Annotated in this window: 38 protein-coding genes and 8 pseudogenes; 36 read left to right on the plus strand and 10 right to left on the minus strand. The window is 49.2% G+C overall.

From position 1 onward, the window contains the following. Positions 1–366: pseudogene (locus ACLJRS_RS22040) on the plus strand (conjugal transfer protein TraD); the annotation flags it as partial. An 8-nt stretch (positions 367–374) separates the two neighbouring features. Here the strand turns inward: ACLJRS_RS22040 and vapC are convergent. After that, on the minus strand, positions 375–773 hold the full coding sequence (gene vapC, locus ACLJRS_RS22045; RefSeq protein ID WP_031608649.1) for a type II toxin-antitoxin system tRNA(fMet)-specific endonuclease VapC: 399 nt from the start codon (positions 771–773) through the stop codon (positions 375–377). Beyond that, positions 773–1,000: a toxin-antitoxin system antitoxin VapB gene (vapB, locus tag ACLJRS_RS22050; protein ID WP_031608650.1), complete on the minus strand. Its 228-nt coding sequence runs from the start codon at positions 998–1,000 to the stop codon at positions 773–775. The genes vapC and vapB overlap by 1 nt, the downstream gene beginning before the upstream one ends. An 81-nt stretch (positions 1,001–1,081) precedes the next feature. On the opposite strand from vapB, the gene traI reads away from it, so the two are divergent. The 6 genes and pseudogenes from traI to ACLJRS_RS22080 all read left to right on the plus strand — a co-directional run bounded on the left by traI (position 1,082) and on the right by ACLJRS_RS22080 (position 9,338). Further along, a complete protein-coding gene (gene traI, locus ACLJRS_RS22055; protein ID WP_047593617.1) occupies positions 1,082–6,340 on the plus strand; it encodes a conjugative transfer relaxase/helicase TraI in 5,259 nt (1,752 codons plus the stop codon). A gap of 19 nt (positions 6,341–6,359) precedes the next feature. Then, complete coding sequence (gene traX, locus ACLJRS_RS22060; protein WP_031608652.1) at positions 6,360–7,100, plus strand: conjugal transfer pilus acetylase TraX; 741 nt, start codon at positions 6,360–6,362, stop codon at positions 7,098–7,100. 54 nt (positions 7,101–7,154) lie between these two features. Continuing rightward, positions 7,155–7,718 carry a fertility inhibition protein FinO gene (locus ACLJRS_RS22065; protein ID WP_031608653.1) on the plus strand — a complete coding sequence of 188 codons (564 nt, stop codon included), beginning with the start codon at positions 7,155–7,157 and terminating at the stop codon, positions 7,716–7,718. 120 nt (positions 7,719–7,838) lie between these two features. After that, positions 7,839–8,128 (plus strand): annotated as a pseudogene (locus tag ACLJRS_RS22070) (disulfide bond formation protein DsbA); the annotation flags it as partial. A 279-nt stretch (positions 8,129–8,407) separates the two neighbouring features. Beyond that, positions 8,408–8,961, plus strand: a pseudogene (locus tag ACLJRS_RS22075) (phospholipase D family protein). 131 nt (positions 8,962–9,092) lie between these two features. After that, positions 9,093–9,338, plus strand: coding sequence for a replication regulatory protein RepA (locus ACLJRS_RS22080; protein WP_031608654.1), 246 nt, complete (start codon positions 9,093–9,095; stop codon positions 9,336–9,338). Between the two features lie 38 nt (positions 9,339–9,376). Here ACLJRS_RS22080 and ACLJRS_RS22085 read toward each other — a convergent pair. Then, positions 9,377–9,526: pseudogene (locus ACLJRS_RS22085) on the minus strand (replication protein RepA). Between the two features lie 59 nt (positions 9,527–9,585). Between ACLJRS_RS22085 and tap the strand changes: the two are divergent. From tap to ACLJRS_RS22155, 14 genes and pseudogenes are all read left to right on the plus strand, one after another. Beyond that, positions 9,586–9,663 carry a RepA leader peptide Tap gene (tap, locus tag ACLJRS_RS22090; protein WP_001541552.1) on the plus strand — a complete coding sequence of 26 codons (78 nt, stop codon included), beginning with the start codon at positions 9,586–9,588 and terminating at the stop codon, positions 9,661–9,663. Continuing rightward, entirely contained in the window at positions 9,644–10,525 is an 882-nt protein-coding gene (repA, locus tag ACLJRS_RS22095; RefSeq protein WP_077915586.1) for an incFII family plasmid replication initiator RepA, read from the plus strand. Before tap ends, repA begins: the two co-directional genes overlap by 20 nt. Positions 10,526–11,377: 852 nt before the next feature. Next, the gene (locus ACLJRS_RS22100) at positions 11,378–11,917 is read left to right on the plus strand and encodes a ProQ/FINO family protein (RefSeq protein ID WP_047593619.1); all 540 of its coding nucleotides are present in this window, start codon (positions 11,378–11,380) and stop codon (positions 11,915–11,917) included. Positions 11,918–12,054: 137 nt separating this feature from the next. After that, positions 12,055–12,249 (plus strand): hypothetical protein, encoded by a 195-nt coding sequence (locus tag ACLJRS_RS22105; protein ID WP_047593621.1) that lies wholly within the window; start codon positions 12,055–12,057, stop codon positions 12,247–12,249. 423 nt (positions 12,250–12,672) lie between these two features. Beyond that, positions 12,673–13,026, plus strand: a pseudogene (locus ACLJRS_RS22110) (transposase); the annotation flags it as partial. Positions 13,027–13,345: 319 nt separating this feature from the next. After that, positions 13,346–14,380 (plus strand): NAD(P)-dependent alcohol dehydrogenase, encoded by a 1,035-nt coding sequence (locus tag ACLJRS_RS22115; protein WP_047593628.1) that lies wholly within the window; start codon positions 13,346–13,348, stop codon positions 14,378–14,380. A gap of 3 nt (positions 14,381–14,383) precedes the next feature. Next, positions 14,384–15,877 (plus strand): xylulokinase, encoded by a 1,494-nt coding sequence (xylB, locus tag ACLJRS_RS22120; protein WP_047593631.1) that lies wholly within the window; start codon positions 14,384–14,386, stop codon positions 15,875–15,877. A 3-nt stretch (positions 15,878–15,880) separates the two neighbouring features. Further along, on the plus strand, positions 15,881–17,176 hold the full coding sequence (locus ACLJRS_RS22125; protein ID WP_052025453.1) for an MFS transporter: 1,296 nt from the start codon (positions 15,881–15,883) through the stop codon (positions 17,174–17,176). Between the two features lie 781 nt (positions 17,177–17,957). Then, the gene (locus ACLJRS_RS22130; protein WP_172657526.1) at positions 17,958–18,665 is read left to right on the plus strand and encodes a fimbria/pilus periplasmic chaperone; all 708 of its coding nucleotides are present in this window, start codon (positions 17,958–17,960) and stop codon (positions 18,663–18,665) included. 42 nt (positions 18,666–18,707) lie between these two features. After that, positions 18,708–19,187 (plus strand): CS1 type fimbrial major subunit, encoded by a 480-nt coding sequence (locus tag ACLJRS_RS22135; RefSeq protein ID WP_052025449.1) that lies wholly within the window; start codon positions 18,708–18,710, stop codon positions 19,185–19,187. Between the two features lie 22 nt (positions 19,188–19,209). Continuing rightward, positions 19,210–21,858 (plus strand): TcfC E-set like domain-containing protein, encoded by a 2,649-nt coding sequence (locus ACLJRS_RS22140; protein WP_080068382.1) that lies wholly within the window; start codon positions 19,210–19,212, stop codon positions 21,856–21,858. Positions 21,859–21,937: 79 nt separating this feature from the next. Further along, the gene (locus ACLJRS_RS22145; RefSeq protein WP_047593635.1) at positions 21,938–23,083 is read left to right on the plus strand and encodes a CfaE/CblD family pilus tip adhesin; all 1,146 of its coding nucleotides are present in this window, start codon (positions 21,938–21,940) and stop codon (positions 23,081–23,083) included. 3,320 nt (positions 23,084–26,403) lie between these two features. Further along, the gene (locus ACLJRS_RS22150) at positions 26,404–27,129 is read left to right on the plus strand and encodes a helix-turn-helix domain-containing protein (protein WP_052025447.1); all 726 of its coding nucleotides are present in this window, start codon (positions 26,404–26,406) and stop codon (positions 27,127–27,129) included. A gap of 158 nt (positions 27,130–27,287) precedes the next feature. Next, entirely contained in the window at positions 27,288–27,914 is a 627-nt protein-coding gene (locus ACLJRS_RS22155; protein WP_047593640.1) for a YfdX family protein, read from the plus strand. Between the two features lie 645 nt (positions 27,915–28,559). Here ACLJRS_RS22155 and ACLJRS_RS22160 read toward each other — a convergent pair. Then, positions 28,560–28,754, minus strand: a complete 195-nt coding sequence (locus ACLJRS_RS22160) for a hypothetical protein (protein ID WP_031608680.1) — start codon at positions 28,752–28,754, stop codon at positions 28,560–28,562. Positions 28,755–29,025: 271 nt separating this feature from the next. Between ACLJRS_RS22160 and ACLJRS_RS22165 the strand changes: the two genes are divergently transcribed. Both ACLJRS_RS22165 and ACLJRS_RS22170 read left to right on the plus strand, forming a co-directional pair. Then, entirely contained in the window at positions 29,026–29,274 is a 249-nt protein-coding gene (locus tag ACLJRS_RS22165) for a KUP/HAK/KT family potassium transporter (RefSeq protein WP_261765806.1), read from the plus strand. A gap of 100 nt (positions 29,275–29,374) precedes the next feature. Continuing rightward, a complete protein-coding gene (locus tag ACLJRS_RS22170) occupies positions 29,375–30,424 on the plus strand; it encodes a helix-turn-helix domain-containing protein (RefSeq protein WP_239643704.1) in 1,050 nt (349 codons plus the stop codon). Between the two features lie 656 nt (positions 30,425–31,080). Here the strand turns inward: ACLJRS_RS22170 and ACLJRS_RS22175 are convergent. Then, entirely contained in the window at positions 31,081–31,704 is a 624-nt protein-coding gene (locus ACLJRS_RS22175; protein WP_047593644.1) for a DNA-binding protein, read from the minus strand. 575 nt (positions 31,705–32,279) lie between these two features. Between ACLJRS_RS22175 and ACLJRS_RS22180 the strand changes: the two genes are divergently transcribed. Together ACLJRS_RS22180 and ACLJRS_RS22185 are read left to right on the plus strand one after the other, a co-directional pair. Next, on the plus strand, positions 32,280–33,197 hold the full coding sequence (locus ACLJRS_RS22180; RefSeq protein ID WP_146642198.1) for a hypothetical protein: 918 nt from the start codon (positions 32,280–32,282) through the stop codon (positions 33,195–33,197). A gap of 131 nt (positions 33,198–33,328) precedes the next feature. Next, positions 33,329–34,108, plus strand: a complete 780-nt coding sequence (locus ACLJRS_RS22185; RefSeq protein WP_000982366.1) for a site-specific integrase — start codon at positions 33,329–33,331, stop codon at positions 34,106–34,108. Positions 34,109–34,737: 629 nt separating this feature from the next. On the opposite strand, the gene ACLJRS_RS22190 is transcribed toward ACLJRS_RS22185, so the two are convergent. Then, positions 34,738–35,226: a hypothetical protein gene (locus tag ACLJRS_RS22190; protein WP_001135408.1), complete on the minus strand. Its 489-nt coding sequence runs from the start codon at positions 35,224–35,226 to the stop codon at positions 34,738–34,740. A gap of 138 nt (positions 35,227–35,364) precedes the next feature. Between ACLJRS_RS22190 and ACLJRS_RS22195 the strand changes: the two are divergent. The 3 genes and pseudogenes from ACLJRS_RS22195 to ACLJRS_RS22205 form a co-directional block, all read left to right on the plus strand. Next, positions 35,365–35,702, plus strand: a pseudogene (locus ACLJRS_RS22195) (3'-5' exonuclease); the annotation flags it as partial. Next, positions 35,674–36,064, plus strand: a pseudogene (locus ACLJRS_RS22200) (hypothetical protein). The pseudogenes ACLJRS_RS22195 and ACLJRS_RS22200, both read left to right, overlap by 29 nt. A 56-nt stretch (positions 36,065–36,120) precedes the next feature. Next, on the plus strand, positions 36,121–36,732 hold the full coding sequence (locus ACLJRS_RS22205) for a DUF2913 family protein (RefSeq protein ID WP_047593675.1): 612 nt from the start codon (positions 36,121–36,123) through the stop codon (positions 36,730–36,732). Here the strand turns inward: ACLJRS_RS22205 and ACLJRS_RS22210 are convergent. Beyond that, on the minus strand, positions 36,729–37,658 hold the full coding sequence (locus ACLJRS_RS22210; RefSeq protein ID WP_047593671.1) for an Rpn family recombination-promoting nuclease/putative transposase: 930 nt from the start codon (positions 37,656–37,658) through the stop codon (positions 36,729–36,731). The two genes, ACLJRS_RS22205 and ACLJRS_RS22210, sit on opposite strands and share 4 nt — an antisense overlap. Before the next feature lie 412 nt (positions 37,659–38,070). Here ACLJRS_RS22210 and ACLJRS_RS22215 point away from each other — a divergent pair, with 412 nt between their 5' ends. Together ACLJRS_RS22215 and ACLJRS_RS22220 are read left to right on the plus strand one after the other, a co-directional pair. Further along, positions 38,071–39,276: an AAA family ATPase gene (locus ACLJRS_RS22215; RefSeq protein WP_000427674.1), complete on the plus strand. Its 1,206-nt coding sequence runs from the start codon at positions 38,071–38,073 to the stop codon at positions 39,274–39,276. Next, positions 39,276–40,250, plus strand: coding sequence for a ParB family protein (locus ACLJRS_RS22220; RefSeq protein ID WP_031608613.1), 975 nt, complete (start codon positions 39,276–39,278; stop codon positions 40,248–40,250). Before ACLJRS_RS22215 ends, ACLJRS_RS22220 begins: the two co-directional genes overlap by 1 nt. 81 nt (positions 40,251–40,331) lie before the next feature. Here ACLJRS_RS22220 and ACLJRS_RS22225 read toward each other — a convergent pair. Together ACLJRS_RS22225 and umuD are read right to left on the minus strand one after the other, a co-directional pair. Then, positions 40,332–41,606: pseudogene (locus ACLJRS_RS22225) on the minus strand (Y-family DNA polymerase). Further along, entirely contained in the window at positions 41,606–42,028 is a 423-nt protein-coding gene (gene umuD / locus ACLJRS_RS22230; protein WP_080068381.1) for a translesion error-prone DNA polymerase V autoproteolytic subunit, read from the minus strand. The pseudogene ACLJRS_RS22225 and the gene umuD overlap by 1 nt, the downstream one beginning before the upstream one ends. 530 nt (positions 42,029–42,558) lie before the next feature. Here umuD and ACLJRS_RS22235 point away from each other — a divergent pair. Further along, positions 42,559–43,026: a hypothetical protein gene (locus ACLJRS_RS22235; protein WP_077915577.1), complete on the plus strand. Its 468-nt coding sequence runs from the start codon at positions 42,559–42,561 to the stop codon at positions 43,024–43,026. After that, positions 43,023–43,358 (plus strand): hypothetical protein, encoded by a 336-nt coding sequence (locus ACLJRS_RS22240; RefSeq protein WP_031608610.1) that lies wholly within the window; start codon positions 43,023–43,025, stop codon positions 43,356–43,358. The genes ACLJRS_RS22235 and ACLJRS_RS22240 overlap by 4 nt, the downstream gene beginning before the upstream one ends. On the opposite strand, the gene ACLJRS_RS22245 is transcribed toward ACLJRS_RS22240, so the two are convergent. Then, complete coding sequence (locus ACLJRS_RS22245; protein ID WP_239643706.1) at positions 43,296–43,577, minus strand: hypothetical protein; 282 nt, start codon at positions 43,575–43,577, stop codon at positions 43,296–43,298. The genes ACLJRS_RS22240 and ACLJRS_RS22245 overlap by 63 nt on opposite strands. 162 nt (positions 43,578–43,739) lie before the next feature. Here ACLJRS_RS22245 and ACLJRS_RS22250 point away from each other — a divergent pair, with 162 nt between their 5' ends. From ACLJRS_RS22250 to ACLJRS_RS22265, 4 genes are read left to right on the plus strand one after another with little or no spacing between them, the layout of a single operon-like run. Further along, entirely contained in the window at positions 43,740–44,420 is a 681-nt protein-coding gene (locus ACLJRS_RS22250; RefSeq protein ID WP_031608608.1) for a DNA methylase, read from the plus strand. Then, complete coding sequence (locus tag ACLJRS_RS22255) at positions 44,420–44,641, plus strand: hypothetical protein (RefSeq protein WP_001109588.1); 222 nt, start codon at positions 44,420–44,422, stop codon at positions 44,639–44,641. The genes ACLJRS_RS22250 and ACLJRS_RS22255 overlap by 1 nt, the downstream gene beginning before the upstream one ends. A gap of 55 nt (positions 44,642–44,696) precedes the next feature. Next, positions 44,697–45,047: a DUF1380 family protein gene (locus ACLJRS_RS22260; protein ID WP_239643705.1), complete on the plus strand. Its 351-nt coding sequence runs from the start codon at positions 44,697–44,699 to the stop codon at positions 45,045–45,047. 44 nt (positions 45,048–45,091) lie between these two features. Continuing rightward, positions 45,092–45,415 (plus strand): DNA polymerase III subunit theta, encoded by a 324-nt coding sequence (locus ACLJRS_RS22265; RefSeq protein WP_000015983.1) that lies wholly within the window; start codon positions 45,092–45,094, stop codon positions 45,413–45,415. The last annotated feature ends 112 nt before the right edge of the window (positions 45,416–45,527 follow it).

Below are 45,527 nucleotides of genomic sequence, written 5' to 3' on the forward strand. Positions count from 1 at the left end.
CAGCCGCAACAGCCGCAACAGCCGCAACAGCCGCAACAGCCGCAACAGCCGCAACAGCCGCAACAGCCGCAACAGCCACAGCCCACGGTTGTCAGCGATAAAAAATCAGCAGCGGCGGGTACCGCCGTGAATACGCCTGCAGGCGGTGTCGGACAGGAACTGAAAATGAAGCCGGAAGACGAAGAGCAGCCACTGCCCCCCGGGATTAATGCGTCCGGTGAGGTGGTGGACATGGAGGCGTATGAGCGCTGGCGGCAGGAGCAGGAGGTGAATACTCAGCAGCAGATGCAACGGCGGGAGGAGGTGAATATCAACGTTCACCGTGGGCACGGAAAGGATGAACCGGAGCCGGGAGATGATTTCTGATGGCGGTATCAGCTCCAGTCCTCAGTTCTCAGTCCACCCACACGTTCAAACTCCCGGGTGTTGTTCGTGACAACAATCAGTCCCCGGCTGCGTGCGTGACCGGCAATCATCTGATCGAATGGCCCGACAGGGCGTCCCTGACGGGCAAGCTCTGCCCTGATCTGCCCCGTATGGGTGGCGGCCGGCGTGTCATAATCCAGAACATCAAGTCGGGAAACAAACCCCTCTATCACAGCGAGATTTCTTTCGGGCATCTGGCTTTTTTCGGCACCGTAAATCAGCTCTATCAGGGTGACCGAGCTGATACACATTCTCCCCTGGTTCAGGTTAAAACGCTCCCTGACGCTGGCAGGTTTGTTTTTTATCGTGAAAATGCAGATGTTAGTATCCAGCATAAACTTCAGCATCAGAATGATTCCCGTTCCTGCACAGAGGGTTGTTCCCGGTTATCCATAAAATCGGCGCTGACGTTGTTCCCGTCGAACCATTCATCCCACGATTCTCCGGCCGGCGTGATGATCCGGGTTTGCCCGACAGCGATAACTTCCACACGTTTTACATGTTCCGGCAATGCCACTGCTTTTGGCAGTCTGACCGCCTGGCTTCGGTTACTGAGAAATACGCTGGTTTCCATCATGTGCCTCCTTACAGGGATATGTCTTACGTATATCCATTATGGTTTTTGTGATGGGATATGTCAAAGGGATATACATTTATGATGAGCATTGCACAGGTCCGGTCAGCGGGGAGTGCCGCCGGTTATTACAGCGACAGGGATAACTACTACGTGCTGGGCAGTCTGGAGGAACGCTGGGCCGGAAAAGGCGCGGAGCAGCTGGGGCTGCAGGGCGCCGTCGATAAGGAGGTGTTCACCCGGGTACTGGAAGGCAGACTGCCCGACGGGGCTGATCTGAGCCGGCAGCAGGACGGCGGCAACAAACACCGCCCCGGCTATGATCTGACCTTCTCTGCCCCCAAAAGTGTTTCCCTGATGGCCATGCTGGCAGGCGATAAACGCCTGACTGAGGCACACAACCAGGCGGTGGATATCGCTGTCCGTCAGGTGGAAGCGCTGGCCTCCACCAGGGTGATGACGGACGGGCAGTCAGAAACGGTGCTCACCGGTAATCTGGTGATGGCGCTGTTCAACCATGACACCAGTCGTGACCAGGAGCCGCAGCTGCATACCCATGCCGTGGTGGCCAACGTCACGCAGCATTACGGGGAATGGAAGACCCTGAGCAGCGATAAGGTGGGAAAAACGGGATTTATCGAGAATGTCTATGCTAACCAGATAGCCTTCGGGAAGATTTACCGCGCGGTGCTGAAAGAGAAGGTTGAAGCGCTGGGCTATGAAACGGAAGTGGTCGGTAAGCACGGTATGTGGGAGATGCCCGGTGTCCCGGTGGAGGCCTTTTCCAGTCGTTCGCAGACTATACGGGAAGCAGTAGGTGATGACGCGTCGCTGAAATCCCGGGATGTGGCGGCGCTGGATACGCGTAAATCCAAACAGCATGTCGATCCGGAAGTGAAAATGGCTGAGTGGATGCAGACCCTGAAAGATACCGGGTTTGATATCAGCGCATACCGTGAGGCTGCGGACAGGAGGGCGGAAATACAAGCAGCGCAGCCTGTTCCGTCACAGGAGCAGCCGGATATTCAGCAGGCGGTGACGCAGGCCATTGCCGGGTTAAGCGACCGGAAGGTTCAGTTTACGTATACCGACGTGCTGGCCAGAACGGTCGGGATGCTGCCGCCGGAAGCCGGCGTGATTGAGAAGGCCCGGGCCGGGATTGATGAGGCCATCAGCCGCGAGCAGCTTATCCCCCTCGACCGGGAGAAAGGACTGTTCACCTCCGGTATTCATGTGCTCGATGAGCTGTCTGTCCGGGCACTCAGCAGCGATATCATGAAGCAGAACCGGGTGACCGTCCATCCGGAGAAGAGCGTGCCCCGCACGGGAAGTTACAGCGACGCGGTGAGTGTCCTGGCTCAGGATCGCCCGTCACTGGCCATTATCAGTGGTCAGGGCGGGGCTGCCGGTCAGCGGGAGCGGGTGGCGGAGCTGACGATGATGGCCCGGGAGCAGGGGCGTGAGGTGCAGATTATTGCCGCCGATCGCCGTTCGCAGACGAACCTGAAGCAGGATGAACGTCTGTCCGGTGAGCTGATAACCGGGCGTCGTCAGTTGCAGGAGGGCATGTCATTTTCCCCGGGCAGTACCGTTATTGTCGACCAGGGCGAAAAGCTGTCCCTGAAGGAGACTCTGACCCTGCTGGATGGCGCGGCGCGTCATAACATCCAGGTGCTCATTACCGACAGCGGTCAGCGCACCGGTACCGGCAGCGCGCTGATGGCCATGAAGGAGGCCGGCGTGAACAGTTACCGCTGGCAGGGCGGGCAGCAGACCCCGGCGACCGTTATCAGCGAGCCGGACCGGAATGTCCGCTATGCCCGGCTGGCCGGGGATTTTGTGGCCGCGGTGAAAGCCGGGGAAGAGAGCGTGGCGCAGGTCAGCGGCGTTCGTGAACAGGCCATACTGGCGGGGATGATACGCAGTGAGCTGAAGACGCAGGGGATACTCGGGCAGCAGGACACCATGATGACCGCGCTGTCACCGGTCTGGCTGGACAGCCGGAACCGTTACCTGCGCGATATGTACCGTGAAGGGATGGTGATGGAGCAGTGGAACCCGGAGAAACGGTCCTATGACCGGTATGTGATTGACCGGGTGACCGCACAAAGTCACAGTCTGACCCTGCGGGATGCGCAGGGAAAGACGCAGATGGTGCGGATTTCAGCCCTGGACAGCAGCTGGTCACTCTTCCGGCCGGAGAAGATGCCGGTGGCAGACGGCGAGCGTCTTATGGTGACGGGAAAAATTCTCGGGCTTCGCGTCTCCGGCGGCGACCGGCTGCAGGTATCAGCGGTGAACGATGGCATGATGACGGTCATCGTTCCGGGACGGGCTGAGCCGGCTTCCCTGCCGGTGGGGGATTCCCCGTTCACGGCGCTGAAGCTGGAAAACGGCTGGGTGGAAACACCCGGACATTCCGTCAGTGACAGTGCGAAAGTTTTTGCCTCCGTCACACAGATGGCGATGGACAATGCCACCCTGAACGGTCTGGCCCGCAGCGGCCAGGATGTCCGGCTGTATTCCTCACTGGATGAGATCCGCACCGCTGAAAAACTCTCCCGTCACCCGTCTTTTACGGTCGTTTCTGAGCAGATAAAGGCGCGTGCCGGTGAGTTATCGCTGGAAACCGCCATCAGCCGCCAGAAAACCGGGCTTCACACGTCGGCACAGCAGGCCATTCATCTGGCCATTCCTGTGGTGGAAAGTAAAAACCTGGCATTCAGCCAGGTGGACCTGCTGACGGAGGCGAAATCATTTGCTGCAGAGGGAACCGGTTTTGCTGACCTGGGACGGGAAATTGATGCTCAGATAAAACGGGGCGATTTACTGCATGTGGATGTGGCAAAAGGTTATGGCACAGACCTGCTGGTTTCCCGTGCGTCGTATGAGGCTGAAAAGAGCATTCTGCGCCATATTCTCGAAGGCAAGGAAGCGGTCACGCCGCTGATGACGAAGGTGCCGGGCGAACTCATGGAGACGCTGACATCGGGGCAGCGTGCCGCCACCCGTATGATACTGGAAACGAAAGACCTTTTCACCGTGGTACAGGGCTACGCCGGGGTGGGCAAGACCACCCAGTTCCGGGCGGTGATGTCTGCCGTGAACCTGCTGCCGGAAGATGAACGTCCCCGCGTTGTGGGGCTGGGGCCGACCCACAGGGCGGTCGGGGAGATGCGCAGTGCCGGCGTGGAAGCACAGACGCTGGCGTCCTTTCTGCATGACACGCAGTTGCAGCAGCGCAGCGGTGAAACACCGGATTTCAGCAACACGCTGTTCCTCCTTGATGAGAGTTCGATGGTGGGCAACACCGATATGGCGCGGGCATACGCCCTGATTGCGGCCGGTGGTGGTCGTGCCGTAGCGAGCGGTGACACGGACCAGCTGCAGGCCATCGCACCCGGCCAGCCTTTCCGCCTGCAGCAGGCACGCAGTGCCGCCGATGTGGCCATCATGAAGGAGATTGTGCGCCAGACGCCGGAACTGCGGAACGCCGTGTACAGCCTGATTAACCGGGATGTGAATAAGGCACTGTCCGGGCTTGAAAACGTGAAGCCGGTTCAGGTTCCCCGCCTGAAGGGGGTATGGGCGCCGGAAAACTCGGTGACGGAGTTCAGCCGTCTGCAGGAGCGGGAACTGGCGAAAGCCGCACAGGAGGCGGAGAGAAAGGGCGAAGCCTTTCCGGATGTGCCCGTGACGCTGTATGAGGCCATTGTCCGCGACTATACCGGCAGAACGCCGGAAGCCCGGGAGCAGACGCTGATTGTCACGCATCTGAATGAGGACCGTCGGGTGCTGAACAGCATGATTCAGGATGCGCTGGCGAAACCGGGTGAGCAGCAGGTCACTGTCCCTGTACTGACCACCGCGAATATCCGTGACGGGGAACTGCGCCGTCTGTCCACCTGGGAGGCGCATCCGGGGGCGCTGGCCCTGGTGGATAATGTGTATCACCGGATTGCCGGTATCAGTAAGGAGGACGGGCTGATTACCCTGGAAGATAAGGCGGGTAACACCCGCCTTATTTCCCCCCGGGAAGCAGCGGCAGAGGGCGTCACACTGTACAATCCGGAAACTATCCGGGTGGGGGCCGGTGACCGGATGCGTTTCACGAAGAGTGACAGGGAACGCGGGTATGTGGCCAACAGCGTCTGGACGGTGACGGCGGTTTCCGGTGACAGCGTCACGCTGTCAGACGGGAAACAGACCCGCGTGGTGCGTCCCGGGCAGGACAGGGCAGAGCAACATATTGACCTGGCGTATGCCATCACCGCCCACGGTGCGCAGGGGGCCAGTGAGACGTTTGCCATTGCGCTGGAGGGAACCGAAGGGGGCCGGAAACAGATGGCCGGTTTTGAGTCGGCGTATGTGGCGCTGTCGCGTATGAAGCAGCATGTGCAGGTGTACACCGACGACCGTCAGGGCTGGGTTAAGGCCATCAACAGTGCGGAGCAAAAGGGCACGGCCCACGACGTGCTGGAGCCGAAATCAGAGCGTGAGATGATGAACGCAGAGCGCCTGTTCAGAACCACCCGGGAACTACGGGACGTGGCCGCTGGTCGTGCCGTGCTGCGCAACGCCGGACTGGCGCAGGGAGACAGCCGGGCGCGGTTTATTGCACCGGGGCGCAAATATCCGCAACCGTATGTGGCGTTGCCGGCGTTTGACCGTAACGGTAAATCCACCGGTATCTGGCTGAACCCACTGACAACGGATGACGGTGCCGGGCTGCGGGGCTTCAGCGGTGAAGGACGGGTGAAAGGCAGCGAAGAGGCACAGTTTGTGGCCCTGCAGGGCAGTCGTAACGGCGAAAGCCTGCTGGCTGATAACATGCAGGAGGGCGTCCGGATTGCCCGCGATAACCCTGACAGCGGCGTGGTGGTGAGAATTGCCGGTGACGGGCGTCCGTGGAATCCCGGCGCCATTACCGGCGGCCGGGTGTGGGGCGATATTCCTGACAGCAGTGTGCAACCCGGCGCGGGCAACGGGGAGCCGGTCACGGCAGAGATTCTGGCACAGCGGCAGGCAGAAGAGGCAGTCCGCCGTGAAACAGAACGCCGTGCGGATGAGATTGTCCGTAAAATAGCGGAGGACAAATCTGACCTGCCGGAGGAGAAAACCGCGCAGGCGGTCAGGGAGATTGCCGACCAGGAGCAGGACAGAACGCTCCTGCCTGAACGGAAACCCCCGCTGCCGGAGAGTGTGCTGCGCGAACCGGTACGGGAGCGGGAGACCATCCGGGAAGTGGCGCGGGAAAACCGGGTCCGGGAGCGCCTGCAGCAGATGGAGCAGGAGATGGTGCGCGACCTGCAGAAAGAGAAAACCCCGGGCGGGGACTGATACGGAAAGATAGACCACGATGACGATGGATAACGCCACACGTAACGATTCGCGGGCAGTCCGGGTGGAGACCTGGTTGCTGCAGCGGCTGGTCTGGTCACCAGGGCAGCGGGATGTCATTAAAACCGTGGCGCTGCTGCTGATGGTGGCTGACCATGTTAACCGTATCCTGCACCTGGACCAGACGTGGCTGTTTCTGGCCGGGCGCGGGGCGTTTCCGCTGTTTGCCCTGGTGTGGGGGCTGAACCTGTCCCGGCATACGTATATCCGCCAGTCTGCGATTAACCGGCTGTGGGGATGGGCGGTTATCGCGCAGTCCGGATATTTTCTGGCGGGATTTCCGTGGTATGAAGGGAATATTCTGTTTGCCTTTGCGGTGGCCGCGCAGGCGCTGAAGTGGTGTGAGCAGCGCTGCCTGTTTCACTCTGTGACCGTGCTGTTACTGCTGACGGCGTGGATACCCCTGTCCGGAACCAGCTACGGCGTTGCCGGCGTGCTGGTGCTGGTCATCTGTTACCGGCTGTACCGGGCCGCAGATACTGAAGAGCATCTGGCGCTTGCGGCCTGCCTGGTGGTGGCCGTCTCCGCGCTGAATCTGCTCACCAGCGATGTTGCGGCCGCAGCAGGGCTTCTGGTAACCGGCCTGGCGGTATGGCTGGTGTCGCTGACAGGCAAATCACAGCCCCGGTTCTGGCCGGCTGATTTTTTCCCGATCTTCTACACCTGTCATCTGGCTGTGCTGGGCGTTCTGGTGATGTAACGGGTGTGGTATCTTTGGCGGTATGAGCAGGATTTGGCAGGGGCAGCATACAGCATGACTGAGCAGAAACGACCGGTACTGACACTGAAACGGAAAACGGATGGGGAAGCGCCGGCCCGCAGCCGCAAAACCATTATTAACGTCACCACGCCCCCGAAGTGGAAGGTGAAGAAACAGCAGCTGGCTGACAGGGCTGTCCGGGAAGCGTCACTGGCAGAAAAAAAAGCCCGGGCAAGAAAAGATCTATCCATCTACTTGCGACTTCAGTCAGTGGAGGAAGCGGTCAGCACGCTGAAACCCTGGTGGCCGGGGCTGTTTGACGGCGACACGTCCCGTCTTTTCGCCTGTGGCGTGCGTGAGGCGCTGTTTGAGGACGCCTCCAGGCGTGGTATCCCGCTGTCACACAAAAAGATAATCCGTGCGCTGAAAGCGATTGCCCATTCTGAAGCATATCTCAGCATGATGAAAGCCGGGGCCTGCCGGTATGACCCGGAAGGGTATGTGACGGAGCATATTACCGTGGAGGAAGAACAGTACGCACTGGCGCGACTGGCAAAGGTTCGGGCGCAGAACGCCAGAAAAGCGGAACTCCGCGCGGTGCTGGCGCAGACGGTCTGAACCGGAGAAGCCCGGTATAATGAGTGAACGGATGAAACAGAAAGACCGTCTGTACGGCGTGGCACCGGCCTTACCCCGATGCTGCAGGCTGTGATGTAAGCCAGGCCGCAGGTCCGCTATGTGTTTAAGTACTGGCCCACATTTGTACAGCAGTGGGAAAACTCGCTGAAAGCCGCACAGAAGGGGCTGCAAATCTGGAAATCTGGAAATCAGCGAGGGCGGATGCCTGGCTTGCGTATCACAACGGTATTTTTGCCACCAGTCATTATGAAGGCGCGCTCACCAGTGAAGATATCAGTAGTGTGGCTACCGCCGCCCTGAAAGGGCATAAAATCAGGGGTGGAAACGTGAACACGAAAAGCATACTGGATGCCAGTAGCAGACTGGCACATACGCTTGCGCTGCAGGGCTCGCCGGCGATGATAATGATGCAGGTTAAGGAGGCCACGGAGAAGAACGTGACAGTAATACCGGGCGGCGCGGGACAGGAAACCCTGGAAAACGCGGCCGTGCTGGAGCGTAATGTGATTGTGCCACCACCAGGGAAGGCAATAACAATTTATCCTGACGCCTCCGCCGCTGGTGTTGTTGTCCAGCCCCGGCAATCCGGGAAAAACGAGTTTCCCCTGATTCCGGCGTTTCTGAAGTAATAAAATCACTACTCTAATCAAGTTCATATGAGGTACATAATGAGACTCAGGAAAGGTCATGGATTGACGTTGGTCACACTTGCGTGTTTATCCCTGCTGGGCTCCCTGCCAGCTATTGCGGCACCGTCCGTTCAGGCCGGTTTTTCACCGGAGGGCAGCGCAGAGCAGCTGGTTTTTAAGACTATTGAGGCTGCGCAACATAATATCCGGCTGATGGGGTATTCCTTCACCTCTCCGGAGGTGGCTGGCGCTCTTATTAGTGCAAAACGTCGGGGAGTGGATGTCAGGGGGGTACTGGACTGGAAAGCCAATACAGGGAAAAACAATAACGCCAGCTGGGTGACAATGAACCTGCTGACCAGTGCCGGCATTCCGGTTCGTACCGTCAGTGTGTACAAAATTCTTCATGACAAAGTGATCGTCAGCGACGGTCGCCACACCGAAGTGGGATCGTTTAACTATTCCCGTGCAGCAGACCGTTCGAATTCGGAGAACGTGCTGTCGTCTGGGATGACCCAGTCCTGGCCCGCAGCTACCTGAACCACTGGACATCCCGCTGGGCGCAGGGAACGGACTGGAAACAGACGTACTGACATCCCAGGAAACGATCCTGAAACATAAACCGTGCGCCAACACAGGTTACGTTCATAAAGTAAGTCGCTGATTTTAGAAATCTGTAGTATTCTCTGCAAACGATCTAGGTTTGATCCTTGAGGAGGCAGAGATGTCGCAGATTGAAAATGCAGTAACTTCCTCATCGAAACGCATTTACAGAAAGGGTAATCCCTTATCTTCCGCTGAGAAGAAGAGATTATCTATTTCACGAAAAAAAACGACGCATAAAGAGCTCAATGTTTTCATACAAAACATGCATAAAGAAAGCTTGCAGAAGCTTTGTGAAGAGACTGGAACTACTCAGGCTCAAATGATTGAGTTACTAATTGAACGGGAAATGGCCAAAAGAGCCTGAGATAAGAAGGTGAATGAGTAACTTTCTTGATCGTCTCGTCAGTGAGTGTTAGATTGCTGATCGTCTAAAGAATTTTGATGGCTGGCCACGCCGTAAGGTGGCAGGGAACTGGTTCTGATGAGGTGTCTACCCGGGACCAGAAAAGCAAAAACCCCGATAATCTTTCTATTCTTGGCGGGACAGAAGATTAACGGGGCCTACTTAAACTGTATAGCCACCAATCAGGCTATGCAGGGAGTATAGTTTTATGCTCAGAAAATTTCAATACTTGTTTCTGTGGCATTTACTCCTTCCGTGCATTGTAAGTGCAGGCAGAAGTGACTGACACCCGAACACTGTTCACTCATTACCGACAGGTCAAAAATCCGAATCCGGAGTTCACGCCGCGAGAAGGGAAAAAGACCCTGCCGTTCTGTCGTAAGCTGATGGCGAAAGCCGAAGGGTTCACGTCCCGTTTTGATTTTTCCGTCCATGTGGCGTTCGTTCGTTCGCTGGGAAAGCGTCACCGGATGCCGCCTTTGCTGCGCCGTCGTGCCATCGATGCGCTGCTTCAGGGGTTGTGCTTCCATTATGATCCACTGGCCAACCGTGTACAGAGATCCATCACCAATCTGGCTATAGAGTGCGGTCTGGCCACCGAGTCAAAAAGTGGCAATCTGTCCATCACCCGAGCCACACGGGCGCTGAAGTTTATGGCAGAGCTGGGGCTGATTACCTACCAGACCGAGTATGATCCGCAGATTGGCTGCAACATCCCGACCGATATCACCTTCACGCCGGCACTGTTCTCCGCGCTCGACGTCTCTGACGTGGCTGTTGTGGCCGCCCGCCGCAGTCGTGTCGAATGGGAAAATCAGCAGCGCAAAAAGCAGAATCTGGAGCCGCTGGAGATGGACGAACTGATAGCGAAAGCCTGGCGATTTGTGCGCGAACGGTTCCGCAGCTACCAGTCTGAACGTAAACTGCACGGACTGAAACGCGCCCGGGCGCGGCGTGACGCGGACAGAACCCGTAAGGACATCGAAACACTGGTGAAACAGCAGCTGACGCGGGAATACGCCAGCGGACGCTTTACCGGCGGGCTTGATGCCATGAAGCGGGAGCTGCAGCGGCGCGTGAAAGAGCGCATGATGATGTCGCGGGGCAAAAACTACACGCGACTGGCCATGGCCACCGTCCCCATATAACCCACCAGATTATGAAAATCCGGCTGACGCCGGAGGATTTTGTACGTCTGTCGCCGGGCGCCGCCTGTTTTCTGCGCGGAACGCTCGTTCTTCCTGCCAAAATATCTCTCATTCTGCTGCCAGAATGGCCAGAAATGTTCCCGCCTGAGCCATTTCCGGTCGCAATATTCAGTTACCCACAAATAACTGCAAGGGACCTTTCCATTAAGTTACAACCGATATACTGACAAAGCGCCAGGCGACCTGATTTCAAAGTGCGTGGTTTCCTTTAAACCCCAGATCTATACTTCTTTTAAATACATAATCTTTCTCTCTTATAAATAAATAACCTGTTCATCACCTGCCCTGTGGACAGGTTCCAGAGAATGCCCGCCCTTGCAGCGGACTCACGTCCGCGCCGGTTCGGAAACACCATTAGTACCTCCCGTCGCTATGCGCCGGGCCCCGGTCGTGCAAATAGTTACAACATCCAAAATTCTGACCAACGAAACCGGAGCAAAAACCTGATATCCAGCCCATTCCCACCACTGAAAAGCGCCGCCGCCCCGGCCCAAAGGGCCGGAATGGAGTCGCTTTTAATGATGAATGATGTAACTAAACTACCGAGTGGCGTTATGCCCCGTCTGGCTTTGCAGGGCGATGGCCCACTGCGTGAACCATCACCCCGCCAGCAGGGTATTTTCTGTGCAGTTGTCAACCACTGAATCGGAACCCCAAAGGGGCCCCCACGATTCAGCAGTTGACAATTCCACCCTCCGTGCCAATACAACAGTTAAATTTTTCTTTTTTATGTCTGTTGTAATGAAATTATGCTAATATTTCATAGCGTTATGCTTATTTTTCCGGGGGGTTATGACGGCAGGTAAACAAAAAAATACACCGGTCATTGTGATGAAGAAAAAACGCCACATTATTTCTCCTCCACCAACGGAGGAACATGTAATCACTCCTCCGCCTCCGGAGCTTCCTTCCGGGACTGTGGAAAACGAAATGCCGGCACATCAGGCGAAAAAAAACAAAAAATGGACGCCGGAATTCATCAACGCCAGTCTCGAAAAGGTTAAAGCACTCTTTCCCCTGTTGCGGGCTGAAGAAGGCGGTTTCCGTCCGCTGAAAATTGGCATCACCAGGGATGTTACCGACTTTATTGCACAGAACCCCGACGCCGGTTTAACCCTCCCGGAATGGCAATGTGCTGCCCGGATTATCACCCGCAGGTGGAAATACCTTGAGCGAATTTCTGTTCCCGGTGCTTTACGGTATGGCATCGATGGATTGCCTACCGGTGTCGTTTCTGAGCATGAAGCTCAGCATGCCCGCGCTTTTCTGGCATCAAAGCTGGCCAGCAAAAATAAAAATAATGGGGCGAACGACGACAAATCAGCAATATAAAAAAGGCTCTGCATTCTGTCCGGCAGTGCGCCAGGCGTAATGCCGCCGCTGATTGCGTTTTAACGCCTCCCGTTTAATTCCGGCCCGGTCGTACGTCATGTTCTTTTCATTTACCCACAGGATTGTGCACCGGTTCTGTGGATAAACCTCTGCGCGGGGAGATTTGCACGATCGGCGTCGACACTGAATTCTGTTTTACGATGATGCGGAAAACGTTGAAACTGATCCTGAAAATAGCGGACACGGGGGATAAACGGAGAAACCAGTCAGGGCTGAACCTGCCAGCCGCCTGTATGAAGGCGATGTATCGCCAGGGCTCGCAGATTTGGTAATTCCGCTTGTTCTGTGGAAGGCGTTGTCCGGATAACCGACGGGGCCTCCCGACATTGTCTCTCCTTTTGATTAATTACTGACTGGTTTCGCTTTTTTTTATGTATTTTCGTTTTATTGAAAAATGAATATGTCGCTGTTTGTTATTCTTCATCTGAAAACCGTATTTATTGCCGGGATGCAATGGAGTACCGCCAGCTCCGGTCGGATCGTGCAAATTACGGTAGATAAATTATCTGTTTATTCTGCATGAATAAATACAACCATCCGGAAGCGAGTCCTGCCAGGGGCGTTGGGGCCCGATGTCGCTCTCTTCCACTTTTAGTTACGTTCATCTTTATGTGGTTATTCACAGGGGACTGTTGAATCCGATCGCGACAGGTTACAGTGCTTTCCTGGTTTGTCGTATCCAGGCTCTTTATAACAACGGTTATTCCACAAAGACCGTTATCACAGGCGACGGTCCACTGGAACTGCATATTTCGCACGATCATAACGGTTCCTTCGAACTACAACTGGTGAAGAAAGCCAGCTCCGTATTACTGAAATGACTAACCAGCTCTTCTCGTTGTACGTCAAATAGAAGCCCCCGGAAGATTGCCGCCGCATCCAGGGAGTTGTACGACGCAGCTGTCTCGTCAGCGTTGATCTCAAAGGGCACCGACGCCATCATGAAACAAGTTACCACATGACAAAACCCTCCACTGGATACGGTCTATCCCGTTATTTATCTTGGCTGTATTGTTCTGAAAGGACGGCAGAACAGTTCTGTTATTAATTAACAGGTATTTCTGGCACTAGGCATCAATATCGAAGGTCAGAAAGAACGGAGGCAATAGTATAGATAATAGCCTTCCTACTGTGTTTTGTTCAAATTGCGGTTAATTTTCGCAATATGTTGTTTTTTATTCATAAAAAGATAATTAGTGAGGGTATTGTTAGTTATATTATAAAATATTTTAATTAATGAGGGGTATTCTGTTTCTTTTGAAACAGTGATTATTATCACTGTTTTCATTGCAATACTTTCTTTTTTATTTCAACTAATGCTGATAGGATTAAAACTTGTTTTGGAATATTCAATTATGAGGTGTTTTCATGAAGGCTTTAATTTTATCTGAACCCTATAATATATCCATTGAGGATAAAGTTTTTGATGAAAGTCTTGGGGACAATGATGTAAAAATAAAAATTCATTCTGTCGGGATTTGTGGCAGCGATGTTCATTATTATCAGCATGGTCGTATTGGCCCATTTATCGTTAATTCACCCATGGTACTTGGGCATGAAGCATCAGGTATTGTGATAGAGACAGGTAAAAATATAACGCATTTAAAGCCCGGAGATCGTGTATGCATGGAACCAGGGATACCCGATTTCCACTCTATACAAACTCTATCAGGATATTATAATCTGGACCCTGATATCCGGTTCTGGGCTACTCCTCCTGTTCATGGATGTTTGCGCGAAACTGTTATTCATCCCGGAGCATTTACTTTTAAGTTGCCGGATAATGTCAGCTTTGCAGAAGGTGCAATGATAGAACCTTTAGCTATCGGTATGTATGCTGCAACCAAAGCAGAAATAAAACCCGGTGATATCGCACTGGTTACAGGAGCCGGAACTATTGGTATGGTAACGGCCTTGTCTGCACTGGCTGGCGGATGCTCTGATGTTATTATTTGCGATCAGTTTGATGAAAAGCTATCTGTTATCAGGGACTATGACAGTATTCATACTGTAAACGTAAAAAATGAGTCATTAGAGGATACTATAAATAAACTTACTGGCGGGCATGGTGTTGATATTGTTTTTGAATGCTGCGGAGCCCAGTCAGTTATTGAAAAAATAACTGATTATGTAGTCCCTTGTGGGAAAGTTGTATTAATAGGTATGCCAGTAACACCAGTTTCACTGGATATTATTTCTGCACAGGCTAAAGAAATAACGATAAAAACCATTTTCCGTTACGCCAATATGTATCCAAGAACACTACAGTTACTTAGGTCAGGAAAGCTGAAAGTATCTCCGCTGATTTCTGCTAAATATAAATTTTCGGAAAGCGTACAGGCTTTTGAGCGGGCAGCTCTGGGACGTCCTGGTGACGTAAAAATCCTCATTGAAATGGAGTAAGAAATGGGAGTTTATGCCGGAATAGACTGCGGAACACAGGGAACGAAAGTCAGCATTATTAATGCGGTATCGGGTGAGGTCCTGGGAACAGGAAATGCCTCACATCAGTTAATAGCAGATGCAAATGGACGCCGTGAACAGCATGTTAGTTGGTGGATAGATGCGCTCTGTATTGCATTCAGAAAAGCCATCTCTAATGCAGAAATTTCACCCAGAGTCATTAAGGCAATATCTGTCTCAGGACAGCAGCACGGATTCATCCCTGTTGATAAAAATGGCAGGGCACTGTATCCAGCGAAATTGTGGTGCGATACTGAAACAAATGCTGAAAATATTTACTTTACAAAACAGGCTGGCGGCGAAACTGAACTGCTGAAGCAACTGGGGCTTGTCGTTGCAACAGGATACACCGCCTCAAAAATTCTCTGGTTTAAGAAATACCATCCTGATTTATGGAAATCAGTATACCGGGTTTTTCTTCCCCATGAGTATATAAATTTCTGGTTAACGGGAGAGGCGGCGTCTGAATATGGTGACTCCTCCGGGACAGGTTTTTTTGATGTACGTAAACGAACATGGTGTGAGACTGTCATCAACCTGATTGATGACAGTGGGAAGTTGTTAAAGGCTCTCCCTCCCCTGGTTCCGCCGGGGAGCATTATAGGCAAAGTTAATAAACAGGCGGTTGAAATACTGGGCTTGCATTCACAGACTCTCGTAGCGTGTGGTAGTGGCGACAACATGATGGGGGCTATTGGTACAGGAAACATTGAATCAGGCATAATGACCATAGGGCTTGGTACATCGGGAACTTTATATTCCAGTACGCCCACTGTGCCGACGACTGCGTCAGGGCTTGTTGCAAATTTCTGTTCTGCTACTGGTACCTGGCTTCCACTGGTTTGCACAATGAATGTCACGTCCGCAACCACTATGATTCAGAAGATGCTGAACTTAACATTGCCTGAGTTTAATAAACTGTTGTCAACAACAGTCCCCGGAGCAGATGGTATAATGGCTCTGCCTTTCTTTAATGGTGAGCGAGTACCTGCTTTACCAGAGGCTCATGGGGGATTTTATAATTTAAACAGCAGCAACTGTGAACCAGGCAATATTTGTCGGGCTGTTGTTGAAAGCGCCACTTTTGGCTTAAAGTATGGATTCGATTTATTCAAAAGAATGGGAATCATCACTAATGAAATTAGACTGACTGGTGGTGGTTCGAAAAATGCCGAATGGCGTCAGATAGTTGCTGATATCATGGGATGTTCTGTTATCGGACTTTCCGGTAAAGAAAATACTGCTCTTGGTGCGGCTATTCATGCAGCCTGGAGTGTCGGTGAAGATGAATTAACAAGTTTATGCTCACGCTTTGTTAAACCGGATAACTCAACTTATTGTGAGCCTGACAAAAACAGGATTTCACAATATGAAATGATATACTTTGAATATTTAAAGTTACTGGAAAAAGAATATCCTGGTTTTAATAAGGAGTGAAATATGCAGTCCCGACAATTAATTACTTCAGACAACAGCGTTAACTCCACAAAAATATTTTTCGGAATGCCGGTTAATTTATTATGGGGGTATATAGCCATCGCTATTTTTATGACTGGCGATGGCATTGAGCTGGCTTTTTTATCGAAATACATGGTGGAGACAGGATTTAAACCAGATCAGGCTGCTATAGTTTTTTCGGTTTATGGTTTTACAGCCGCCGTTTCAAGTTGGTTTTCTGGGGTTCTTGCTGAGCTTTATGGTGCAAAAAAACTGATGATAACAGGAGCGGTATGGTGGCTGCTTTTTCAGACTCTATTCCTGTGTTTCGGTCTCGGACGACATAATTATACATTAATGTTGTTATTTTATTCATTGCGGGGTTTTGCTTATCCTCTTTTTTTCTATGGCTTTTTCTTTTTAGTCATTCAGGCTGCTCCAGCCAACCGCCTGGCTTCTGCTGTTGGGTGGATATGGTCAATGTTTACCATAGGTTATGGTATAATTGCGTCGTTTCTTCCATCCTGGACTATACCACGCATTGGTTTCATGCCAACCTTGTGGCTTTCCATGTTATTTGTGGCAGTCGGTGGAGGTATAGCCACTTTTTTGTTAAAAGTGCAACACCACTCTGTGCCTGCATCCAGCCCGGCACAGGATAAACTCAGAGAAATAAGTAAAGGATTGACCCTTGTTTTTACAAACAGAGATATATTTCTGGCATTAATAACAAGAATAATATGTAATCTGTCTTTTTTTGGACTGCCTGTTGTATTGCCCTTATTCTTCACATCAGAAAGAATAGGTTTTTCTACCAGTGAGTGGTTATCCATATGGGGGATCTGCTTTCTGGTTCAACCTGTTACTAATGTTGCCTGGGGCATTATTGGTGACAGAATAGGTTGGATGAAACAAATGAGGTGGTTTGGTTTTGTTGGCTGTGGGTTTGCAACTCTCACGTTTTACTACGCACCTTATATATATCCTTACAGCTTTATGGTTGGTGCCCTTGCTGCTGTATTTTTTGCTTTAACCGTTACCGCATTTGTTCCTATGGGGGCAATCTTTCCGGTAATCGCCCCGGAACACAAAGGGGCTGCCATATCAGTTCAAAACTTAGGCGGGGGATTATCAAACTTTATGGGGCCGGCATTAGCTGCCGTGTTACTAAGTCATTTTGGCATCAGGGGAGTAGTTCTTACCTATGCTGGTTTATATTTTCTCGCAGCCGTTGTGACTTGCTTTATCCGGGTTAATCAACCCGAAGGAATATCAGCCATGTCTATCAAAATCCATTAGTGGGGTTGAGATGAACAGGTCCGTCGGTTACCTGGACGGGCCTTTACTCAGAACCGGAGGGCATGAAAAAGTGTGGGGCAGTTACCGAATTTTTTTTTGCAGAAGTTAAAATCACTACCAGGACCAGCTGACGCATTTGAACAATCTGTGGCTTCTCGAATGCCGACTTTTTTGCATGTCTCTAATTCATCACATTTCTAATTTCGCTTCAGATCTGCCTGTTTTTCTATGTATTTCCCCAGCATATAAGCCTGTTCTGTTCCCTGTTTGTCGCTGAGGACACTCAGTCAATCCTGGTGCGACATTGTGGCCATCAGGTTTATAAGTATGTTATTTTCTCGTTACCATTCAGCATGCTCCTCAAATAATATTTTTTTTATAAAACCGAAAGTGGTTAATCATATTTATAACAAACGAGTTTCCAGAGTCTTATATCATCTGCTTTTGTGAATGACTCGCAAACCAGAGCATGCCATGTCAAATAAGCCCCGTAAGCGTAATCATGTCGTTGTTTTTCAGTGTAAACTGAATCAGAAAGAAGTTGGTTTATATGGTTTTCAATTGAAATTGTTATTTCACTATAATTCATACCTTTTGCGTCCTTAAAGGATAAATCTTCGTCGATGAATATACTTCCATGCTGACAAGCTTGCAATCGCAATGTTTATTTCGTTTTTTGGTTTGTAGTGTTTCGCATTGTATTGTATCTCGCGACTGTATTTAACTTAAAATACGGCAATTATTACTGCTTTCTTATGAGAATTTCATGGTAGGGGCTGCTATGGGTATCAACTTTCCTAATTTCAGGATATTAACAGGGGCCTTGTTTTTAGTACTGACCGGTTATACTTATGCCGGAATACAGGTTTCACCGATGACTATTAACCTTGATAGTCAGGATGATTACAGTGGGTCTGTCAGTGTATATTCAACTTCAACTGAGACGCAGTATATAAAAGTCACAGTAAAGAAAATAATTTTTCCGGGAACATCACAACAAAAAGAAATACCTGTGCTTCCCGGGGATGGCGAAGGTCTGGTGGTATCACCTCAGCGTTTTGTCCTTTCTCCACAGGGAAAACATATTATCCGACTGCTTCCTCTGAATGTCCCTCAGAACGAAAGCATCTATCGTGTATATGTGTCTTCTGTTCCAAATGAAAATGAAGTGGATAAGGCGGATAATAATGCCAATATAACGATAAACGTAATCTGGGGTGCACTGGTTTATGTGGAGCCCAAGAATAGCATTATATCACTGTCATATGACAATAAAACCGGAGAATTGGTCAATCATGGAAACAGGCATATCCGTGTATCCGATTATGGATTCTGTTTATCAAAAGAAAAATGTCAGTGGAAAAAATATGCTCGAACTATATACCCTGGAATGAGTTTGAAAATTTCAAACTGGCAGGATAATGAAGGAGGTTCTTTATTTATAAAATATCAGGAAGGGACGGCTGATCTTGTACAAAAAGTTGAATGAGCGTTGTTTATTATTTTAGCAAACCAATAATGAGGTCGTATTGTGAAAATTAAATATACTTTTTTAAGTGCTCTAGCCGCTTTTCCGTTTTTGGCAAGCGCTGCAACGGGGACCGCAACAATCAACATTTCCGCAGATGTTAATCCTGCAGTGGCAATCCTGTCTGCCAATAATACTGCGCTTACTGACCTGCAACTGTCATTCATTCCTGGAGTTGGCCTTAATACGGCCTCAGAAATGGTTCGGCTTGCAAGCAATGATACCCAGCATGGGGTGGATGTCAGTCTGGCCAATGATGTGCAGTTAACAAACTCAGCTGATGCCAGCACTGTTCCAATGTCTGTAATCCTGGCAGGTAAAACTTTGTCTACTAAAGTCACTCCTTACGATAAGACTCTTTTTGCTGACGGCGAAACCAGCCCGATGCAACTTTCTGTTAAAGCAACCGGTGATACCAAAGCGCTGACTGCGGGGCATTATACCGGCGTAATTAACTTAGTGCTGGCGCAGTCCACCAACTAATTTATATAAAAGAAAATCAATTATGTGGGAACCCGGTATTTATCTAAAAAAATTATATCCCTTTATGTTCGGAGTAATTGCTGGAATTACCGGTTCCCCTGCGTATGCCAGAAATGTCCCACCGGGTTTTGAGGCGCTCAGTCTTGGTCAGAACGAATTTCTAAATGTTTCTTTTCAGGGAGACAATGAAGGTGTGTTTTCGGTTTTTGTCACTCCCGAAATGCTGACATTTAGGGAACCTAAGGTTCTCTTTGACAAACTACCACTTGATGAAATTCCGGAAGAGATAAGAAAGAAAATTCTGACTGAACTGTCAGGACCTCTTCCCCGCCATGATGGGGCATTTCATTTAACTCCGGGTGAAAATATCGGAGTGATTTACAATGAGCAGGAACAGTCCGTCATGTTGCTGATAAACCCAGCATGGTTCAACACTAATGATCGGCAGTTCTGGCATCCATCACAGAATTCACGTATTGCGATGGTCAGCCATCAGTCACTGGTTTTCAGTCATGATAACCAAATGGAAAGTCTGGGCGGGACAGGCTCCCTGGCGCAGGGGCTCGGTGACAGAAGTTATATGCAGGGGGACTGGACTCTCTTTCAGAATGCCAGCAAAAACACTCAGTCAAAATCACATTTTCAATTCAGCAATCTTTTTCTGAGATCCGATGTGACTCAGGGAACTTATGTCCAGGGGGGACGCATGGACATCACTAATCTTAACTCCCGCCTTGGAGGAAATTTTTCTCTGTCCCTGCTGCCCCTTGCTCAGACAGACGGTATTCGACTGGGGTCAACCAGTGCCTATGTCAATACAAGTCTTGACAACAATACCGATTCCTCACCGTTAACCGTAATGCTGGCACAGGCGGCGAGGGTTGATGTGTATCGCGGAGAACGCTTGCTGGGTACCAGCTATATGGACGCCGGTATTCATGATATTGATACCCACACTTTTCCGGCCGGAGCCTATCCGGTAACATTAAAGGTGTATGATAATGGGCGTCTGCTTCGTCAGGAAACACAGTTTTTTGAAAACAGCGGCCAGATTCGGTCTGCTTCCGGCCTGCCACAATGGTTTCTGCAGGTCGGAAAGAGAACCGCAAGTGATATAATTAATAACCAGGCAAAAAGAAAAAACAGAGTGGGGATCGCTGGCGGCCTTAATCTGGCTTTATCTCGCAATTTAAGCTGGACTGGTGCGGTTCTGACCGGTACCGAAGATAATAAAATTCTCAGTGAAAATGATCTGAGCTGGACTATTCCTTCGCGTACCGGGCTCTGGACTTTGAAAACCGGCTATCTTATGCAAGGAGGCCAGGGTACTGCTGATAATGAGCAGATAAGCTGGAATTATAAAGCAAATGCATTTTATTTATCCCGTTATCATACTTTCTGTCGAGGTCAGATACCTACCGGGTGTTACAACAATTACAGTGCTACTGCCAGTACAGAATTGTATGGCTGGACGGCTTCACTGGGATATAACTACTCACGTTCTGTACAACATTTCTGGCTGTTCCCGGGAATGGCAGATACAGCTTTCGTAACTGAAAGTCAGCGGGTAAGAGCGCCAGGGGCAGTATCTGACAATCGGTATTCCACATCAGGAATATTACTGACGCTGGGGACATCTGTTAATTACCGGAACTGGAATATATGGCCAAGAATGGGGGTATTCAGTAACAGGAGCAGCAACGGATACCAGCAGGATACGGGAGTCTTTCTGACGCTGTCACTCTCCAGAAATACCCAACTGGATTCAGGTGTCAGCAGTAATACGACAGCCACGCTGAATTACCGTCAGCACAATCAGGACAATAACCTGTCACTGCGGCAGCAGTGGGTTTCAAACCGCCATGATTATCGCTCTCTGGATGTCATGTTGTCTGGCGGTAATAATTATCAGAACGCACTTGTCAGCGGGGAATGGGATGGAGCTCTGGGAAACAGCGGAATGGCAGCCGGTTACAGCCACTCGAGGAAGTACAGCAACAGTACCCTGAACGGTCATTATGATTCAACATTTGCCATATCCTCCACCGGACTGGTATGGGGCAATCGTGGCGGTAATGAATCCAGTCTGTCCGGTGTGGTGGTTGATGCCCGTAATAACAGGAGTGAAAACATTTCCGGACCGGTGGCTAAAATTAGTTCGATACAGGGAGGCGAGGTCTATCTTCAGGATGGACAGCAGACCTTCATGCCTCTTATGGATTATATGCCGGATGAAGTAACGGTCGAGAACTCCGATACACATGGGGCCAACGGAAATCTTGTCCGTGGCGCAGGTAAACATAATGTATTTCTTTTACCGGGGCATGTCACCATCAGTCGGTTACGTGCTGATGCAACTTATATTTATGTCGGGCGATTACTGGTGAACGGGAATAACCTGCTGGCCGGTGGACATATACTTAATGCTGAGGTTCCGGATATTAATCCGGATGGCAGTTTTGTTGCTGAATTTAATTTCGCACCAGATTCATTATACGTGCTTAAAAACAGACAGTTTTATATTTGTCCGGTTAAATATACAAAGGGGTTTAATGGTGTTCGCAGGATGAAGAACGCGAATTGTCAACTGGTAAGTAATGCCGATTTACCAGAAAGCATGCGTAAATCGGAAAGGGTGGCCAGACTTGTTTCTATGGCTATCGGTCACTGATTTTTTAGCTTTGTAAGCTGATTTATTGAAGTTGCTTTTAATAAAATTCGCGGAGCAATAATATCAACGAAAAATGTCAATGCATGGTATTGATATTGTAAAAATAATTGGTGCCAAAATGCGATATTTACACTACAAAATATTCATTACGTTTTTTATATGCTCTTGGCTGGGGATACCTATGCGCTCAATCGCATCTGTTCCAGAGTATTTTAATTATTCTAACATTGTAAATACGACTCTGGATTTAAGTTCACTACCAGAAAAAACCGCAATATGGGATGGCGCTAAGGTATTTTCCGAAGATGTACCTAGTGGTGACATAATAGGACATATGTATCTTACTTGTCTTTCTGATACAGATGCAACTAATGGTGCATGCCCGGTAAATAAAGGGCATTGGGTCACGGGGGGGGATAGTGTAAAATTGAAATTTGTCGAGGAGCGCACGCATATTTCAAAAATATTAATCCTTCATGGATGGATAAATACGCCATGTGGCCCTACGCGTGACATAGCGAACGTGTCATCAGGATGCGGGTATTGGGGGCAACCCAAACTATATATTTACTCAGACCAACTAAAAAGATTATTTGGTGGAATATGGAAGGCTCATTTAAAACTCCAGGTCGGTGAGCTTGGTGGAGGAGCAGGCTCATATGATAATGGGCTCATGAATGCTTATATGAGTTCAGATATAACACTGCATGTAACGGATAACAATAATATTCGTATCTGGCTTCCTCAGTTTCATGGAAGCACTGCTAATGTAGTGATGCCAGTTATGCCTGCATACTGGACCCTTAACAAACCCGGACAGGTTTCTGCTGAAAAAGTTATTGAAACTTGTCTGTATGACGGGTACAGCAGTAATAGTAAGAGTTTTGAAGTAACGCTCAACAGTAATTATACCGAGCCGGCCACGCAGGACTTTCTTTTGCAGAATTCGTCTGCGCCTACGAGCAAACCACTTCATTATCAGGTTATTGCATCACCTCCAGGCCAGGCAGGGACAATGCAGCGCCTTAAACCAGGGGTAACACAAACATATGTCGGTATTAATACGGCAGGTATACGCCAGGTAATGATGCCGGGGCTCCAGACTCCGGTAGCCTGTGTGCCCTGGCCCATCAGGATAAAGCTGCTACCATTTGATTTATCCCGTCAGGCGGCGGGACATTATAGTGGGACACTTTCAATTATATTTACACCGTCACTTGATTGACGTAAATAAGTGTTTACACAACATTGAAAATTGCTTATTAACAATTGAAAAATTACACATAAATAGTTATACAGACTCACTTCAGATGAAAATGAATTTTCTACGCGGCACATGATAAGTCCAGCGGTTATCCGGTTGCTGGCTGAACTGCCCCGGCATATAGACAGTATAAGCACAACACAGGATCTGACATGGAGTGTGCGAACCTGGAGTCGAAGGTATATAAGGTAATGCATTTATACGAAAACGAGAGGAAAAGCGAAGCACAGCCCCGAGCGGGCTCAGTGGTAGGATGCGTGGCTTAACGCCGTTCCAAAAAGAAAAATTCTGTACATGGTGAGATAAAATGTTTGATAATCCTGAAATAATTATATAATCATACACTCCATAATAGTGAGTCAACATTAAGCGGTTTCGATATAAATATAATTCCCGGGAGGAAGTGTTTTGTACAAAAAAATACAGACCTATCTGCTACCGTTACTGTTTGTTATGATTGTGGGGAGCATAATTCATACCGCAAACGGTAACGCAGTGTTACCTGATAATTTGTATGCCACACAACATTATGAAGAGCTGGTTAATAGACTTCATGATATTCGTGACGCCGTTCATAATCGTATTGATGAAATCTGGTGTTATGAGCAAAAGCAAAGAAAGTCCTTGCAAGGGGGGGGGTATTAAATATCCTCGTAGTAAATATAAGCTATCCATTGACATCTTCGTTTCGTTTTTTATTGTTTGGTTTTCGCTTATTGACTGTATTAAATATGGTTTTGATGTAAAGGATATCAGATATATCGCTTGCTGTATATAAATGCCACCTTTGGTGTACGAAGGTGTAGAGGCTTTTTTATTGTGGTCTCTTTCACAAAAGAGACCACCTTTTTTATCCTGAATTCGTTTATTTGAAAAAAACGGATTATTTGTTATGTTCAGTATTTTCAAAAATTACTAGCAATGATAGAATATTCGTGTCTCTTAATCAGAGGCCGGATTTTCTGACGACTTATACATCTGCGAAGATGTTTACTTAGTTGCACTAAAAAGATTCAACTGGGGCGATATTTACCTGTCTTTTTCGGGAGAAAAAGGCTCCACTGTTCTTTCCCATCTCATTGGGAATGATAAGTCGTGAACAACGGTATACGCCATGTGGACGTATTGTGCTGGCTATCCAATTTATGCCTGGAAAGCTAAGGAACTACGGGGGTTACAACTGCAATACTAATACTCTATATAAACCGTTGTATGACTTAATATATTGTGCAGGTGCGACAATGAAAGCTATGTACCGCTTTACAACTCAACAGCTTGTTACTTGTAATGTACAATTTTTTTGTCTTTCCAGTCACACTCGATAATATTTCCCTTTTCACGGCATGGCCCTTGAGGCGAATCCATATGATATAGCGGATCGTAAAATAATATTAAAGTATTTTTTATCTGTGACAAAGACGATCCGCATCCCTGTAGCATGGGAGCCATCAATAAGACTATAAGGAATTTTTTCCTCAAATTTATTTCAGATCCTTCATATATGATATTTCTTAATGCGTATTATAGCGTGTTAGCTCAAATAGTTAAGTTCCAGATGAACTATCTGCTGCTGTGATGTACTTAAATCGTACAGATGCAACCACAATCTGTCGCGATTTTTACCGGTGCCGGGCACAGTACTACGGTCTGCGCCCTGTTAAGTTACCAGGCTGGATGTTTTAAAAAGGGAAATAACGATTGATAATGTGCTGATGGGGGCGGACAGGTTACACAACCAGCATTGCTCACTCAGTGTTTCAGCTATTTCTTCTTAAGGCGTACCTCCTGTAATACCGTGACGTTATGGCTGCTGTAGACCGGTTTGTGTACCTGCAGGAAGGAAAGTCAGTAAAGAAGACAGTCTCGAAAGCTACCCGAACAACGGATAGGATATGCTTAGCGGGAAAATCTGGTGTATGTGCTGTCAGTGTAAGCACGATGCGGAAAATATGACCGGGGTTGATTACCGCACCCACAAAGTGTTGTTCCGGGTGCAATGTCCAAAATATTTTGTCTGACACAAAAAAAATCTTATTTTTCGCTTTCTGCTTAATGCAGATTTAAATAAGTCAGTACAATATCTAACGCCCCCCCTTACAAGGGGACGCACTATATTAATTTTTTGTAACCACATAAGACATGTCTGTGAGACAGACATGTTCAATCTGATGTTTTACAGAAAAAAGGCAGGTATGTGGTGATATCCGAGTTCATCTCCGTATATTAGTAATGACCAAACTTCAGGCTAAAGTGATTTTTTATTTTTTGGGGATCTTTCTTATTAAAGAAAGATCCCTCTTTTAACACGCTGTTTCCAGTCCAAAGTGAATTCCATTACTCCACCATGTCTTTTGCAGCAGGTATCCGTTGACATTATGAGTCATGTTTTGTTCAGGGTAACTGTTTATGGTTACAGGCAGGATAATTAACCGGGGACAGGATTTACACAGCGCGAAGCGAAGGTCCCGTTCAGCCAACGGAGTCCTGAACGTTATTACGTTCGGATGGGGTAAAAAAAGCGGTAATTTCACAGGGAGGGGGGGGCTGGGATGACCCAGCTGTATGATGCGATGCCAAACTGAGCCGAAAGTATCAGGAATATCAGAGAATTGTTGACAGTGGGCTCCAATTTATTTCCCAACAGAGACTTTCTATAACGCACAGATATAAGCATATCACCCATTATAAAATCCATCTGGAACAAAACAGGAAGATAACGCCGCCCACCCCAGAGTCTTGAACCACGCTTTGAACAAAGAAAATCTGTTGTAATTTCTTTTTCTGTTAGTCTTTTTTCGTTTAATTAACTCTGAAGTGGGGGGGATCGGTTAAGCTAGTTAACGATCCAATGATTTTGGAGCATGCAGTAGTCTGAATTCAAGCATGCAACACTAGTTTCATATTTGTTCTTTATGGTTGCACCTTTTGGTGCAACAATTTTTACAGAAATACGGGATTTGTAAGCGATCTCATCATAGAAACCTTAAACATGCGTTATGCTTGATTTAATGAAATATTATAGGTTGTCAGGCGAACAGTGAAAGATTTTTAATTCTTTTGAGGAGCTAATCAGGTTCTGGGGCTAGGATAGATAATAATTTTTTATTTCTGAATGAGTATATATGTGTGTTGTGATTTATATGCTTTATTATATACTGCAGCCTGGTGTTTTATTGATGCCCCTACTTGAGGTGGTTTTATCGTTGAATTGACAATCCATTATCTATGGCTGAAATGGTGCTTTCCTTTATTTATTATAGGAGGAGGAGGGGGGGTCTGTTGTGGATGGATATGCTTTAATCTTATTCTTTCTGACAAAGAATGTCATCAAAATAAATTATAGCATTGATGTCAATGTGGAACAATACAGTCTGGTAATTTTAAATGATAGTGCCATTTGTTATACTGTAAATAACAAGGAAAAGTTTTATTATATATCTGTACCGTGTGAGGTTTTAAATGAATATGTTGAAGGGTTTGTTTGTGATGGGGGTATTCAGAAAATAAAAAAATACAGGGAAAGTTACTTTATTTCTCCATCAGCAGATCCGGTTTTTTTAATAGACATATTTAAAAGTATAAACTCATGTATCCACAATGCTGCTCAAAAAAAAGCTCTTATATTCTTTGTGCTGTCTTTTTTTTCAGAACAGAAGGGTTTTATCTTTTTTGTGTTATCCACAGGTAGACGTATTGAAAATAAAGTAAAAACAATTATTAAGCGCGATTTAAGTCTGAAATGGAAATTACCTCAGGTGGCAAGTATGTTGTGTATGAGTCCAGGTACACTTAAGAAAAAACTCAATCGTGAAGAAACATCATGGACGAAAATACTAATAAATTGTAAAATGCAAAAAGCAACAGAGTTATTTCTTGTCAGAAATAAAAGTGTCCAACAGGTAGCTGCAAGTTGTGGATATAACAATGTATCTTTTTTTATCCGCTTATTCAGAGAACATTTTGGAATCGCCCCTCATGAATTCATAAAAAAATACGGATCATTCTGAATGTGTGTCAGGGGGAGGGGGCGAAAAAAAATCAACATAATACGAATTTCTTTGGTGTTTTATAGCATGTGAAATCAAATAGTTGTTTAATAAATTCCACCTTCAATAAGGTGGTTAACAATGAAATCTTCATCATAAACAAAAAGGAATAAAAACTTATGAAAAAAAGTATTCTGGCAATGGTCCTTACTACCGTGTTAGGTGTGTCCGGCGCTGCTTTTGCTGATACGGGAGCTGCGCCGCAGGCTACAGGTAGCAGTCCGTTAACTGCCTCGCAATGGCGCACTGTGGACAAGATTGCCAAAATTGGTAATGAAGCGATGCAGGACGTTCAGTTAGCACGCGTGTCGCTATTTAACGGGGATACAAAAAGCGCGAAAAAGTTGTTATCAGACGCTCAACAGAAGATCAATGATGACAAAACAGACTGGACCAAATTTATTAAAAAAGATAAAAAAACGCCTGTAGACGGCGATAATTATATTGTTATTAACGCATCAATATCGATTAGTGAAGATTATCAGGCCTCTGATGAAAAAACAAAAGCAATTAAAAATGCGAATGAAAAACTCAAAAAAGGCGATAAGAAAGGCGCTATTGAAACTCTGAAACTGGCTGGTATTACCGTTGTTGAAAATGAAGTGCTTATGCCACTGAAACAAACCAGAACAGATATTCAGAAGGCAATTGCACTTTTTGATGACGGTAAATATTATCAGGCTAACCTGATGCTCTTATCTGCTGAAGAAGGTGTTATACTTGATAGTGAAACTATCCAGGAATAATACTTAACTTCCAGATGACTGTACTCCGGCTTTTGGGATGATGTCGGAGTGCAGTGCTTCTGCCAGTAAATGCATTTGCAGAAAACATTTATTATTTCCGTCATATAAATAATTGAGTGCAGCATATCTGTAAAGCAAAGATGCTGTATAATACACAGACCAGCCTGCAACTGAATCGGTGTAATAATATTTGTGGACATCCCCCATACTTCTTCCACACTCCCCCTCTAAAAATCCCCCTCCCACATCTGTACTCGTGGCAGAGCAGCCAAAGAGTTTATTGCTGACCGCAATACAGAACGTTTTTGGATCATCCTGGTAAAGGAAAACAGGGGCAGTAATTAATCGGAACTGCAGAATACTCCGGTTACGAGTGCTTCAGAACAAAACATAATGATACACAAAAAAACATTAACATTAATATGGCAACGAAAATGCAGGTGTAATAGATAATTTTCACAAACATCATAAAATAAAATTCTGTGTTACCTGTTTAGCTTCCACCAGTGAATAAATCCGGCTTAGTGTCGGTAATCAGATACTGAGCCGGATGCAACAGATGGTGAGAGTGTCTTCCACTGAATCTGGTATACTGCTAAACCGACACAGGAAACCCTGTTGCGAGCCCGGGCGAGCATTTATAGCTCATTCATAATGTGACTGAGTTAAATGCCATAGCCTGCGATCGTCTTCTGGTTTGAATGTGCCTTTAATCAGAGCATGCCATGTCAGATAAGAACCATAAGCAAATCCCAGTCGTTGCTCAATGGTATAAGTTGTATCACTCAAGATATTTTTGATAAACATTTCTATTTCGGTTGTAAGGTCAACATATGTCACCCCCCCCTCCTTCATTAGCATAATGTTAACATATTCCGTGTTCTTATAGTAACGATGAGATATTAAATTTTGAATATAATTTCATTTTTTTTTGTTTTTTTTTCGGCGTGCATCCTGTGATATACCTGAGTGTAAATCAGATAAATGTGGCTCAGGCTATCGACTCCCCCCTCGCCTAATGCCCCCGGAAAATTAACCTTCGAGTCCTGGACGTAGCAAATGGTTTAAGTTTCATCGGCTAGGGAACACAAGCGACCGGTGCAGACCCGGCATTGACAATAACTTTTTATTTACTGGTGATTCACAATCTTCTGAAAATATGCTGGATATAGTTTCACAGATATTCTGTACCCTTGTATTAATAACCTCACTGATGTATGATTTATGTGTAATACGTATCGATAATCATGGGGAAGGAGGGATTATTTATAACCCTGGATACGTACCCGGTTTTTACTTATTTTTTCAAAAAGCTTATCTGAATGATAATTGGTTTATTTATATTCTGGTGGTGCTTTAATTTTGTTGATTTTATAAAACGTGCAAAGAAAATTATCACAGATGATCAGGACAGCCCTGTGTGTATTTCGTTACTGTTATGAGGTTTTTGGGTAATATTTGTGACTCTGACATCTGTGTTTTATGGTGGAAGCAGGCTTGATTTAAACGGTGATATGACGATGATAAACATAAAAGAGTTGATTGCAGCTCATTGTGAAGGCCTAAATGAATGGGGCAATACTATAAAGAAAGAGCTTGGATTCTCTGATGCAAAAGTTAAAACGCCATCAGGTGTGGAGCCAGATTTGTTCCTTGGTCAGATGTCTGTTGATGAGCTAAATAATGGTATTCTGAAAATAAAAATTTATTCATCCTCTCAACAAACAGATCTGGTACATAAAGACTGCCTGCTCGGGTTAAAAAAAAGGATATTTATTGTTAATACCTGTGGAAGCATGCTGATAAGAAATGAAAAAAACAGGAAAATAATTTGCCCCGGGGATAGTGTAATTGTTCCCTCATGGAGTAGTGTTATTGAAGAAAGTTTTTCGAGAAGAACCAGCCTGTCATTTATAATAGATATATCAACTTTTGCTGATTCATATGATCAAGTTAAAAATTTGCTTTGGAAGAACGTATCTGAACTAACTTATGGTGTTGAAATTAATAAAATAATATCAAACTTTTACAATAATAATTCTGACCGTTTTTGTGAAAAAAATATGTCTGCTTTAACTGGGCTTCTCAGCCTTGAAGCAGAATTAAACTCGTCTTCTGGCAATAATACCTTTTGCAAGACACATAATAACCGATTTGCTGTTATTATAAACTATATAAAAAACAACGTTAAGAATCCGGGGCTTTGTTTGTCTATGATCGCAACCCATTTAGGGTTAACAGAACGTATGGTTCAGTATATATTATCAAGTGAAAATCTCAAGTTTCATCAACTATTATCCACTGAACGATGTGCGTTTTTAGCCAGCAAAATCAGGAATGATGTATACACTGATGTTCATGTCTGTATTTTTGAGTCCGGGTTCGACTCTGTAAATACCGCAAACAGGCAGTTCAAAAAAATATACGGCCTAACACCACGGCAGTATCAACAAAAAATAAAAAGAGAATCTCCGGACAAACGTTTATATATCAAGCATATTTTGGGTTAAGTCAGCACCTCAGAAATTATTCACTGATTTGCTCCCGCCTTTTTCATTCTGTGGGCGGGGGATATTACATTATCACTTTTTCTTCAGATGAACCCGGGATATACGGGGTTGTGTTATCAGTTCTTAACAACTTGCACTTCATTTTTTTTGCTTGCTTTTTTCGTGTTTTTAGCTCTAAAAATTTTATATCTACCTATCCTGTTATGTGTGTGTAGTGAATCCCCCTGAGCGGAAGCGCTGGCTGATAAAAATGTTTGACGTTATGCAGTAACACAGCGGCTTGCAGTCATCAGCCTGCAAGTCATCGGGGGGCACCCGACACTACACACGTCGTATCTATCATCGTTCCTACCAACTTTATTTTCAGCCCGATATCTCCGTGTAGTTTCGGGCTTTTTTTCTGTAGGCAGCGCAGACAGAACATTACGTTGCTTGTTGCACTTCCGGATAATTGCCCCGGTCACGGTTGTACTGAATTCTGGCCATTTGCAGTATTTCCTTTTTTCACGGATGCGTTTAATCAAAAATTCCCGTAGCGCTGCTCAAATTCTTTATCTCCAGTCAGCTGTCCATCCGGAAGCATTCATTTGAGCGGGTGTCGGCCGCAGGCACCAGGGCGTTGCGGAAGGCGTGGATACGGCGTCTGATTTCTGGTGTCATTTCGTCCCCCTTCCGCCTTTCGGCTCTGCCCGGGCCTGCATCAGCAGTTCTTTCTGCAGCGCCTTTTCACTGGCCCGCAGGGTTTTCACTTCCTCCCGACTCTCCTGCAGCTGTTCATTCAGGTGTTCGCTCCGGGTCTGCTGACGCACCACCTCCTCGCGCAGCGATATCATCTGTTCCTGCAGCGTCTGCTCCTGCTGCAGCAGACGGTCACGTTCGGCCTGAACCTCCCGCAGCACCGCCAGCTCGCTTTCCAGTTCGGCCACTTTCGCCAGCGCGGCGTCGCGCTCGATGTCGGCCTGTTCAATGTCGGCGTCGGCCTGCTCGCGCGCGGCCAGCGCCCCGGCGTCCGCCTGCTGCACGGCCGCCTGCCACAGCAGCCCTAGGTGACCGGTCAGCAGCTGCGCCAGCTCCGGCGGTAACGGCAGGGTTTCTTCCCGGGCCTGTTCGCGCTGCCGGGCGCGGAACGCGCGCATCACCGGGGATATGGTGGCCAGGGAGCCGCTGCCGAGGTGGTCGCGCACCTGGACGTTGGTCGGGTTCGGGGTGCCGGCCGCGATGAGGGCCGCAGCAGCGTCCTCGATGCGACGGACCATGTCGGGGGAAGGCAGTTTGCTCATGGGATATCTCCGTGGGGGCGTTATACCGGCAGTGTATCCTTTGAATGAAAAATACACAATACATTCGATACGGTACAATACAATTAATACAGTACGATACACACAATACATACAGTACAGTTAATACATACAGTACGTACAGTACATACACCTTCTCTCTTTTTTCACTCAGATCCGAAAAAAGGCAGAGTAGGATCCTCCGGAAACGCACCCGTGCACTGCGACCCGGTAACACAAGATGTAGCGTCTTCATCAGCTAATAAAGACGCTACATCTTGTGTTAACGTCTCCTTATCGTGACCCGGCGCGCGGCGCAGAAAACAGCGCTTTGCTTATTCCATGAGCGTGGTACACTTCCGGAAATCAGTCAATAAGCAAAAAGTCGGATCACCCGAAAACAGCCGTCAGGTAATTACATGATGAAACTGTAACTATATTTATTATCGGCGTAACATGGATTATGCATTCATAATGAGTCTATATGGATGCATTCTATTATGTTATTGTAGATGTGATTATTTGTGCTTTTTGCACGTAAAATGAGTCTTTTCGTATAACAATTCTGTGAGGGAATCATGGCGAAGATTCAGGCGCGTAACGTGGACGATGCTCTGTTTGCGCGCATCGAGCAGTCAGCAATGAAAAATGAACGTTCAGTGGAGGGCGAGATCCGCCTTGCGCTGGCCAGACTCTACCCGGCTACCGAACCGTCGCAGAACATTGTGCCGTTGTCCATGCGTGAACGCTGGCAGCAGGAAACCGGACAGCGCCTGCGGTGGCTCCTGCAACGCCTGAATGAGGACGGGTTTGGGGCCCGTGCGCGCACCGGCGATTCCAGCGCCAGTGTGGCTGATTATGTGCGCCTGGGTGACCAACTGAGTACCAGCCCCGGCCTGCTGATGGATATTGCTGAAGGGCGCGCGGAAATGACGCCGGAAATGGCCGGCGCGCTACAGAGCTGGTGCGGAGCCAGCGGAGACTGGCTGCTCAGCGGTGAAGGTGAGTCGTTTCCGGTGGTGAAACTCGGAACCTACTCCGGAGTCAGCTGGCAGGAATTCTTTTTTCCGGATGACGATGGCCGGTATGTGTTTGAGTTCATCCGCATTGAGGGTGGCCTGCATGACGGTACCCTGCTGATCCTGCGCCGGCATGAACATTCCGGGAGCATCACCACGGGTCTGGTGACAGAAGCATTTTACCTCGGGGCCGGGATGGGCAATGGCGGCTATGGCAACCTGAAAACCTTTTTGCTGTTTCTGAAACAGCACGGTGGCCCCCTGGTCATGAATGCGTATCAGTTCACGCCCCCGGAGCCGGATTTTGATTTCTGGTCAGTAATGGGCAGACATCACCCGGTCTGGTTCCGCGACATCAACCGCTGCTCGCCCTCCCGCTGGCTGCAGCAGGTACTGAACGGCGAAGATCCGGGGGAATGGTTTGCCGGAGGCTGGTCATCGATACTGCAGGAAGTGGTGGAACACCACTGCGGATAACGCTACTTAGCATGCTGACCAGGTGCGCGATAAGCCCCGCCGTTCAGGGGGGATGTCAAAAAGATAAAGATTGATCCAATACATCCGGCTCTGCCGGGGATGTTTCATCATTACGCAGCGGGAGAAGATAAATGATGCCAGCCCTGTCCGGTACTGCTCTGCCGGTTTCCACCACTCAGTTGCCGGTGACAATCGATTACCCGGCCGCCCTCGCTTTACGTCAGATGGCGCTGGTTCAGGACGAACTGCCGAAATACCTGCTGGCGCCGGAAGTGAGCGCTCTGCTCCATTATGTACCGGATCTGCACCGCAAGATGCTGCTGGCGACACTGTGGAACACCGGCGCGCGCATTAACGAAGCGCTGGCACTGACCCGGGGAGATTTTTTGCTCGCGCCCCCTTATCCGTTCGTGCAACTGGCCACACTTAAACAACGGGCCGAGAAAGCCGCCAGAACTTCCGGCCGGGCCCCGGCCGGAAGTCAGGCTCATCGCCTGGTTCCGCTCTCCGATCAGCTGTACGTCAGCCAGTTGCAGATGATGGTGGCCACACTGAAAATACCGCTGGAGCGGCGTAACAAGCGCACCGGCAGAACCGAGAAGGCGCGCATCTGGGAGATTACAGACCGTACCGTCCGCACCTGGCTCAGTGAAGCGGTGGCGGCCGCAGCGGCCGATGGGGTGACGTTCTCAGTACCGGTGACGCCCCATACGTTCCGCCACTCCTACGCGATGCACATGCTGTACGCCGGCATACCGCTGAAGGTGTTGCAGAGTTTAATGGGGCATAAGAGCATCAGCTCGACGGAGGTGTACACGAAGGTTTTTGCGCTCGACGTGGCAGCCAGGCACAGGGTGCAGTTTCAGATGCCGGAGAGTGAGGCGGTGGCTATGCTGAAACGTACGGTATAAATGCTGATGATAACGACCTGACGCGACCGCCTGGCTTGCCCAGCCCCTCATCAGTCCAGAAGTCAGTTCTGAACTGATGAGGGGTTGCATGGATTCCGTTTTGGTGACATCGACGAGAAGTTGCCGCTCTGTATCCGGTCTTATGCAGTAAGAGCTGCGGGACATTATGAGATTCTCTGGCCTGAGCCTCATTCTCTGTTCGGACTTCATGTCCCGGCACTCAATAAGATTTGTCAGATCAAGGTATTACCGCCTGTGTCATCACTCTGATCGCCATAGCAACCGTCTTCATCCGCTCCTGGGCTACCAGGAACTCTGTGTGTTCCGAACTTCATAAGTCTGGATCGTTCATCTCATTCTTTGAGTGTCCGTTTGGTAATTCCGGTTGTCGCGTCACAGTTATGATACGGAGAAATCAGGTGTGGCTCTCAGTCTGGTCTGGCTTGAACGTGGCCATCCCAGAGCCAGTGCTGTTGCTGATGTACTTTCAGCCGCAGGCTTTCCTGATTTCGGGAAGTAGCTCCAGCAACTGGCCAAAGAACCTTCGCAACGTTGAATAAGCCTGATTTATTTGCACTGACTTATGTGATTAATGCTAATGTACGCATACATTAGCATTAATCATGCATTTAATCCCCTGCGCCTTTCTGTCTGTTCTGATTTTTCTGGTAGTCCTGCTTCACTCTCCCGATATTCTTCAGAACTGTCTGCCAGTGGTCCTCTGCCTGCTGCCGGTAGCGTTCGGCAATGGCAGCAATAATGTCAGGATCACTGTCATGGCTGCGGTGCATGCGTCCCTTCTGGCCAAAGATATCAACAATAATATTCTGGCTGCCCTGCCTGTCGAAAAGATGAGCGCACAGGCGCTTTACAACCAGCGGAGTATAGTCCAGCCCGGCCTCATCAGCGATCTGGAAGAAGAAGTACAGCATCTCATACGTTTTGTAGCGCTTGACGGCCGCACTGAGTCTGGCTGCCCGTTGTGGTGCTTCCCAGGTGTCATCCCTGTAGTTACGCAGTTCTGCCTGGTAGTCGGATTCCAGGTCTTCCTCTGTATACCGGTGGTGGCGGAAAAAGTATTCCCTGGCCCGTTTGACGACTGATTCATCCTGCGGCATGTCTGTCTCTGGTTAATGCTAACGTATGCGTACATTAGCATTAACATCAATACCTGGCAAGGGGAGTGGCGTGCATCGTACCTGTGGTGCATCCCGCCCGGGCTCCGGACATGCTGTGCCAGCAATTCGACCGGCGGTGCGCTGTCCCCCGTTTTCCTCGATACCGAAACGACCGGACTTGATGCCGGCGCGCAGGCGCTGGAAATCGGTCTGGTGAATGCCCGCGGTGAGAAGATATTTGAGACCCGCCTGAAACCCACTGTCGGCATCGATCCGGCAGCAGCTGCAGTACAAATCGTTACGGAACCATATCGCTTTCCGGTGCTGTCAGTCAGGCTGGCCTGAGCTGGATCGAGGAGGCTCATTCCGCCGTCACTGACGCCGTTATGACAGCACAGGTGGTAAACAATATTGCCGGATGCTGGCATGAACTCCAGTGTGAAATGAATGATGACGCAGGGAGTGAGCCAGCATAACGCTGCTATCTGGCTGGTCAGACAGCTGCAGGGATTAATTCAGGAGTCTGAAATGGAGAATATGTTGAAAACTATGCGTGAGCATTTCCCCGCTCGAACAGTCTCTGGATATGTTTGGTGTCAAACGAAATGAGGACGGGACGTTACTCTTCCCCCGTCGCTCCGATAAACGTTTTCCCGTTGCACGTATCCGTAAGCGACTGGCGGCTTATGGCTGGCGAGGAGAACGCCTGAATAAGGAGGTGGCGCGAATCGTCGCGGGCCCTGATATCCTCCCTGAGAGGAGGGACTACAGCATTATTTTCCCTTACGGATGGGAGACGCGTGAGATGCGGCGAATGTTTTCCCGTAAGACTGGCTGACGTGTGCTGATTATGCTTGATGAATTACATCATTTTTCTGACTTGCGGGAGAAGCCGTGACATTGACAGAAAAATCAGGTCATCTGGCGTGGTGTGCCCTGGTGGCGCTTGCGCTGGCCAGGCAGGATGGTGGCGTTCTCTCGCCGGCACAGGAAAACCTCTTTCTCACCCGCTGGCTGGCGACTGCGCTGAAGCAACGGCGTTTTTCTCGTGATGTGACGCCCGATATCGAGTGGCTTTTGAAACAGGGACGTCAGATGGGCGTCAGCGCCAAGCTGGCCAGCAAGCTGAATTACCTCTGGCGTTCATGCACCGGTGAGTTGTCCGAGCAGAACGACCTGTTCCGGCTGACGTATGCTCTGGAAACAGCGAAAGATATGCACTGGAACTACCGTCTGCTGAGCGATCGGGAATGGTCCGGCCGGAATGCTGTGGCGCTCAGTGCAGGCGTGAACGGCATTTATCTCTCACGGGCCAAACTCGATGTCGGTTTTGACGACAGCGGCCGACAGATAAATCCGCTGACAGCACGTTTGACAGGGAACGTAGCGGGGGTAATGAAGCTGTTTGATCGCTGTGGCTGGCAGGCAGAGCCTGAGTTTGATGCCTCCCTGCCCCACCAGTATTCGCTGATGGCCGGACAGGGAGCGACGGGAAAGGGGGATTAGTGGCGGATCTGCGCCAGGTCGTCTTCAGTCAGACCGGTCATTTTCATGACGGTATTGCGGTCAATGCCGTTCTGGAGCATGGTACGGGCTATTTTCAGAGTCGCTTCGCGCTCACCTTCTGAACGACCTTCCTGTCTTCCAAGCTGGATACCTTTCTCAATACCCTTTTGTTCAAGTTGTTGTGCGATGGTCATAAGTGCGTCTCCGTGTTGCGGCACACGCTGTGCCAGTTCGCGTACAAAAGCTTCGGCGTCCGATGTTTCGCCTGCCTGTACTATATAGTGTACCAGCGATATCACCTGCGATGAAGACAGATATCCGGCCAGCAAAATGGGCGCCAGCCGGTCAACCAGTTCTGCCAGGTCCCGCTGGTGAATATGTTTCTGCAGTAAAGTCAGGGCGGCCATACTGCGATGCCCGGCGATTTCATCATCCGGAATGACCGTAACGTCTACCAGCGGGAAAGCGCTGCTGTAGAGTTTGCCTGCCAGCCCGGGATCGTCAAACTCATCCAGCCAGCGGGTGGAGTACGGATACGGGCTGCGCTTACCCGTATAGAACAGCACCGGTATCACCAGTGGCAACTTTTTATGCCCTGCCTCCAGGTGGCGCTGCATGGCAGCCACCGCATAGCGTATGAGGCGGAAAGCCATATGCTTATCCGGGGAGGACTGATGTTCTATGAGTACGTGAACATACCCATCACCGGCTGTGGTTTTCAGGCTGTAGAGGACGTCGCTGAAATACTGGCGGAGATCCTCCTCAACGAACGAGCCGGATTCCAGTTTCAGTGTACTGAGATCGCAGATGGCACGCAGCTCTGCCGGAAGATGCAGCTCCATAAAATCCCGGGCAATGTCAGGTTGTGTCAGAAACTGACGGAATGTCGCGTCGTGGGGAGTAGGCGTAGTGTTTTTCTTTTTCATCAGTCCATGCTCTGAAAAATGACCCGGTCATAGTATCACAGGCAAAAAATGCTGACATTGCGAGGAACGGAATTGCAATTCCTTCAGGGGCAGTGCCGGGGGCAGTCCCCTCTTTCTTTTTTAATCATCAGCTTGCTTGCCCGGAGATATCCATGTCCTGGCAGAAACTATACCCTAATGTGCCTGGCTGACGCGCCCCTTGGGCTTGTCCAACCCTTCGCCTGCTCAGATGCAAGCTCTGAACAGACTCACGGTTTGCGCTGTGGGTCAACAAAATGATTGTGGATGTAGTGCCCTCTTCTCCATTTAATCTTCGGTGCCTCCTGTGAGAGCAAAATCAAAATATTATGATTTATTTCTTGCAACATGATTCTTTTTGTTCAAAATGACAAAAAAGATCATGAGGTGATAAATGGAAAATATTGAGCAGTTACGGAAAGTCGCCACACGTGCAGGTAAACTTCTGACATCCTTGAGCGAAAGTATCCGCCAGCAAAAAGAGGAATTGAAGCTTACCGAGTTCTATCAGGAATACAGCAAAGCCGCCCTATATAAGCTGCCTAAGCTCAGCAAAGGGAGTGTTGAGTATGCTGTGGCCGAAATGGAAGCCAGTGGCTACATTTTTAAAAAGAAACCTTCCGGCAATACTATGAAGTACGCGATGACGATTCAGAACGTCATCGATCTGTATTTCCATCGTAAAGTGCCCAAGTACAGAGATCGCTTCGATAAAGCTTTCACTATATTTGTATGTAACCTTAAAGGTGGCGGTTCCAAGACAGTTTCTACCGCTTCATTATCCCATGCCTTTCGGGCTCATCCTCAGCTTCTGTTCGAAGACCTGCGTATCCTGGCCATCGATTTCGATCCGCAGGCATCTCTGACAATGTTCCTGAGCCATGAGAATTCAGTGGGCCTGGTTGAAAATACGGCTGCTCAGGCCATGCTCCAGAACGTATCTCGTGAAGAATTACTTTCCGATTTCATCGTGCCGTCAATTATCCCGGGCGTTGATGTTATTCCCGCTTCCATTGACGATGCATTCCTTGCTGAAGGCTGGAAGGGATTGTGTGAGGAACATCTGCCAGGGCAAAATATTCATGCAGTGCTTAAAGAGAACATTATCGACAAGCTCCGGTATGACTACGACTTTATCTTCCTTGATAGTGGTCCTCACCTCGATGCGTTCCTGAAAAACTGCATCGGAGCGGCAGACCTGATGTTGACCCCTCTTCCTCCGGCAACGGTTGATTTTCATTCTTCCCTGAAGTTTGTAGCCAGCCTTCCTGCGCTTATTGATTCGATCGAACAGGATGGACACACCTGCAATCTCATCGGAAATGTAGGTTTTATGTCCAAAATCCTGAACAAGTCTGATCACAAAATTTGCCATAGTCAGGCCAAAGAAGTATTCGGTGCCGATATGCTCGACATGGTTCTGCCGAGGCTGGATGGCTTCGAGCGATGCGGGGAGACTTTTGACACAGTTATTTCTGCAAATCCAGCAACCTATGATGGAAGCACCGAGGCGCTTAAAAGCGCAAAATCAGCAGCGGAAGACTTTGCGAAGGCCGTATTTGATCGCATTGAGTTCATTCGTACTAACGGAGGTATGTGATGTCGAATGAGAGAAGAAAAACCATTGGCAGACAGTTAAATACCCATGCGTCAATGGTTGAGATGGCTGACACCCAAAGAAGTCAGGTATTTACCCTAAAAACCGGCAGGAAGATAACGTTCAGGTTTGTTCGGGTACCTGCATCGGACGTTGAAAGTAAGACATTCGTAAACCAGGAAACCAACGGAAGAGATCAACTTGCTCTGACCAGGGAGTCCCTGAAATCTATTATCCAGACGATTAAGTTTCAGCAGTTCTTCCCCTGTATTGGCATTCAGCAAGGTGAAAGGATTGAGATACTGGATGGTTCAAGACGGCGAGCCTCAGCGATTTATATCCGTACAGGCCTTGATGTAATGGTTACCAATGAACTTTTATCAGCTGATGAAGCTCGCCATCTGGCTAAAGATATCCAGACAGCTAAAGAGCATAACCTTCGGGAGATCGGCTTAAGATTGATGGCTCTGAAAGAGTCTGGATTCAATCAAAAGGAAATTGCTGAACTGGAGGGGTTATCCCAGGCTAAGGTCACCAGGGCACTGCAGGCGGCTGCAGTACCGCAAGAATTGATTTCTCTGTTCCCGGTTCAGTCTGAGCTGTCGTTTAGTGACTATAAAATTCTGTTAGAGGTTAATGAAAAACTCAGTGAAAAGGGTTTAACGTCTGAAGGGCTCATTCAGTCTGTCTCAGATCAGCATGATGCAATTTTGAGTGACTACGAGCGACCAGACGACGAACAGAAAGCCAGTATACTGAAATTGATTTCTCAGACCTCTCAGGCATTGATAGCTCCGCCTCCTAAGGAAAAGTCAGTAATTTCCGCACTCTGGACCTTTGAAGAAAAGGACAAGTTCGCGCGCAAGCGTGTTAAAGGGCGTACGCTGACTTATGAGTTTAGCCGTATGTCAAAAGTGGTTCAGGATGAACTGGACAAAGCTATCAACGAGGTCCTTGAGAGAAATTTGAGTCAATAATTTCGCCACGGCGATTTCACATCTAACTTATTGTAATTAAGTTATTTATTTTGAGAATTTCAAGGTGAAATCGCCACAATTTCAAGTCAATTTCGCTGCAGGAGTATCTGCCCAGCGTGTCGTATAAGCTGGCGAAAGTAGTTCCCTTTTCATCTGCCACTCGGGGGCAATCCCCCGACCGGCGAACTATATTTTCCCCTTGCCCGAATGGTTAATCCCATCCAGGACTTGCATCAGCTGCTCGCTCCGTTCCCGCGGCTGTACTTCATCAAACAAATTAAGCTGCGATACCCCGGATGGCGTGAAATCGTTCAGCATACAGCCTGCCTTTGCGTAACGGTGACCATCCACCCAGATCCTGTCCAGAGCTCTGACGGCAGCGCCAATGATGTCCCGTGTATCCTGCGTGGGGCTGAGCAGTTTTTCACTGGCCAGATTACCGTAGTAGGGCTCAGTTACGGCGAACGGCGATGTTTTCACAAACACGGCAATATGCCTGCAGAACTGCCGTTCCCCACGCAGCTTTTCGGCGGCACGTTCAGCATGCTGACAGACTGCCTGCCACATCGCTTCATAAGTCGTGACTCGTTCTCTAAAGCTTCTGCTGCAGACTATCTGCTGTTTGGGGGACGGTGCTTCCTCCAGGGAAATACAGCTTTCTCCATTGAGTTCCCGGACCGTTCTCTCCAGAACCACATTAAAGTTTTTCCTGATGAACGTTGGATTCGCGCGGGCCAGCTGCAGTGCTGTGGTGATCCCCATTGTGTTCAGCTTCTTTGAGATCCTGCGGCCCACCCCCCAGATTTCCTCCACCGGCTGCAGTGACAGCAGTTTCTCCGTTCGTTTCTGATTGTGTAACGTCAGGACAAGCACGCCTCCGAACTGTGACCATTCTTTCGATGCCCATTGCGCGCTTTTAGCCAGCGTTTTTGTCGGTCCCATTCCGACGCCGATGGTCAGCCCTGTGCCGGAACGAACATGCTCACGCAGCTGCCGGCCGAAATCCTCGAAATCGATGCTGCTGTCTATACCGCGAATATCCAGAAACTTCTCGTCAATGGAGTACTGCTCAACGCGTGGCGCCAGCTCTTCCAGGTGAACCATGACCCTGTTCGACATTGATGCGTAGAGGGTGTAATTACTGGAGAATGCGATAACCGGCTCCGGAAATTTCACCGACTTCAGCTGAAACCACGGCCCCCCCATTTTTATACCCAGCCGTTTCGCTTCAGCGCTGCGCGCGATTACACAACCATCGTTATTACTCAGGACCACCACAGGTCTGTCACGCAAATCGGGACGAAATACTTTCTCGCAGCTCGTGTAAAAGCTGTTAACGTCAGCCAAAGCGAACATCAGTCTGTGCTCCTGGTTTTGTGTATAAAAGCCGTCACCACCCCGAAAATCTGCAGTTCTTCCGGATAAAGCGTGGGGTAGGCCGGGGTCATCGGCAGCAGGGCGATACGGGGCTTCAGCTGCAGGCGCTTAACGGTGAACTCGCCATCTGTTTCCGCGATGACAATATCTCCCTGCATGGGTTTCTCAGCTTTATCGACAACCATTAAATCGCCGGAATGCAGACCCATCTCTTTCATCGAATCACCGATAGCCCTGACGAAGAACGTTGCAGCCGGGCACCGGATACAATAGGCATTCAGATCCAGTTCCTCCTCCGTGTAATCGGCGGCCGGCGACGGAAACCCCGCTGGGCAACGTTCGGTGAACAGCGGGGCAGTGGACTGCACCGGCTCCTGCTCGGGGGCTACAAGCAGTAACATGGCATACCTCTTAAGATGCCTGTTTTTATATACAGTATTATTTAAGATGTTTTCTGTCCTGCAAGTGAAATTTTACTGTTTCCCGCCAGATAACTGTTCTGCCTGGAAAAACAGATGTCAGGTTATCCACAGAATCAGTTAATAACCCTGTGGAGGAGCGACGCAGAACTGTTGGTATGTCATCTGTCCTCCTCTGGTGTTTCCCTTCCCTCAGCTCCTGTTGTCACCCCGGCCATTCCTGCACACCTGATGCTGACTGCCCCCCGCTGCCAGTGTGCCGTGTCCGGCCTGTCACGGGACGGGCGTTTTTATCGCTCAGGCCTGGCGTCGTTGTGATTGTACGCCATACCCTCGCCAGTTTAAGGGCGCCCTTCAAGCCGCTTTCGCGGCATAAGCTCGCCGACGATGAGAATTGTCGGCTTGTTATTCCACGATCGGCGTTGACCCGCTACCGGACGCGACGAACAGGCAGCGGGCGGCAGGGAACGGTATCGCGGTGATGCCTCCTGCCGGATGTTGAGGAAAATCTTATGTTCAGAGTGACCTGTATCGACCTGGAAAATGGCGAGTTTGCGCTTTATATCAACGGACATTATCTGTCCAGTGAAGACGGCAGCGGCGAGAAGCTGTACCTGGGGGATATTCTGGAACGTTTATCCCGTCTGCCCGGTGTGACCACGGAAACTGTAGAGCGACCTGTGCCGGACAGTGATGAATGGAACTGGAACGATGTGGCCGACAGTGTGTTTCCGGTGTCAGTTCCTTTGTCCAGAAAGATGACAGTCGCCGCGTTTAAACAACGACTTTCTGAATACCCCGACGATACGCTCTGCTGTGGTACGTTCTGGCTGGCTGAGGATTTTCTGGTGCTGGATAACTCTTTTGAGGCCGCAGAAATTGACGCGGCGATGGAGCTGGCGCAGCACAACCATGATGCAAATGAGGGGTTCAACTGGAGCCACCTGAAGTGGGCAATCAATGAGTTGAAACGCGTATGAACACCTGGCTTGTTGGCCTGATTGTCGATGTCGATGACACTGAAATGATGGTGTATTACCTGGTTTCCGCGACTGACCTGGAGCATGCCGAAGCGGGTGTTCTGGAAATGGGGCGCACCTGGTGGCCATCGTTGAAACGCGAGGATGACCGGCATCGGTGGGAATATGAAACAGGCGTGGTCTGGTTTAACAGCATCATTCTGCTCGATGACGTGGAAAACAGTATCCTGCGTGGTCTGAAGTTCCTCAATGCGTGGACAGTGACCGGCTCAACGGATGCGCCGGTACTGCGCGATGAGTGGGGGAATGACTGGCGGGATATCACCCGCTGACAATCTGCCGGGCAGTACGTCTGCCCGGTACTTCCTGAATGAATAATGATGTCGCGCAGCTTCTCTTTTTTCGGCGCCAGCGCCGGCGGCGCGGGAGCAACGCTGCCTGTGGTCAGTATCCCGCGTCCGGCCGGGCACGGGACGGGCGATTTTTCTGCTCCTGCCGGGCGCTGTCGCTATTATGCGCCCGGCACTCGCCTTCTGATGAACGCCCTTCAAGCCGCTTTCGCGGCATAAACTCACCGACGGTGAGGACTGTCGGCTCGTTATTCCACGGTCGGCCTGACCCGTTACCGGACGCGGTGAACAGCCCACAGGCAGCGGGGAACGGGCGTCACAGGGACGCCCTCCCGGTGCCTCCTGTAACCGCGAGGAATCTCTATGTCCCGTTTAATCCTGGGGAACTGTGTCGATATTATGTCCGGCTTTCCTGACCGCGCCGTCGATTTCATTCTGACCGACCCGCCTTACCTTGTCGGATTCCGTGACCGTTCCGGCCGCAGTATTGCCGGTGACAGAACCGACGAGTGGCTGCAACCCGCCTGTAACCAGATGTACCGCGTACTCAAAAAAGATGCGCTGCTGGTCAGTTTCTACGGCTGGAACCGCGTGGACCGTTTCATGGCGGCCTGGAAAAGTGCCGGTTTCAGCGTGGTCAGACACCTGGTATTCACCAAAAACTACTCGTCAAAATCCGCGTATGTCGGCTACTGCCATGAATGCGCTTACGTGCTGGCGAAAGGCCGTCCGGCTCTGCCACAGAACCCGCTGCCGGATGTCCTCGGCTGGAAGTTTTCCGGCAATCGCCACCACCCGACGGAAAAGCCCGTTACCAGCCTGCAACCGCTGATTGGGTCTTTCACACACACGAACGCCATTGTTCTCGACCCGTTTGCCGGCTCTGCCTCCACCTGCGTTGCCGCGTTACAGGCGGGGCGCAGATATATCGGTATCGAGCTGATGGAGCAGTACCACAAAGCCGGGATTGAGCGCCTGACAGCCGTACAGCGCGCCATGCAACGCCCGGCCGCCAACGACGTCTTTTATCCGGAGGCCGCGTAATGAACTATTCCGGACACGAAAAACTCCGCGCAGAAGTGGCGGCGCTGGCCAACAGCATGTGCGACCTGCGCGCCACCCTGAAAGTGCTGGAAGAGCGTTATCACTGGCAGCGTCACGGACTTACTGAACGACTGGCCGGGCAGAGTCTGCGGCGTATCAACACCCTGCTGGATGAAGCGTACAACGAAAGCCTGATGCTCAATGAGTGTTTTAAAGACTGACAGATGACGAGACCACGGGCGGCGGTGCCGCCCCACTGAACCAACGGAGAAAATCATGATGTATGGCACACGTAAAGAACTGAACTCAAAGCTGAAACGCATGTTTGACAACGACGAGCGTTTTGCACTGCTGGTCTGGACGAAGCAGGACGTTATGTCACTGACTCAGGAGATGACCGAAGTGGAGGCCGATGCGATTTTGCGTGAGATTGGCCGAAAAGGTATGGGCGAACATACCGGATACGGTATTTCAGACAGCACGGTACAGGCGCTGTACGCCGGATTACGGACTGAAATCCCGACCGTCAGTGTTCCCGCCGACCTGCTGGCAAGGGTGACGAATATCGCCGGGCTGGCGCCTGCGGGGGGAAGGACAGGGGCCGCGCTTTTCCCCCTCTGCCTCTGATGGCGTACACTTACAGCCGGTTTCCATTTCTGTCGGAGGATGTGATGTCCGGACTGAATCTGGCGGCAACAACTAAAGAAGAGCAGGATAAAGTGGCCATTGACCTGGTTGCTTCAGGCGTGGTCTATAAAGAAAGGCTGGCGATGCCGGTGGTCGCTGAGCTTGTCGTCAGGGAACAGCCTGAGCATTTGAGAGAGTATTTCCGGGCGCGGTTGGAGTATTTGCGCAACTCCCGGACAAGAATGCCCCGGAATATGCCAGAAAAGAGGATGAGGTTAAAAAATAGCGCCATTCCTGATGCATTCTGCCTGTCGCTGGCCGGATTTTACGCATGCCGGGTGATGTTTTTTTCTGGCCGGGGTGTGTGATTTTCTTCCTGCCGGTGATAATACGCTGCCTGTTCCTGTTCCTGTTCCTGTTCCTGTTCCTGTTCCTGTTCCTGTTCCTGTTCCTGTTCCTGTTCCTGTTCCTGTTCCTGTT

The organism is Salmonella sp. SAL00670, assembly GCF_046552235.1.
In the GTDB taxonomy this organism is placed as follows: domain Bacteria; phylum Pseudomonadota; class Gammaproteobacteria; order Enterobacterales; family Enterobacteriaceae; genus Salmonella; species Salmonella enterica.

What these genes read in the sequence shown, in the direction of transcription:
- ACLJRS_RS22255 (WP_001109588.1), top strand. Translation starts at nt 44,420, where the DNA reads ATGAACTATTCCGGACACGAAAAACTCCGCGCAGAAGTGGCGGCGCTG.
- ACLJRS_RS22215 (WP_000427674.1), top strand. Translation starts at nt 38,071, where the DNA reads ATGGAAAATATTGAGCAGTTACGGAAAGTCGCCACACGTGCAGGTAAA.
- ACLJRS_RS22185 (WP_000982366.1), top strand. Translation starts at nt 33,329, where the DNA reads ATGATGCCAGCCCTGTCCGGTACTGCTCTGCCGGTTTCCACCACTCAG.
- ACLJRS_RS22240 (WP_031608610.1), top strand. Translation starts at nt 43,023, where the DNA reads ATGAACACCTGGCTTGTTGGCCTGATTGTCGATGTCGATGACACTGAA.
- traX (WP_031608652.1), top strand. Translation starts at nt 6,360, where the DNA reads ATGACGATGGATAACGCCACACGTAACGATTCGCGGGCAGTCCGGGTG.
- ACLJRS_RS22155 (WP_047593640.1), top strand. Translation starts at nt 27,288, where the DNA reads ATGAAAAAAAGTATTCTGGCAATGGTCCTTACTACCGTGTTAGGTGTG.
- ACLJRS_RS22125 (WP_052025453.1), top strand. Translation starts at nt 15,881, where the DNA reads ATGCAGTCCCGACAATTAATTACTTCAGACAACAGCGTTAACTCCACA.
- xylB (WP_047593631.1), top strand. Translation starts at nt 14,384, where the DNA reads ATGGGAGTTTATGCCGGAATAGACTGCGGAACACAGGGAACGAAAGTC.
- ACLJRS_RS22065 (WP_031608653.1), top strand. Translation starts at nt 7,155, where the DNA reads ATGACTGAGCAGAAACGACCGGTACTGACACTGAAACGGAAAACGGAT.
- umuD (WP_080068381.1), bottom strand. Translation starts at nt 42,028, where the DNA reads ATGTTACTGCTTGTAGCCCCCGAGCAGGAGCCGGTGCAGTCCACTGCC.
- ACLJRS_RS22220 (WP_031608613.1), top strand. Translation starts at nt 39,276, where the DNA reads ATGTCGAATGAGAGAAGAAAAACCATTGGCAGACAGTTAAATACCCAT.
- ACLJRS_RS22260 (WP_239643705.1), top strand. Translation starts at nt 44,697, where the DNA reads ATGATGTATGGCACACGTAAAGAACTGAACTCAAAGCTGAAACGCATG.
- ACLJRS_RS22145 (WP_047593635.1), top strand. Translation starts at nt 21,938, where the DNA reads ATGCATGGTATTGATATTGTAAAAATAATTGGTGCCAAAATGCGATAT.
- traI (WP_047593617.1), top strand. Translation starts at nt 1,082, where the DNA reads ATGATGAGCATTGCACAGGTCCGGTCAGCGGGGAGTGCCGCCGGTTAT.
- ACLJRS_RS22250 (WP_031608608.1), top strand. Translation starts at nt 43,740, where the DNA reads ATGTCCCGTTTAATCCTGGGGAACTGTGTCGATATTATGTCCGGCTTT.
- ACLJRS_RS22100 (WP_047593619.1), top strand. Translation starts at nt 11,378, where the DNA reads ATGACGGCAGGTAAACAAAAAAATACACCGGTCATTGTGATGAAGAAA.
- ACLJRS_RS22235 (WP_077915577.1), top strand. Translation starts at nt 42,559, where the DNA reads ATGTTCAGAGTGACCTGTATCGACCTGGAAAATGGCGAGTTTGCGCTT.
- ACLJRS_RS22140 (WP_080068382.1), top strand. Translation starts at nt 19,210, where the DNA reads ATGTGGGAACCCGGTATTTATCTAAAAAAATTATATCCCTTTATGTTC.
- ACLJRS_RS22175 (WP_047593644.1), bottom strand. Translation starts at nt 31,704, where the DNA reads ATGAGCAAACTGCCTTCCCCCGACATGGTCCGTCGCATCGAGGACGCT.
- vapC (WP_031608649.1), bottom strand. Translation starts at nt 773, where the DNA reads ATGCTGAAGTTTATGCTGGATACTAACATCTGCATTTTCACGATAAAA.
- ACLJRS_RS22180 (WP_146642198.1), top strand. Translation starts at nt 32,280, where the DNA reads ATGGCGAAGATTCAGGCGCGTAACGTGGACGATGCTCTGTTTGCGCGC.
- ACLJRS_RS22190 (WP_001135408.1), bottom strand. Translation starts at nt 35,226, where the DNA reads ATGCCGCAGGATGAATCAGTCGTCAAACGGGCCAGGGAATACTTTTTC.
- vapB (WP_031608650.1), bottom strand. Translation starts at nt 1,000, where the DNA reads ATGGAAACCAGCGTATTTCTCAGTAACCGAAGCCAGGCGGTCAGACTG.
- ACLJRS_RS22080 (WP_031608654.1), top strand. Translation starts at nt 9,093, where the DNA reads ATGTCGCAGATTGAAAATGCAGTAACTTCCTCATCGAAACGCATTTAC.
- ACLJRS_RS22115 (WP_047593628.1), top strand. Translation starts at nt 13,346, where the DNA reads ATGAAGGCTTTAATTTTATCTGAACCCTATAATATATCCATTGAGGAT.
- ACLJRS_RS22130 (WP_172657526.1), top strand. Translation starts at nt 17,958, where the DNA reads ATGGGTATCAACTTTCCTAATTTCAGGATATTAACAGGGGCCTTGTTT.
- ACLJRS_RS22210 (WP_047593671.1), bottom strand. Translation starts at nt 37,658, where the DNA reads ATGAAAAAGAAAAACACTACGCCTACTCCCCACGACGCGACATTCCGT.
- tap (WP_001541552.1), top strand. Translation starts at nt 9,586, where the DNA reads ATGCTCAGAAAATTTCAATACTTGTTTCTGTGGCATTTACTCCTTCCG.
- ACLJRS_RS22265 (WP_000015983.1), top strand. Translation starts at nt 45,092, where the DNA reads ATGTCCGGACTGAATCTGGCGGCAACAACTAAAGAAGAGCAGGATAAA.